Source organism: Pseudoalteromonas sp. BSi20480, from assembly GCF_000241365.1.
In the GTDB taxonomy this organism is placed as follows: domain Bacteria; phylum Pseudomonadota; class Gammaproteobacteria; order Enterobacterales; family Alteromonadaceae; genus Pseudoalteromonas; species Pseudoalteromonas marina.
In genome coordinates, this window is record NZ_BADX01000085.1 from 1 (window position 1) to 44,768 (window position 44,768).

General features: G+C 39.1%; 38 protein-coding genes and 4 pseudogenes. 17 read left to right on the forward strand and 25 right to left on the reverse strand.

Annotation, left to right across the window (positions count from 1 at the left end; translation table 11 throughout):
• Positions 1 to 103: 103 nt before the first annotated feature.
• Positions 104 to 791, reverse strand: a pseudogene (locus P20480_RS08925) (M48 family metallopeptidase).
• 275 nt (positions 792 to 1,066) lie between these two features.
• On the opposite strand from P20480_RS08925, the gene P20480_RS08920 reads away from it, so the two are divergent.
• Together P20480_RS08920 and P20480_RS08915 are read left to right on the forward strand one after the other, a co-directional pair.
• Positions 1,067 to 4,390: an MHYT domain-containing protein gene (locus P20480_RS08920; RefSeq protein WP_008129760.1), complete on the forward strand. Its 3,324-nt coding sequence runs from the start codon at positions 1,067 to 1,069 to the stop codon at positions 4,388 to 4,390.
• A gap of 8 nt (positions 4,391 to 4,398) precedes the next feature.
• Positions 4,399 to 5,391 carry a response regulator gene (locus P20480_RS08915; RefSeq protein WP_008129762.1) on the forward strand — a complete coding sequence of 331 codons (993 nt, stop codon included), beginning with the start codon at positions 4,399 to 4,401 and terminating at the stop codon, positions 5,389 to 5,391.
• Here the strand turns inward: P20480_RS08915 and P20480_RS08910 are convergent.
• Together P20480_RS08910 and P20480_RS08905 are read right to left on the reverse strand one after the other, a co-directional pair.
• Complete coding sequence (locus tag P20480_RS08910; RefSeq protein WP_008129764.1) at positions 5,388 to 5,828, reverse strand: VOC family protein; 441 nt, start codon at positions 5,826 to 5,828, stop codon at positions 5,388 to 5,390. The genes P20480_RS08915 and P20480_RS08910 overlap by 4 nt on opposite strands.
• A 1-nt stretch (position 5,829) precedes the next feature.
• Positions 5,830 to 6,518: pseudogene (locus P20480_RS08905) on the reverse strand (HD domain-containing protein).
• Between the two features lie 106 nt (positions 6,519 to 6,624).
• Here P20480_RS08905 and P20480_RS08900 point away from each other — a divergent pair.
• On the forward strand, positions 6,625 to 7,815 hold the full coding sequence (locus P20480_RS08900) for a class I SAM-dependent methyltransferase (protein WP_008129768.1): 1,191 nt from the start codon (positions 6,625 to 6,627) through the stop codon (positions 7,813 to 7,815).
• Here P20480_RS08900 and P20480_RS08895 read toward each other — a convergent pair.
• The 11 genes and pseudogenes from P20480_RS08895 to P20480_RS08850 form a co-directional block, all read right to left on the reverse strand.
• Positions 7,812 to 8,108: a PilZ domain-containing protein gene (locus P20480_RS08895; RefSeq protein ID WP_006792347.1), complete on the reverse strand. Its 297-nt coding sequence runs from the start codon at positions 8,106 to 8,108 to the stop codon at positions 7,812 to 7,814. The two genes, P20480_RS08900 and P20480_RS08895, sit on opposite strands and share 4 nt — an antisense overlap.
• Before the next feature lie 8 nt (positions 8,109 to 8,116).
• A complete protein-coding gene (locus P20480_RS08890; RefSeq protein ID WP_008129771.1) occupies positions 8,117 to 8,497 on the reverse strand; it encodes a response regulator transcription factor in 381 nt (126 codons plus the stop codon).
• 75 nt (positions 8,498 to 8,572) lie between these two features.
• Positions 8,573 to 12,463, reverse strand: a pseudogene (gene hrpA, locus P20480_RS18115) (ATP-dependent RNA helicase HrpA).
• A gap of 124 nt (positions 12,464 to 12,587) precedes the next feature.
• Positions 12,588 to 13,622 carry an isoaspartyl peptidase/L-asparaginase family protein gene (locus P20480_RS08885; protein WP_008129776.1) on the reverse strand — a complete coding sequence of 345 codons (1,035 nt, stop codon included), beginning with the start codon at positions 13,620 to 13,622 and terminating at the stop codon, positions 12,588 to 12,590.
• 125 nt (positions 13,623 to 13,747) lie between these two features.
• The gene (locus P20480_RS08880) at positions 13,748 to 14,452 is read right to left on the reverse strand and encodes a SapC family protein (protein ID WP_006792343.1); all 705 of its coding nucleotides are present in this window, start codon (positions 14,450 to 14,452) and stop codon (positions 13,748 to 13,750) included.
• A 344-nt stretch (positions 14,453 to 14,796) separates the two neighbouring features.
• Positions 14,797 to 15,507, reverse strand: a complete 711-nt coding sequence (gene pgl / locus P20480_RS08875) for a 6-phosphogluconolactonase (RefSeq protein WP_008129779.1) — start codon at positions 15,505 to 15,507, stop codon at positions 14,797 to 14,799.
• Between the two features lie 2 nt (positions 15,508 to 15,509).
• Positions 15,510 to 16,982, reverse strand: coding sequence for a glucose-6-phosphate dehydrogenase (zwf, locus tag P20480_RS08870; RefSeq protein WP_008129781.1), 1,473 nt, complete (start codon positions 16,980 to 16,982; stop codon positions 15,510 to 15,512).
• Positions 16,983 to 17,250: 268 nt separating this feature from the next.
• A complete protein-coding gene (gene pgi, locus P20480_RS08865; protein ID WP_008129783.1) occupies positions 17,251 to 18,897 on the reverse strand; it encodes a glucose-6-phosphate isomerase in 1,647 nt (548 codons plus the stop codon).
• Positions 18,898 to 19,273: 376 nt separating this feature from the next.
• Positions 19,274 to 21,520, reverse strand: a complete 2,247-nt coding sequence (locus P20480_RS08860; protein WP_008129785.1) for an aminotransferase class V-fold PLP-dependent enzyme — start codon at positions 21,518 to 21,520, stop codon at positions 19,274 to 19,276.
• A 115-nt stretch (positions 21,521 to 21,635) separates the two neighbouring features.
• The gene (locus P20480_RS08855; RefSeq protein ID WP_008129786.1) at positions 21,636 to 22,715 is read right to left on the reverse strand and encodes an AI-2E family transporter; all 1,080 of its coding nucleotides are present in this window, start codon (positions 22,713 to 22,715) and stop codon (positions 21,636 to 21,638) included.
• Positions 22,708 to 22,926 (reverse strand): sulfurtransferase TusA family protein, encoded by a 219-nt coding sequence (locus P20480_RS08850; protein ID WP_008129787.1) that lies wholly within the window; start codon positions 22,924 to 22,926, stop codon positions 22,708 to 22,710. The genes P20480_RS08855 and P20480_RS08850 overlap by 8 nt, the downstream gene beginning before the upstream one ends.
• Positions 22,927 to 23,074: 148 nt before the next feature.
• Here P20480_RS08850 and P20480_RS08845 point away from each other — a divergent pair, with 148 nt between their 5' ends.
• The 5 genes from P20480_RS08845 to P20480_RS08825 are packed head-to-tail and all read left to right on the forward strand — an operon-like array spanning position 23,075 to position 26,593.
• Positions 23,075 to 23,740 carry a hypothetical protein gene (locus P20480_RS08845; RefSeq protein WP_008129788.1) on the forward strand — a complete coding sequence of 222 codons (666 nt, stop codon included), beginning with the start codon at positions 23,075 to 23,077 and terminating at the stop codon, positions 23,738 to 23,740.
• Position 23,741: 1 nt separating this feature from the next.
• Positions 23,742 to 25,199: a beta-barrel assembly-enhancing protease gene (bepA, locus tag P20480_RS08840; RefSeq protein ID WP_008129789.1), complete on the forward strand. Its 1,458-nt coding sequence runs from the start codon at positions 23,742 to 23,744 to the stop codon at positions 25,197 to 25,199.
• A gap of 52 nt (positions 25,200 to 25,251) precedes the next feature.
• Positions 25,252 to 25,599, forward strand: a complete 348-nt coding sequence (arsC, locus tag P20480_RS08835) for an arsenate reductase (glutaredoxin) (RefSeq protein WP_033019120.1) — start codon at positions 25,252 to 25,254, stop codon at positions 25,597 to 25,599.
• On the forward strand, positions 25,599 to 26,153 hold the full coding sequence (wrbA, locus tag P20480_RS08830) for an NAD(P)H:quinone oxidoreductase (protein WP_010557550.1): 555 nt from the start codon (positions 25,599 to 25,601) through the stop codon (positions 26,151 to 26,153). Before arsC ends, wrbA begins: the two co-directional genes overlap by 1 nt.
• Complete coding sequence (locus tag P20480_RS08825; RefSeq protein WP_008129791.1) at positions 26,150 to 26,593, forward strand: DUF2069 domain-containing protein; 444 nt, start codon at positions 26,150 to 26,152, stop codon at positions 26,591 to 26,593. The genes wrbA and P20480_RS08825 overlap by 4 nt, the downstream gene beginning before the upstream one ends.
• A 64-nt stretch (positions 26,594 to 26,657) precedes the next feature.
• On the opposite strand, the gene P20480_RS08820 is transcribed toward P20480_RS08825, so the two are convergent.
• Together P20480_RS08820 and P20480_RS08815 are read right to left on the reverse strand one after the other, a co-directional pair.
• Positions 26,658 to 27,995, reverse strand: a complete 1,338-nt coding sequence (locus P20480_RS08820) for an ankyrin repeat domain-containing protein (protein WP_006792331.1) — start codon at positions 27,993 to 27,995, stop codon at positions 26,658 to 26,660.
• A 223-nt stretch (positions 27,996 to 28,218) separates the two neighbouring features.
• On the reverse strand, positions 28,219 to 28,788 hold the full coding sequence (locus P20480_RS08815) for an MlaC/ttg2D family ABC transporter substrate-binding protein (protein WP_008129795.1): 570 nt from the start codon (positions 28,786 to 28,788) through the stop codon (positions 28,219 to 28,221).
• Positions 28,789 to 29,055: 267 nt separating this feature from the next.
• Here P20480_RS08815 and P20480_RS08810 point away from each other — a divergent pair, with 267 nt between their 5' ends.
• A complete protein-coding gene (locus tag P20480_RS08810; RefSeq protein WP_008129798.1) occupies positions 29,056 to 29,586 on the forward strand; it encodes an acyloxyacyl hydrolase in 531 nt (176 codons plus the stop codon).
• Positions 29,587 to 29,662: 76 nt separating this feature from the next.
• Positions 29,663 to 29,809: a DUF2897 family protein gene (locus P20480_RS19200; RefSeq protein WP_006792328.1), complete on the forward strand. Its 147-nt coding sequence runs from the start codon at positions 29,663 to 29,665 to the stop codon at positions 29,807 to 29,809.
• Positions 29,810 to 29,840: 31 nt separating this feature from the next.
• Here the strand turns inward: P20480_RS19200 and P20480_RS08805 are convergent, their stop codons facing one another.
• Together P20480_RS08805 and bamC are read right to left on the reverse strand one after the other, a co-directional pair.
• Positions 29,841 to 31,211 carry a YjiH family protein gene (locus tag P20480_RS08805; protein ID WP_008129799.1) on the reverse strand — a complete coding sequence of 457 codons (1,371 nt, stop codon included), beginning with the start codon at positions 31,209 to 31,211 and terminating at the stop codon, positions 29,841 to 29,843.
• A gap of 65 nt (positions 31,212 to 31,276) precedes the next feature.
• A complete protein-coding gene (gene bamC, locus P20480_RS08800; RefSeq protein WP_008129800.1) occupies positions 31,277 to 32,335 on the reverse strand; it encodes an outer membrane protein assembly factor BamC in 1,059 nt (352 codons plus the stop codon).
• Between the two features lie 357 nt (positions 32,336 to 32,692).
• Here bamC and P20480_RS08795 point away from each other — a divergent pair, with 357 nt between their 5' ends.
• The 5 genes from P20480_RS08795 to P20480_RS08775 all read left to right on the forward strand — a co-directional run bounded on the left by P20480_RS08795 (position 32,693) and on the right by P20480_RS08775 (position 34,835).
• Positions 32,693 to 33,226 carry a glycine cleavage system transcriptional repressor gene (locus P20480_RS08795; RefSeq protein ID WP_008129801.1) on the forward strand — a complete coding sequence of 178 codons (534 nt, stop codon included), beginning with the start codon at positions 32,693 to 32,695 and terminating at the stop codon, positions 33,224 to 33,226.
• Between the two features lie 9 nt (positions 33,227 to 33,235).
• Positions 33,236 to 33,715, forward strand: a complete 480-nt coding sequence (gene bcp, locus P20480_RS08790; RefSeq protein ID WP_008129802.1) for a thioredoxin-dependent thiol peroxidase — start codon at positions 33,236 to 33,238, stop codon at positions 33,713 to 33,715.
• A 190-nt stretch (positions 33,716 to 33,905) separates the two neighbouring features.
• Entirely contained in the window at positions 33,906 to 34,124 is a 219-nt protein-coding gene (locus P20480_RS08785) for a DUF6500 family protein (RefSeq protein ID WP_006792323.1), read from the forward strand.
• A gap of 86 nt (positions 34,125 to 34,210) precedes the next feature.
• The gene (locus P20480_RS08780) at positions 34,211 to 34,567 is read left to right on the forward strand and encodes a 2OG-Fe(II) oxygenase family protein (RefSeq protein ID WP_008129804.1); all 357 of its coding nucleotides are present in this window, start codon (positions 34,211 to 34,213) and stop codon (positions 34,565 to 34,567) included.
• Positions 34,568 to 34,577: 10 nt separating this feature from the next.
• Complete coding sequence (locus tag P20480_RS08775) at positions 34,578 to 34,835, forward strand: hypothetical protein (RefSeq protein ID WP_008129805.1); 258 nt, start codon at positions 34,578 to 34,580, stop codon at positions 34,833 to 34,835.
• Between the two features lie 206 nt (positions 34,836 to 35,041).
• Here the strand turns inward: P20480_RS08775 and queE are convergent, their stop codons facing one another.
• Positions 35,042 to 35,707, reverse strand: a complete 666-nt coding sequence (queE, locus tag P20480_RS08770; protein WP_008129807.1) for a 7-carboxy-7-deazaguanine synthase QueE — start codon at positions 35,705 to 35,707, stop codon at positions 35,042 to 35,044.
• Between the two features lie 144 nt (positions 35,708 to 35,851).
• On the opposite strand from queE, the pseudogene queC reads away from it, so the two are divergent.
• Positions 35,852 to 36,509 (forward strand): annotated as a pseudogene (queC, locus tag P20480_RS18120) (7-cyano-7-deazaguanine synthase QueC).
• Positions 36,510 to 36,604: 95 nt separating this feature from the next.
• Here queC and P20480_RS08765 read toward each other — a convergent pair.
• On the reverse strand, positions 36,605 to 37,054 hold the full coding sequence (locus tag P20480_RS08765) for a methyltransferase family protein (protein WP_006792319.1): 450 nt from the start codon (positions 37,052 to 37,054) through the stop codon (positions 36,605 to 36,607).
• A gap of 262 nt (positions 37,055 to 37,316) precedes the next feature.
• On the opposite strand from P20480_RS08765, the gene P20480_RS08760 reads away from it, so the two are divergent.
• Positions 37,317 to 37,559, forward strand: a complete 243-nt coding sequence (locus tag P20480_RS08760; protein WP_008129811.1) for a hypothetical protein — start codon at positions 37,317 to 37,319, stop codon at positions 37,557 to 37,559.
• A gap of 34 nt (positions 37,560 to 37,593) precedes the next feature.
• On the opposite strand, the gene P20480_RS08755 is transcribed toward P20480_RS08760, so the two are convergent.
• The 5 genes from P20480_RS08755 to P20480_RS08735 all read right to left on the reverse strand — a co-directional run bounded on the left by P20480_RS08755 (position 37,594) and on the right by P20480_RS08735 (position 43,716).
• On the reverse strand, positions 37,594 to 38,619 hold the full coding sequence (locus P20480_RS08755; protein WP_033025463.1) for a hypothetical protein: 1,026 nt from the start codon (positions 38,617 to 38,619) through the stop codon (positions 37,594 to 37,596).
• A 103-nt stretch (positions 38,620 to 38,722) separates the two neighbouring features.
• Positions 38,723 to 39,403, reverse strand: coding sequence for a tRNA (adenine(22)-N(1))-methyltransferase TrmK (locus tag P20480_RS08750; protein ID WP_008129813.1), 681 nt, complete (start codon positions 39,401 to 39,403; stop codon positions 38,723 to 38,725).
• Positions 39,404 to 40,342 carry a class I SAM-dependent methyltransferase gene (locus P20480_RS08745; protein ID WP_008129814.1) on the reverse strand — a complete coding sequence of 313 codons (939 nt, stop codon included), beginning with the start codon at positions 40,340 to 40,342 and terminating at the stop codon, positions 39,404 to 39,406.
• A 3-nt stretch (positions 40,343 to 40,345) separates the two neighbouring features.
• Positions 40,346 to 42,340 (reverse strand): excinuclease ABC subunit UvrB, encoded by a 1,995-nt coding sequence (uvrB, locus tag P20480_RS08740; RefSeq protein ID WP_008129815.1) that lies wholly within the window; start codon positions 42,338 to 42,340, stop codon positions 40,346 to 40,348.
• Positions 42,337 to 43,716: an MATE family efflux transporter gene (locus P20480_RS08735; protein ID WP_008129816.1), complete on the reverse strand. Its 1,380-nt coding sequence runs from the start codon at positions 43,714 to 43,716 to the stop codon at positions 42,337 to 42,339. Before P20480_RS08735 ends, uvrB begins: the two co-directional genes overlap by 4 nt.
• Between the last annotated feature and the right edge of the window lie 1,052 nt (positions 43,717 to 44,768).

Sequence of the window (44,768 nt, forward strand, 5' to 3'; positions counted from 1 at the left end):
ACTTCTTCTATATTCCTATATTCCTATATTCCTATATTCCTATATTCCTATATTCCTATATTCCTATATTCCTATATTCCTATATTCCTATATTCAAATTAGCTTAAAACACCCACTGTAAACTTGTTCCCTGTGTTTTTAGCCAATCTGATGCAATTTTATGATCAGGAAAAAATGCCTCTACTCTAGCCCAAAAGTCCTTACTGTGGTTTAAATACTGCAAATGAGCAAGTTCATGCACTATTACATAATCAATCACGGCATGAGGAGCCCCTATTAGGTGTAAATTAAAAGTTAGTTCTCGCCTGCTGTTGCAACTCCCCCAACGGCGCTTATATATGGCAATACTTAATTTTTGAGGCAATTCTTCTTTCATTATTTTGCAATAATAGTTAATACGCATTTCAATATACGCCGCCAACTTCTCTTCTAAATACTGTTTAATCAAACTTTCGTATTTACCATTGTAATTTTTTACTCTAGTAGAGTGTGTTACTAACAAAACATTATTGTGCTCTTGAATATCAGATAATGAGCTTTCTAAAAAACTTAATTTAACCCAGTCAGAAAATATCTTAATTTTATTATGTATAAGGGGATACTGCTTAATATCGACTGCATTAAGCTGCTTTTTTAATTGTGCTTCAATCCAGGGTTGCTTTTCAAGTAACCAGCTATCGATTTGTTTTTGGGCAACATTATGGGGGGGCATATACAGTGACAGATTGATCATGAACCTTTATAGCGACTGTTTTTCTTCGTTTACTTTTTTTTAGTTGGTAATCAAACACTGCTTTCTCTCATTGACCTAATTTTAAGTATTCACTACAAATATTTATGCGCTAATCTGATGCAACCCTATTTTGGTTATCATCTGTGTCATTCATATGATAGCAAAATGCTTCTCTATCAGTTTGACAAAATAAATATAAAAAATAATAACTTGAAAACTATACGTTAAAAAATTGAAACAAACTCATTTTTTATACCGCTCTAGTTAATTAAGTATTTATTTATATGATGAATATATTAAACTGGATACCTAAAGACTAATTTTTGAGCCAATATGCTATCTGCATTTTTTATTACAGACCACGACCCTAGCCTAGTAGTTAACGGCGTTTACGACCCTCTTTTAGTATCTATATCTGTTTTAATAGCAATATTTGCTTCTTTTTTTACAACCCGATTGATTGATTTAGCCAAAGAAACAAAATTTCATAATTATGAACGCCTAGCAAAATTTACTGCCGCAGCAATATTTTCGGCCGGTATTTGGAGTATGCACTTTATCGGTATGCTGGCCTTCTCGCTCTGCACAAATATTAAATACGACCCAACAATAACTATATTGTCTTTTCTTCCTGCTTTTTTTGCTTGCCTATTTGCAATTTCTATTTTAATTAACAATAAAGCGAGCTTCAAAATACTTGGTTTATGTTCTGTATTATTAGGCGCAGGCATTGGCACAATGCATTATAGCGGCATGGCCGCTATGGAGTTGGCTCCTTTATTACGCTACGACCCACTTATGTTTGTTTTATCAATATTTGTTGCAATAGCACTTTCTTTTATTGCTCTTTATAGTCGATTTAACTTAGATAAATTTTTCCCTACATTAACGCCTCTACAAAGCCGCACCATAAGCGCAATTATTTTGGGCCTTGCTGTTGCAGGAATGCACTATATGGGCATGGCAGCAACCCGTTTTGTTGCAACTTCGCCACTGCTATTCGATGATATTAACGCATCCGCCGGTCTTACATTTGTCGCAATTGCTGTTGCTACAGCAACGGTTGCTATTACAAGCGTCGTGGCGGTTATTAACGGAATGGTTCGTTATAAAATGTTGCTAGAAGAAAAGTCTGCCGATGAGTCTCGTCTGAATGCCATACTCGAAACAGCCATCGATGCCATAGTAACGATTGATCACAGAGGGCATATTTTAAGTTTTAATGCCTCAGCCACACATATTTTTGGCTGGCAAGAACATGAAGTAAAAAACAAAAATATAAAAATGTTAATGGATGAAAAGCTCGCTAAGCATCACGATGAATACCTCTCTAATGCAAAAGATGTTAACTCAAACAAGGTGCTCGGTGTAAACCTTGAAATTTTTGCAAAACACAAAGAAGGCCATCTTTTTCCTATTAGAATAGGCATTGGTGAAGTTAACCAGCCAGGACAAACCCCACTTTATGTTGGTTATATCACTGATTTAACCGAACAACGTGAATTACAACGCAGCCTTGTTGAAAAAGAGCAAAAATACCGTTCTTTAATAAACAATATGCCGGGTGCTGTATTTAGATGCAGGCTAGATGATAATTGGAGTATGTTATTCATAAGCCCAAGTATTTTAGAGTTAACAGGTTATCAATCAGATGAATTTACTGAGCATTGCTTAGAGTTTAACGACCTTATTTTAAAAACTGACCAACAGGCAGTAATAGATGCAGTAACTTCAGCAGTTAAAGAAAAGCGCCAATATTCTATCGAATATAGAATTCGTCATAGAAATGGTAAAGTTTTATGGTTATTAGACCAAGGTAGTTTTTACTTTAATAATAAAGACGAAGCTCAGTGGATAGATGGCGTGTTTGTTGATATCACCGAGCGTAAAGAGTACGAAGAGAAGCTCGAAAAAGCGAAACTCATCGCTGAAGAAGCCGCACAAGCAAAACAGTCGTTTATGGCTAATATGAGCCACGAAATACGCACCCCTATGAACTCTATTATCGGCTTTAGCGACCTGCTCATGGATACACCACTCAATAATGAGCAGCAAAAGCACCTTGTTACCGTTAATAACGCAGCCCGTTCGCTTCTTCGCTTGCTTAACGAGGTACTCGATTCAGCTAAATTAGAACGTGGTAAGTTGACCATTGAGGCAGTTCACTTTAGCCTTAAACCCGTTATAGACAGCATCATTTCAACGTTTTGGTTAGAAGCAAAAAAGAAAGATCTTTTACTTCATCTTATTATTAAAGAATCAGTGCAAAATACCTATTACGGTGATCCAGACAGGTTAAGACAGATTTTAACTAACCTTATTGGCAATGCGATTAAGTTTACAGAGCATGGCTCTGTGACCATTACCGTAAGCACCACACAAAATGGGCATTTATTTTTTGAAGTACAAGACACCGGCATTGGGATTGAAAAGGATAGAGTGAGCGCTATTTTTCAACCTTTTGTCCAAGCTGACGGAACGACTACCCGCCGCTTTGGTGGTACAGGGCTTGGAACAACTATCAGCAAACAACTTGTTGAGCTGATGGGGGGAACTATAAATTTAGTCAGTGAAATAAATAAAGGCACCTGCTTTTATTTTTCGCTTCCTCTTAAAGTGGGTGATGAAGAAAAAATTGACTATTTTGATGGCCTTCATACACAGTTACCTGCCCTAAGAATTTTGGTCGTTGACGACATAGAACAAAATACTGAGCTTCTCTCGTTATTACTTTCCAGGGATCATCATGCGGTTACAAAAGCGAGTAATGGTCTTGAGGCAATTGACACCTTCAAACAACACGATTTTGATGTCATTTTAATGGATATTCACATGCCAGAATGTGACGGTATTGAAGCTTCGATAAAAATACGCGAGATAGAAAAACAACAACAGTTAAAAAATATTCCTATTATTGCTTTAACCGCCAGCGTTTTACAGCAAGATAAACTTTTAGCTAAAAAAGCAGGCATGAATGGGTTTGCAAACAAGCCAATTGACATTAATCAATTAAATCAAGAGATTGCACAAGTACTTGGTTTAGGTGTTTCGAAAGAAATCGAAATAGCACAAACAGATCCAAATGCAAAACACATCGATTTTAAAAAAGGATTAGCGTTATGGGGATCGAAGTGTAAACAGCTGACTGAAATCACTAAATTTATTAAAGACAATGACAAACGCTTCGACACACTTATAAACGAGCCTCAGCTAAACACTCAAAATAGCTATAGTTTAATACACACTTTAAAAGGGATTGCTGGAAACCTTGGTCTTATTGCACTAATGAGACTTTTAACAAATCTAGAGCAAGCTATTAAACAAGGTGAGGACGTTGATAATATTTTACAATCAATAAAAGCTGAACTGTCTGTTATTTCTCAATTGTTAACGACAAAAGAATGTGATCAAACTGATAAACCTGAAAGTAAAAACAATGTAGTGTCAATTGATGAATTAACACAGCTGTGTGAAGCACTTTATGACTCAGCACAAAACGCTGAATTAAACGATAATGCATTGACGAACCTGCAAACGTTTTCAGGTGAACCCTTTTCAGATGACATTGCCGCAATAGCTGATGCATTTGATGAATTTGATTTTGAAAATGCGATTCTCAAATTAGACACATTGATAAACAAACTAAACGATATATGAGTATATAAATGATTTTTGCTACACACAGACCTCGGGTTTTAATTGTTGATGATGAGCCTGCGAACCTTAAGGTTATGCGAGAAATACTGGGCAATCAGTACCGACTGTCCTTTGCAAAATCGGGAGAAGCAGCCTTAACATTGCTTGAAAAAGAATTACCCAAACTCATTTTACTCGACATAATGATGCCACATATGAATGGGTTTGAAGTATGTGAACACGTTAAACGTAATCCAAAAACCGCACACATCCCCATTATTTTTGTCACAGCCCTTGGTGACGAGAGCGATGAGTATAAAGGGTTTGAATTAGGTGCGGTCGACTACATAACCAAGCCAATAAGCCCTGCTATTGTAAGAGCGCGTGTTAAAACACACCTTTCTTTGGTACAAGCAGAGCAATTAAAGCAAGCACATATAGATTTAGTTCAGCGCTTGGGGCGTGCCGCAGAGTATAAAGATACCGATACGGGTGAGCACATAGTTCGTATGAGCCAGTACAGTAAAGTTCTTGCGCTAGGTATTGGCATGTCAGAAAATCAAGCAGAGCTTCTGCATCAGGCAGCGCCTATGCATGATGTTGGAAAAATAGGTATTCCCGATGCAATTTTATTAAAGCCCGGAAAGTTATCAGAGCAAGAATTTGAACACATGAAAGAGCATGCCTTAATTGGCGCAAAAATTTTAGCTAATTCATCTTCTCCATTGCTTCAACTCGCGCACACATTGGCAATAGAGCATCACGAAAAATGGGATGGAACAGGTTACCCTTACGGTTTAAAAGGCGATGAAATTTCAATCGAAGGTAGAATTGTTGCTGTTGCAGATGTATTTGATGCACTCACATCTAAACGCCCATATAAAGACGCGTGGAGTGTAGAAAAAGCAGTTGCTCATATGAAAGACCAAGCAGGTAGCCACTTTGACCCAGCTATTATTGATTTATTAGTTAATAAACTAGACGAAATACTCAATATCAAGCAAAGCAATCAAGAACGTTAACTCTTTTTAGCACTGTGTGATCCCTGCTCAACAGATGGGTAAAACATCTTAATATGTTCATAATCATGAGATGTTATTTCATGACTATTATCGCTTTCATCTTTAAAATATATTGAGAACGTAACACCGTGGTCGGCTAATACTGTTTTTATGTCCATTGATTTGAAGTGCGCAAGCCACGCTATAAATTGTTCTCCAGTAGCACCAAACGCAATTCCTTTGCTGCGAACTTGACCTTCAAACAATGCTAAGCGTGTTGTGGTATTTCGGTCTTGGAGTGTTAAAGGCCCTTTGCCTGTCTCGTCCCAAAACGCAAGCTCCTCAACTACTTTAAAGCCAAGTACTTTTTCATACCAAGTCACTGCATTCGAAAGGTTATTTACGTTTATGTGGCAGTGATCAATCCCCGATAGTAAAGGCATTGTTTTGTTGCTCATATTACTCACCAATCTCTGACTTTAACTGCTCTAAAAACGCATCCATATAGTGAGTGCGTCTTTGCGCTTCAGCTTTAGCTGATGGCGTGTTCATACTCTTAGCAATATTTAAAAGTTTTATAAAAAATGATCTAAAGTAAATTTTTTATCGTCAGGCTCTCTAGTTGTACAAAAAGGATCGTCAGGGCTGTAAAGTAAACGCCCTATAGAGCCCCCTACTTTCATGCAACGGCTAACACCAATGGCACCAAGAGCATCCATTCTATCTGCATCTTGTACTATTTGCGCCTCAAGCGTTTTAATTTTAATGTTAGCACTAAAGCTATGTGCCGCTATTGCATGATGAATTTCTTCAAACAAGTTTGCGTCATAACCTAAGCCTTTTAAAAACCCAATCGCTTTATCGGCTGCCATAGTCGATGCTTTGGCTCTGTCAGGGTGATTTTTAGCCACTGCGACACAGTCGTGTAACCATGCTGCAGGCAAAACAATCGCCATATTGGCATTTTCAGCTTCACAAAGTTGTATTGCCACTCTAACCACACGTTCTATATGGGTAATATCATGAGCAACATCAGCATGTTTAAGCGATGTAATAAAGTCACGACATTGCCCAGAGAGTATTTGTAATGCGGGAGATAACGTGGTTTCTGCCAAGGTAGTTTCCAAAAATTTATTAACATATTGAATTAGTCATACTTTACCGCGCTTTATAGGCTTCATGCAAAACATTCATTGTATGTTGCCCCTGCCTTGACTAAAATACATCGCTTATTTAATACAACCGAGAAGCCTTATGTCATCTGCCGTTTATCTCCAAGCTGGTCGCGATAAATCATTAAAAAGAAAACACCCATGGTTATTTTCTAAAGCCATTAAAAAGATCAAAGGTAAACCGGGACTGGGCGATACGGTAACTATTCACGACAGTGAAGGTAAATATTTAGCAACAGCAGCCTATAGCCCGCATTCTCAGATTCGAGCGCGTGTTTGGAGCTTTGACGAAAAAGAAATTATAGATCAACACTTTTTTGAGAGACGCTTACGCCGAGCACTTGAAGCTCGTAGCCAAGTAATTGAAGAAGGCGGATTAACTGGTTACCGATTATGTGCCGCTGAGTCTGATTACTTACCGGGTGTTACAATCGATAAGTTTGATAATGTACTTGTATGCCAACTACTAAGCGCAGGTGCAGAGCGCCACAAAGGTGAAATTGTAGGCGCACTGATGGCTATATTTCCAGGCAGCAGTATTTACGAGCGTTCAGACGTGGACGTACGAACAAAAGAAGGGTTAGAGCCAATTAAAGGGGTACTTTGGGGCTCTGAGCCAAAGCAGCCAGTGCTTATTGAAGAAAATGGTTTAAAGCTTGAGGTAGATATTTTAGAAGGTCATAAAACCGGATTTTACCTAGATCAACGCGATAGCCGTGCAGCACTTGAGCGTTTTTCAAAAGATAAAACTGTTCTTAACTGCTTTAGCTACACAGGGACATTCTCACTTTATGCGCTGCGTGGTGGCTGTACACATGTTACCAACGTTGACGTATCACAACCAGCACTCGATACCGCTAAACGTAATGTTGAGCATAATAAATTAGATTTAAATAAAGTCGATTTTGTTAAGCAAGATGTTTTTAAACTTTTACGCCAGTACAGAGACGAAGGTAAACAGTTCGACACCATTGTTATGGACCCACCTAAATTTGCCGACAACAAGGCACAGTTAACAGGTGCATGCAGGGGCTATAAAGATATCAATATGATAGCTATGCAAATATTAAAGCCAGGCGGCACACTATTAACATTCTCTTGCTCGGGCTTAATGGAACAAAACTTATTTCAGAAAGTAGTTGCAGACGCAGCACTAGACGCGGGTAAAGACTTGTTAATAATGGAGCGTTTAAACCAAGCAGCTGACCACCCAATTGCGGGCAGCTACCCTGAAGGCTTTTACTTAAAAGGGCTTATCTGTAAAGTTTATTAATTAAACTCTATTATCTCAAGCCCTGCCGTAATCGTGCCATCATCTTCTTTGCTGGCACGTATTACCTTAGCAGTCGCTTTTAAAGGGGCAATACTTGGATGAGTTGATGCAATATCAACAGACAAAAGTGTATTTGGTTCTAATAAATCATCTAAATGCAGCGACAATCCCGTTGCACTTAAGTCTACGCATTCAGCAGTGTAAGTTAAGCCGGCAACCGGCTCGATAGTTGTAAGCATTGCAGTAGCGTTCACCTGCATGCGTCTATAGTTTCGTTTATCTTCTGTGAACATAATTCCCTCTAAACTATTGTGTTTATTTGCTCTAACAGTGCACTTATGGCAAACGGTTTGACTACATAAGCATCACAACCGGCGTCAAAACCTGTTTTCTTCTCAAGCTCAGACTCAAGGCCTGACACCATAACCACAGGAATGTTTTTAGTTTCTGGCGTATGTTTTAGCATTCTGCATGTATCATAGCCATCAAGGCCTGGCATACATACATCGAGTAAAATAATGTCAGGAGGATTGGCAATTGCAGACGCAAGACAATTCTGACCAGAGTCAGCATAACTAACGTCAAATTTAGACTCTAGTGCAGGTTTAAGCATTTCGTAATTAAAATACTCATCATCTACAACTAATAGTCGTTTTGTTTTAGGTTCAATCACCGAGGACATGCTTATGTCGTTTCCTTCTCAAAACAAAAATAAATCCTACCTTTAAGGTACTAACCTTCTTGATAAATGCAAGCATTATTCAACTTCTTTTATAGCATTTAAAATTCGTTTAGACGAAATAGGGTAAGGCGTTCCTAGCGTTTGTGCAAATAATGAAACTCTTAGCTCTTGTTGCATCCAAAATATAGCTTCTATCTCGCTGGGTATTGGCATACCTTTGGGTATTTTATTAGTCAGCTTTTTATACTCAGCTGCCACTTTATCAAGCTCAAGTACACACACTCTGTCTCTGTTTGGGTCAACAGGGAGCTTTTCTAATCGCTTTTGAATCGCTTTCAAATAACGAATTAAATCAGTCAGCTTAGTCGCACCATGTTGACTAACAAACCCTTTAAAAATTAACGACTCAAGCTGAGACTTAATATCGCCATGCGCAGTGATCATGGTCAAATCAACCCGCCCTTTCATTTTTTTATGTAGCGCATGCGCAATGCTAAGAACTTGTTCAACGTGAATAGCTATATCGACTACAGCGTCACCTAGCTCGCCACGTATTTCTTCTTTTACACTTTCAAACTCACTGCTCGTTCTAATATCGCCATATTTGAGTAATAAGCTATCAACACCCGCGGCAATACAATCATTAATTAAATCGGCTATTTTTCCAAAAGGATTAAAGTACAATCCCAACTTAGCCTTATTAGGCAGATTTTGCTGTAAATATTTAATAGGTGAAGGCACATTTAATAATACCAATCGGCGAAGGCCTTGCTGGTGTGCAATCTGTGCCTTTATTTCGTTATCAAATAGCTCAACCGCAGCACTTGATTTTTTATCCACCAGCGCTGGATACGCTTTTATTTCGTACTGGCCTTGCTTTTTAACGTAAGACTTAGGTAGTTCACCAAAGTTCCATTGTGTTAAGTCTGCTTTTTCTATACCGTCATCCGCAACTTTAGAAAGTGTTTCGGTTACCTCTCCTTGAAGCTCTGCTTTGAGCTTCGCAAGGTCTAGACCGCGAGCCAGTAATTTATTGTGCTCATCGCGTACTTCAAAATGTAAGCGTAAATGAGAAGCAAGTGATGTTAAATCCCACGCTTCAGGATCAACGCGTACACCGGTCATTCTCAACAAACGTGTGGTAAGTGCGTCAAGCAACGTGCCTTGCATCGGCTCTACCGCCGCAATAACAGCATCGGCATAATTAGGAGCGGGCACAAAGTTACGTCGAAGTGATTTTGGTAGCGATTTAATCAAGCCACTAACAAGTTCGTGCCTAAACGCAGGGATATGCCAATCAAAGCCGGTTTCTTGCAATTGATTTAATAAGGCAACGGGTATTTGCACCGCAACACCATCAACCGCTTGACCTGGATCAAAGTGATACGTAAGCGGTAATATTAAATTATCTTGCTGCCATGTATCTGGGTAATCAAACTCTGTAATACTGTTTGCGCCATGGCGCATTAACTCATCGCGAGTCATATGTAGATAGTGTTTATTTTGTTGTTTTTGAGTTTTATACCACTTAAAAAAAGACGGCTCGATTATTAATTTCTTTTGGTTATTTTTTTATCGTAAAACTCAAATAAGGTTTGTTCATCAACTAAAATATCACGTCGGCGCGACTTATTTTCAAGAACTTGTATATCTTCGATTAGCTCACGGTTAAACTGTAAAAAACGCTCGTTTAAACCTAGCTCTTGTTCAACCAGTGCGGTGCGTACAAACAGCTCACGACTAACTTTAGAGTCTATATTGCTATACACACAGCGGCGCTTATTAACAACTAACAACCCATATAAAGTTTGTTGCTCAAAGGCAATAACAGCCCCAGGTTTTTTCTCCCAGTGGGGCTCAGAGTAGCTGCGTTTTACCAAATGTTGGGCTAAAGGTTCAACCCAACTGATATCGATTTTTGCATTAGTGCGCGCATACAATTTACTCGTTTCAACAAGCTCTGCTGACATAATCCATTTAGGCGCTTTTTTAAATAAACCTGACCCCGGAAAAATATGAAACTGACTATTACGCGCACCTTTGTAAGCTTGTTTTTCGTCCTTAAAACCAATATGGCTAAGCATACCGCTTAGTAAGGCTTTGTGTACGGCTTCACTATCAGCAACATCACTTGTTGCCTTCATGCCCATTTCGTTACACACAGTACTTATTTGATATACAATATCTTGCCATTCACGCAGGCGCATATAGGCTAGGAAGTCTTTTTGGCATAATTTTCTAAACTGACTGTTTGTCAGTTCGCTTTGTTGCTCTTCTAAGTAATTCCACAAATTTAAAAAGGCAATAAAGTCTGAATCAGGATCATCAAAGCGGCCGTGTTTTTCATTCGCTGCTGCGCGTTTTTCCTGAGGTCGTTCACGTGGGTCTTGAATAGATAAAGCAGCCACAATGATAATAACTTCACGAAGTGCACCTAACTTATGCGCTGTTAACACCATTTTAGCCAAACGCGGATCAACGGGTAATCGGCTCAGCTCCCTACCAGATTGCGTTAAAGCAGTTTTATTATCTCGTTTAGACGACTTTACTGCTTGTAACTCCTCAAGCAGAGTCAAACCATCATTGATATTTCTGCTATCTGGCGCTTGCACAAATGGAAATTGCGCCATGTCACCCAAGCCCAAAGCTAGCATTTGTAAAATAACAGAGGCTAAGTTTGTACGTAGAATTTCCGGGTCAGTAAACTCGGGGCGAGATAAAAAGTCATCCTCAGAATACAAGCGAATACAAATACCCGCTTCAACACGCCCACAACGGCCCATACGCTGATTAGCACTTGCTTGTGAAATAGGCTCGATTGGTAAACGCTGTACTTTTGTACGGTAGCTGTAGCGACTTATGCGCGCAGTACCTGGATCTATAACATAGCGAATACCTGGCACGGTCAATGACGTTTCAGCCACGTTAGTCGATAAAATAATGTGACGGCGCGAATGCGGCGCAAATATTCGATTTTGCTCTGCATTTGATAAACGCGAATACAATGGGAGTACATCAGTGTGTTTTAAATTTCGCTTACTCAACGCGTCGGCAGTGTCACGAATTTCACGCTCACCATTTAAAAATATAAGTATGTCGCCAGGGCCTTCTGCGCACAGCTCGTCAACGGCATCAAAAATACCTTGTAACTGGTCACCTTCTGCTTCCATACCCTCTTTTTTAATATCGCTAATTGGGTTGTAACGAACATCAACAGGGAAAGTACGACCTGATACCTCAATAATTGGCGCATCGTTAAAATGCTTAGAAAAACGCTCAGGGTCAATCGTTGCTGAGGTAATTATAACTTTTAAATCTGGACGCTTAGGCAGTAAGTTTTTTAAGTACCCTAAAATAAAGTCAATGTTTAGGCTACGCTCGTGGGCTTCATCAATAATTATGGTGTCGTATTGATTTAAAAAGCGATCTTGCTGAATTTCGGCCAGTAAAATACCGTCTGTCATCAGTTTGATGTATGTGCTGTTAGAAACCTGATCACTAAAGCGGATTTTAAATCCCACTTGTTGGCCAAGTTCACACTTCATCTCATCAGCAATACGGTTTGCAACGGTGCGTGCGGCTAACCTACGTGGTTGTGTATGGCCAATAAACCCATCAACTCCACGGCCAAGCTCTAGACACATTTTAGGTATTTGCGTCGTTTTCCCCGAGCCCGTTTCACCGGCAATAATAACAACTTGGTTATTTGCTATTGCGTCTTTAATGGCTTGTTTTTTTTGACTTACAGGCAGCTGCTCAGGGTATGTTACCTGTGGCAAGTTAGCTAATCGTTTTTCTTTTGATTGTTGGCTGCGGGTTATATCTGCGGCTATTTTTTCAAGCGCATTGGCTTGTTTAGTTTCGTCGGCTATTTTTTTAACACCATGAAGGCGTTTTTTGAATATGAATTGATCTTTTTTTAAGCACGTTTTTTAGCTCGCCAAACAACTGACCTAGGTTAACCACCCGCATACCTTATAAAATATGTAAAAGAGCCATAATTGTATCAAAGTTAACGGCTCGGGTTAATCCTACAAATCATTAAACACTCAGTTGTTTGACATTTAAACACATGTATCAGCCTGTATTCCTATTCGCCTTTAAAAATGCCTACATAAGTTGCTTGCGTATTCGATTTACTCGCGCGATACATCCCCGACGTGTTAAACGGTAAACTAATATTGCCCTGCGTGTCGATAATAATAACACCGCCTGTACCACCTATTGGCTTTAATACCTTGTTTATTACTTCATCACCGGCTTGGGCGATTGTACTGCCTTGGTATTTAACACGAGCGCAAATATCACTTGCCACGTTGTAGCGAATAAAATATTCACCATGGCCGGTTGCTGATACCGCACATGACTCATTCTCAGCAAACGTACCAGCACCTATAACAGGAGCATCTCCAACACGGCCGTAGCGCTTTGCCGTCATTCCACCGGTTGATGTGCCTGCAGCTAAATTACCATTTTTATCAAGGGCAACAGCGCCAACAGTGCCCATTTTAAAGTTATCTGGTAGTGCATTGTGTGCAGCCTGATATGACTTAGTTGTTGCTTTGGCTTTATCAAGCTTATCTTTTGCTTTAAGCAGAGCATCGTAACGATGTTTAGTATCAAATATGTTATTTTCGATAAGTTCAATACCTTGCTCTTTTGCAAATTCCTCAGCACCTTGTCCACTGAGCATAACGTGCACTGAGTTATCCATAACTAAACGAGCAAGTTTAATTGGGCTCTCTACATGTTTTACACCTGCAACAGCCCCAGCTTGGCGGTTACGCCCGTCCATAATTGATGCGTCGAGTTCATGCCCACCGTCGTATGTATATACTGCACCCCGCCCTGCATTAAAAAACTCAGACTGTTCTAATACTGTAATTGCAGCAGTCACCGCATCTAAGCTTTCCCCGCCTTTTTCAAGTACGCTGTAACCTGCTTCAACAGCTTCGGATAATTTAGCACGGTAGGCTTTTTCTTGCTCAGGGGAAAATTTTGCTTTATCTATTGTTCCTGCGCCACCATGAATGGCAATGGCAAGCGGAGATTCTTCACTTAGTACACTGTGACTAAACCCTATGCTCGCACTGGCTAAAATAGATAATAAGATTATTTTTTTCATGACTGGCCCTTATCAAAAAAGTATTAAAACCAATGTGAACGGTTAAAACGTAAATTTCAACTAAAGTAAGTTTAAAGGCATAAAAAAAGCGCCTTGAGGCGCTTTTTATAGTTAACGTGTTTAAATTAAGCTTGTTTGGCTTTTAAACGCGCTAAACGTGCTACTTGGTGAGTAGACGTTAAGAAAGAGTAAATTGGTGCTAAATAGCCGCGCTTACGAAGCTCTAAGAAGTCTGCATCGCTTAGCTCATTTAGTTTTTTCTCGTCGATAAGGTAAATACCGTTAATGTCTTTTTTCTCGCCTTTGATGTCTACTGTTAACGTTTGTGCTATCAGTAGCTCTTTGTCAGCAAGGAATTTAGTGAACGCATCTGTTACTTGAGAAAATTCAATGAAAGACACTAGCGACTCTTTGCGACGTTTTAGGTAATCTGTTTCTTCACCGTTTTCAAATAACGCATTACCGTCTGTTTCGCTTACAAGTGGGCTTGCTTCATCAATAACAATACCAAATTGGTCTTGCTCTGGGTGTTTAACTAAACCTAGTGGGTAACGTGTAGACGCCATTGGTGCAAAAGAAGCTGTCCATTTGTCGCCTTCAACAAATAAGTTTTCGCCTGGCTCTAAGCCAAACATTGCAACTGCTTGGAAAGTACCTGCTTCGTTATTTTTAACAAACGACATAGGAAACTCATTTGCTACACGCGCAAACTCATGTGCTACTACAGGCACTAAATGTTGAGTTTTCATAAATTCTACATTGATGCCGTTTTGAATTTTAATGTTGGCATGTTTTTCATTGTGTAAAGGCTGTACTTGTTGCTCCGCCATGTTACTGCTCCGTTTTTAATTTTATAAGTTTCATTGTTAATGCACTAAGGCTAATGCTTTTGAAGCGAAAAAGGAAGGGAAAGTTTTATGACATAAGCCATCTAAAAATAAAATTTAAATAAATCTGCACGTTGCCAAAAAACATACACGTAATAATTTTAAAATGCGCTTAAAAATAAAGCGTTACGCGGCTATTTAGCATACAAAACTAAGCAACCCATTTACAATAGTTAACAGGTATTCACCTATAAACTTACTCATATTGGAGAATATTTAAACAAACAAAAAGGCAGCTAATTTAGCTGCCTTTATAAAATTGAGTGAGTACTGCAAATTTGATTAAATTATGGAGCCCAATAAACTTCAATATTTATATCAGGATGGTTTAGCACAGCACGCAGAGGCATATCGTTAACATCGCCCCCTGCCTTAGCTTGCTTATAAACAGCGAGCTTTTCTTCACCGCTAATAAGTAGTTTTACCACTTTAGAATTTGCTATTGCATGCAAGGTAAGCGTCATACGCTCGGTAATACTCCCCGTCACGTCGCTTTGTATTGCGTTAATCGCACAAACCGTTTGAGTGGTGGTTAAACCATGCTCTAACCCATCTGCGTGTGGAAACAAAGACGCAGTGTGCCCATCTGGCCCCATACCTAAAATAGTTACATCATAAGGCGCTTTGAGTGCACTATACGCGGCTTCACATTTTTCAGCACCTTGTTGTGCAGTAGAAGCATCGTTTTTCATTGTTATAAAGTTGGCTGCATTGCCAAAATTTTGCAACAACGTACTTTTAATGAAAGCTTCATTACTTTTCTCGTGATTTGGCTCAACCCAGCGCTCATCAACCATGGCTACATCAACGTTCTGCCAATCTAAATCAAGGGTTGATAAATGCTTATATGCTGCAGCGGGTGATGACCCGCCTGATACCATTAGTACCGCGCGGCCATCATCTTTAATACCATCTATTAATGATTGCTCTAAGGTTGCCGATAACTCTTTTGTGAGAGTATCTTTATCATCAAAAAATTTTTCAACTAAAGTCGCCATAATTATGCCTTATCACCTGTGTTAAACCACAAGTGGTTGTTTTCTGCTAATAACTCATCGGCATCATCAGGCCCCCATGTTCCGGCGCGGTAAAGTGCAGGCTTACCTTTATCTTGCCAACGCTCAACAATCGGGTCAATCCATTTCCATGCTTGACGAACCTCATCACGGTGAATAAACAACGATGGGTTATTTGCAGCCGCATCAAGCATTAAACGTTTGTATGCATCAGAATGGAAACCATTGCTGTAAGCTTGTGATAACTCAATGTTCATCGTTACCGGCTCTAATTGCATTTCAAGGTTATCCAAACGCTTTGACATAAGCGTTAGCTGAATCGTTTCTTCAGGCTGAAGGCGAATAACTAAGCGGTTTGGTTCAATGTTGCCAACATTTTCTTCATAAATATTGTGCGATACTTTTTTGTACTCAACCACTATTTCAGCACAACGTTTTGCCATGCGTTTACCTGTACGAAGGTAAAATGGTACGCCAGCCCAACGCCAATTATCAATGTGTGCACGAATAGCCACAAAGGTTTCTGTTTTACTAGCGCCTTCGTTTAGCTCTTCTAGGTAGCCAGGAACTATTTTTCCGTTTAAATCGCCCGGTACATATTGACCGCGTACAATGTTGCTATCAACATCTGAATCAAAAAGTGGACGAAGCGCTTCGAGTACTTTTAGTTTTTCGTTACGAATACTATTAGCATTAAGCTTATTAGGTGCTTCCATTGCAACAAGGCACAAAAGCTGTAATAAGTGATTTTGAACCATATCACGAAGTGCACCGGCTTTGTCGTAAAACCCAGCTCTGCTCTCAAGGCCTACGGTTTCAGAAAGACTAATTTGAATATTATCAATCGATTTAGCATCCCACATGTTTTCAAACAATGAATTTGAAAAACGCAGTGCCATTAGGTTTTGTACTGTTTCTTTACCTAAGTAATGGTCTATACGGAAAATTTGGTCTTCTTCAAAAAATTCAGCAATTTTAGCGTTTATTGCTTCTGCAGATTCACCACAGTAACCGATTGGTTTTTCTACTACTACACGCGATGTTGGCGTAATCAAATCTTTTGTAGAAAGAATTTCACAACACTTGCCATAAACGGCTGGTGGTAAAGATAAGTAAAACACGCGAGATTTAGTGCTATCGTGCTCATCTAAGATCTCTTTAAGCACATCCCAGTTATCGTCAGCTTCAGTAACATTACTCACCACTGGCACTAAGTAAGTAGAAAATGCTTTCCAATCTTTGGCGTTAAATTCACCTTTACTTAAAAACTCTTGCAGTGCTTTGTGCGCTGTTTCAATGTATTCGGCACGTTTGCTTTCTTCACGAACTGTTGGCAGGATGCGAGAGCCTTCAGGTAGGTTCCCTTCTTGATATGCTCTGTACATTGCAGGTAGTAATTTGCGTAACGCAAGATCACCACCGCCCCCAAAAATTATGATATCAAAAGGATTAAGCATAGTTACTCTCTACGTTGTGATACCCCGTCCTAAAATAAGTTCGCGGGTATGCCTGTTTATAACTTGGATGATGGTAGCTTTTATAATGTGTTAAAAGCCTGCTGAATTGTTCTTAATTGATGATGTATTATTATTTTTTTATCATCTACGCTTTATTAAATGAGCCTTAGGATTCTGTATCTCCTCTCACAAAAATACAGACCCTAAGCACTCCAGCGCTACCCGTTCAAAGGTACTCGGTTTACCTACTTTTAAGTAGGTTAAATTGTCACTGCGTACGGTGTTGCTTATAGTACGCCATCAGTCCACTTGTAGAGCTATCGTGACCGTGATTTACACTATCATCTGTCAGCTCACTTTCAATTTTAGATGCCAAGCCTTTACCCAGCTCAACACCCCATTGATCAAATGAACAAATGTCTAAAATTATGCCTTGGCAAAAGATTTTGTGTTCGTATAACGCAATTAAACGCCCTACCGTTTTAGCATCAACAGTGTCTAGCAACATTGATGTTGTTGGACGGTTTCCTTGATGAATTTTGTGATTTAGTAGTTCATCAATCTGCGCCTGCGATTTACCTTTAGCTGTTAAGTCGGCTGTAACTTGTTCTGCATCAACGCCACTCATCATTGCTTCTGTTTGAGCAAAAAAGTTTGATAATAAAATGTCATGATGCTTATCAACATTAATTTGTGGTTTAACAGAGGCAATAAAATCTGCTGGCACAATCACGTTGCCTTGGTGCAGGCATTGATAAAACGCGTGCTGACCGTTAATACCAGTCATACCCCAAATGATTGGTACCGTGGTGTACGGTACTACTTTGCCTGCAAAGTTAACATGCTTACCGTTACTTTCCATTTCACCTTGTTGTAAATACGCAGGTAACATGTGAAGAGATTGGTCGTAAGGTAAAATTGCTTGCGACGTATACCCTAAAAAGCTGGTATTCCAAACACTTAACAAAGCCATTATTAAAGGAATATTCTGCTCAAGCGGCGCATTTTTAAAGTGTTCATCAACTTCAAAAGCACCTGTTAGTATTTCTTCAAATGCGTCATAACCTAAATACAGCGCAATTGGTAAGCCTATCGCACTCCATAATGAAAAGCGACCTCCTACCCAATCCCACATAGTGAATACGTTTTCATCAGCAATACCAAAGGCAGCTGTTTTTTCTAAATTTGTACTTACTGCAACAAAATGTTTAGCAATTGTGCTTTCATCTTTTGTTGTTTCTAAAAACCAATCTACCGCTGTTTTAGCGTTCGTCATGGTTTCTGATGTGGTAAATGTTTTTGACGAGATAACAAATAATGTTGTTTCAGGATCAATATCCTGAAGTACAGAAGCAATTTGTACACCATCAGCATTTGACACGTAATGCACATTTAACGTGTTGTCTGCGAGTGCTTTTAACGCCTCAGTTGCCATTTGAGGACCTAGATTCGACCCGCCTACCCCAATGCTAACAACGTCTTTCACCGCTTTACCCGTATAACCAAGCCATTGGCCGCTTCGCACTTTTTCAACAAATACTTTAATTTTGGCAAGCTCATTATCAACCGCTTGCGTTACGTTTTCTCCATCAACAATTAATGGAGTATGTGCACGATTACGTAATGCAGTATGCAGTACAGAGCGTTCTTCGGTGATGTTGATTTTCTCACCGCTAAACATTTTGTCTCGCCAAGAGGCAATATCGCACTCTTTAGCAAGCGACACTAAATTAGCAAAAACATCGTTATCAATTAATTGTTTAGAGTAGTCGAATAATACACCTGGGATCTGAGTTGAAAACTTAGAAAAGCGGGTACCGTCTTGTGCAAATAACGTTTTAAGATGTGTTTGTTTCATCTTAGCAGCACTTTGTTCAAGGGCTTGCCAACTTGCTAATTGCGTTCGGTTCGACATTTAAATATCCTCTAAAAATTTTAACCGGTTGATTTATAGTTTCTTTTTATAATGTAAAAGTCTTTAACACGCGCTAAACACACTAAAATAAAACGCCGATAGTATAGTTAAAAACGTAGAAAAAAGCGCTGCTTTTACTATTTTATACGCAGATGATAACGCAATTTTTGTCTTTTGACACCGGTATCATAAATATTTTGCAAATTATTTTACCCGCAATTTCAAAGGCACCCATAAAGCTTAATCGATTAAGCTGCTATGTTCGTGAATTTTACTAAACGTTCAGTACTTTTTTAATAGTTATGACATTTATGTGAATAAATAAAAAATCGGCTACCAGAGCCGATTTAATTTGAATCCTATTAGTGTCGTATAATTAGAGGCTCAATGCCAAACCACCCTCTAAGTTATATACTGTTTGATACCCTAGTTGCGTTAGGTTAGCAGCCGCAAGCTTTGATCGGTTACCGCTACGACACAACAATATATATTTACCGCTTTTACTAAGCTGACCTTCCATCAATGCGTGAGCCATTCTACTAAGCGGTATATTAAGTGTTTTTATTTTTTTGGTGCGAAACAATTGCGATACATTATTAGCACCATGCTCGTATGGCTCTCTAGTATCAATCAAATATGCATCGTTTTTAGTAAGCATTGCCTTTGCACTATCAAAATTTAATTGCTGAATAGATAATTCGGGCAACGCGGTGACATAACCACACAATTGTGACCTCGATTTTTCTTTAGCCTGATCATCAAGCTGTTTTTTAGTAACAAATTCATCAATACTCATTTGGCCGTTTATTAATCCGTTTAATAAAGGTGTTTGTTGTTGCTCTGCCTCCCAGTTCATTGCAAAACATTGTAAATAATCATGTCCTGAGCAAATCACACTTGTTTTATCTAGCTGCTCAGCAAGCGCTAGAATAGAATGAGCCATGGTCTTTGCACTGCCACCAGCTAAAGACGTGTTCCCCAAGCCTGCGGGTAATATTAGGTCACCACAAAAGCAATAATTGATGTGATTATCTTCATTTTTTAGAACATAACTTACGCTATCTTCACTGTGCCCTGGTGTGGCTATTTTTTCTAATCGTTGGTTATTAAGGTCAATATACGCTGCATGTATTGGCCACCCCAGTTTATCTATTTCAATGTCATCGCATCGACTCCCTAATACACTGCGTAATAAAGTAACGCCGCAATGGCGCTCTTGGTGAGCGTGTGTATTAAGCACTGCCTTAATAGTGAGGTTTTGTGTATTAGCTATTTTTTCTAAACGCGGTATGAGCTCTACAATAGGATCTATAATAATTGCCTGTTTATTCTCACTTACATATAACCAGCAACAGGCTCCTTGGTGCCTAAACTGCGTTAAACCAAGCGCGCACACATCTTGGTGAGGTGTTGCGCTATCAGATACGATTAAACAGTTAGCCTGCAAAATGGCTTTTAATGCACGTATAGATTCACACGCATTTGCAATTTCTTCGGCTGTAGCTGCGGGACCAAACGATAGCCTAATTGCATTTTCACTCTGCCATTGGTTAACACCCATAGCATCAAGCACAAAGCTTGTCGAAGAACCCGTGCTACATGCAGACCCTCCACTGACACGAATACCAGCAGCATCAAATAAATCAATCACTTCTTTGCTTGTTAGTTCATTTACCGCAAAGTTGAGTGTTGTTGGTACCGAATGCTCAAAACTATTATTAAACGTAACCTCACCAAAAGTATCTTCAATCGCGCATTTTATTTGCGCGCGGTAGCTATTGAGCACATCGATTGGTTTAAACGTTGTATCTGACCTGTCTAGCAGTAAGCTAAATAGTTTATTTAACCCGGCAATACCGGGTAAGTTCTCGGTACCCGAACGCATACCGCTCTCTTGCCCGCCCCCTGCTATAAACGGTGTATAGGCACTGCCAGCTCGTATATATAAAAAACCGATGCCTTTGGGTGCATAAAGTTTATGGCCCGAAAAGGGAGCATAATCTATTGTAGTCGCGCTTAGATTGAGTTGCTTTTTGCCCAATGCCTGAACACAATCGACCATCCACGACACGTCAGGGTTTAAAAAACGAATCGTTTGTTCAATAGCATCTAAATCTTGATACACACCGGTTTCATTGTTTACCGCCATTGTGCATATCATAAGCGCATTAGGAATGTGTTCTGCAATAAAAGTAAGGTCTAGAATACCATTGCTATCTACCGGAATTGCCAATATTTTAGCATTAATGCCCAATACATCATTCCAATGCTTTAAGGTATTAGGTACCGCTTTGTGCTCAGTAGCGCCATACAATAGCACTGGATTATCTATTTTATGAGTTTTAGCATTAATGAGTGTGGATACGACAGCGGTTTGAATGCCTTCAGTCGCGCCAGAGGTAAACAAAATATTTCCCTCTTTTGCGCCTATCACTGTTCGTGCGTTTTCACGGGTTTGCTCTAACAAATGCTTAGCTTGAATACCTGTAATGTGTGGGCTTGATGGATTACCAAAGCAAATTTGCATTGTATGAGAAACCACCTGAGCAATGCATGGCAACACCGGCGTTGTTGCATTTGCATCGAGGTAAATTTGCTCAGAGCTAAATAAAGAGTCAGACATCTAAAAACGCACCTTATTACTAAAAGATATATCTTATTACCAATATTACATAACTTTAGACGTATTGAGTAATAATCAATTAGTACTGACGGTGCGTTTTCTATGCCTTTTTGAACTAACCCTCTGTCAGTTTATTATTTAGTTCTTCTTGCGTTGAAGACCAAGCGGTAATCAATGCCTTAACAAGCGAAGCCAAAGGAATGGCAAAAAATACCCCCCAAAAGCCCCAAAGACCACCAAAAAACAAAACTGCGACAATTATAAATACAGGATTTAAGTCGACCGCTTCTGAAAATAACAATGGCACAAGTACATTGCCATCAAGGGCCTGAATAATCCCGTAAATGATCAAAATAGTCCAAAATTGAGTTTCTAATCCAAATTGAAATAACGCCACAGCAGCGACCGGAATAGTCACCAGCGCAGCACCCACAAACGGAATTAACACAGAAAAACCAACTAACACACCTAATAAGGCTGCGTAGCGTAAATCTAAAAATGTAAACGCGATAAACGAAACGCCACCTACAATTAAAATTTCAAACACTTTCCCCCGAATGTAATTCATAATTTGTTGGTTCATTTCATTCCATACTTGCAAAATTAAACGGCGCTGTTGCGGAATTAATTTAGCCACACTACCCGTTAACTCGAGCTTATCTTTAAGCATAAAAAACACCAGCAACGGCACAAGTACAAGATAAATTAACCACGCTACAACATCTTTTAGCGACGTTAATGAAAACGATAAAACCACTTGGCCAAACTCAATAACTTTAGCCTCGACAGTAGCAACAATGCCTTGTACTTGGTCGGCATTTATTAAACTTGGGTATTGCTCGGGTAAGGCAACTAAATACGACTTACCTTGCTCTAACATATGAGGGGTTTCTTGCACTAAGTTACTGGTTTGTTTCCAAAGAACAGGACCAATCACTAAAATTAAAGTAAGCATAATGCCTGTAAATATAAGCATTACGATCACGGTTGCTGTAAAACGGCGTAAACCAAAACGCTCTAAGTGAACAACTGGCCAATCAAGTAAATAGGCAATAACTAATGCCACTAAAACCGGCACAATTAACGAGCCAAAAAAGTACAGTAAGGCAACAGAAACGACTAGTAAAAATAATAAGGTGACCGAATGAGGATCAGAAAATTTTCTTTCGTACCATGTTTTTATATATTCAAACACGTAATGGCTCCACTAATAATAAACCTTGTTGTTTATCTAAGTTGTAACTGTAAGCATATTTTTTTAAATAGCGCTCAATATCATCCATGCTCTCATCACTATTTACACTAAAAGTGATGGCTTGCCGAGTAGATAATGCTTCACGTAGCCCTAATTTAAACTGAATAAACTGTTGAGGACATCTATAACTTCGTAAATCTTGGTGTAACATACTCGCTTTACCGATTTATTAAAATGAATAATAAGTCGCATTGCTGTGCATCAGTAGCCAGTAAAATATCAACAAATGTAACTTTTTCTTAAAACAATGCCTGCAATGGTTTATTCTGTAATACATAGTTAGTAGTAAGGACAGGTTAATGTCTCGCACGCATAATAAAGCGCATTTACCAAGTAATCCAACACTCAAAGAGATTAATTGGTATAAAAAGCAAATAAATTGGGGGGAGCTTCCTCCTTTTTATCATTTAGTTGCCTCTTCAGTTAGCGAGTCTGAAGGTGTTTTAGAGCATGGATTTGATAACGCCGTAAAACAACTTATAGACAGACGTAACTGGAATCTAGACATACTCGACGGCTTTGAGGACGATTTAGGTGAGATCCATACTAAACATAAACCTCGCATTGCATTACACCAGGTATTTACAGACAGGGGCTTCGAATTGTGGGCACTGCCTTATGCAAAAGATATTATTGTTGACCAATACATAAAAGATAACCGTTTTATGGAGTTTAGAGTGTGGGATCCGCATTCAATGAAAGTACTTTTTAGGTTAAATCAATTACATAAATTTATTGGCTCTTACTTTGAGCGCGGTGATAAAGCCGATAAAGCCCTCATTTTGCACTCACACAAAGTGGTTCATAAAATTATTACTTTTTTGCAGCGAGAGTTGAACGTAATAAAGATAGATGGAGTCTCAATAAAAGAACTCTACCAATTGTGCGAAAAAGACATCCGTGCAAGCAGTGACGAAATAGACATAGCCAAAATTGCCATTGGCGAGCCAATAAACAAGGAATAAGATGCAGCTAAAATCAGCCTTTATCTCTTTATGCAGTGCCGTACTTACATTTAGCCTTCTAGTAAGTGAGCCATTAAAGGCGCAAACTAACTTTAATCTTCCTGATTTGGGAACTTCTGCATTACAAGTACTCCCCCTCGAAAAAGAACAAGCGATTGGGGAAGTAATGATGATGCAAATACGTGGTGGTTCACCGATTATTAACGACCCCGTATTAGATGAATACCTAACTACCATTGGTAGAAAGCTTGTTGCAAACGCAAACGATGTACGTTTTCCGTTTTCATTTTTTTGGATCAATAACTCTGACATTAACGCCTTTGCTTTTTACGGCGGGCATGTCGGTGTTCACACAGGCCTTATTGCGCAAGCCGATAGCGAAAGTCAGTTTGCATCTGTGCTCGGTCACGAAATCGCTCACGTGACTCAGCGCCATTTAGCACGCAGAATTCAGCAACAGCAAGATAACAGCGCGATGACCATAGCGGGTATGATAGCCGGCATTTTAGCAACTATTGTTGCCCCTGACGCTGGTATTGCCATTATTTCAGCTAGCCAAACACAATCTGCCTTTAGCCAATTAACGCACAGTCGCTCTGCTGAACAAGAAGCTGATCGAATAGGCATGCAAACACTTAACAATGCAGGATTTGATGCGCGTGCATCTAGCGACTTTTTAACTAAACTGGCTGCACAAATTCGTTATAAGTATAAACCACCTGCATTTTTGCTTACTCACCCACTGCCAGAAAGTCGAGTGTCTGATGTACGTCTTCGTGCTGAGCAGTACCCAAAGCGCCGCTTACCTGCAAGCCTCGAATTTAACCTTGCAAAAAGCCGAGTGCTTGCGCGTTACGACAACAAACCAGAAAATGCTGAAGCCTTATTTAGAAAACTCCTTCGTGAAAACAGCTACAGCAATACAGCACTTAATTACGGTTTAGCGTTAAGTTTACTTGATCAAGAAAAACTTGACGAAGCAGACTCTATTTTAAGCAAGCTATTAAAAAGTGACCTTAAGAATTTATTTTATATTGATACGCAAACTGATTTACTCATAGCGCAAAAAAAAGCCAACGAAGCCGTTTCATTTTTAGCTGAACTACATAATTACCGCCCTAACAATCAAGTAATTACGCTCAACTATGCAAATGCAGCATTAGAAGCTAAGCAATACGAACTTGCTGAAAACGTGCTTAAAGGTTTTTTATTAGAAAAACCAGAGCATAGTTTAGGTAAAGAGCTACTGGCTGACGCGTACAAAAAACAAGACAAATTGGCGGCCTATCACGAGGCAAACGCTGACGTGCTATCTCAATACGGTGCTTACATGAAAGCCGCTGATGAAATCCAAAAAGCGCTTAACTTCGTAGAATCAACAGAGTTAATAAAACAGCAGCGATTAAAAGCATTACTTACTCAGTACCGCCGTTTACAAAAAGAGCTTGCAAGGCTTTAAGTCTGCAAGCTGTTGCCCTAAAATAGAGGCAATTCACACTATGGAAACTTTTATGTCTGTTACTATTTATCATAATCCGCGTTGTTCTAAATCGCGTGAAACACTTGCCCTTTTACAAAGTAAATCAATTGAGCCCACCGTTGTTGAGTATTTAAAAACGCCTTTAACATCTGATCAAATTACTACACTTATAGAACAACTTGGTTTTAGCTCTGCTCGTGATTTAATGCGTACAAAAGAAACCGAGTACAAAACGCTAAATTTAAAAGACGAAACAAACGAAACCACGCTTATAAACGCCATGGTTCAGCATCCAAAATTAATTGAACGCCCTATTGTTGAACACAATGGTAAGGCCGCAATTGGTCGCCCACCAGAAAACGTTTTAAGCGTTTTATAATGAGTACAACCATCGTGGTACTTTACCACTCGAGCCATGGCTCCGTTGAAGCAATGGCTCATGAAATAGCTGAGTCAATAGAGCAACAAGGCGCAACAGCCCTACTGAGAACGTTTGTAGCTAAAAACCCCCACGACATTGTTATTAGTAAAGATGACCTTATACAGTGTGATGGCTTGGCTTTTGGTACACCTACCCGATTTGGTATGATGGCCTCTCAAGCCAAAGCATTTTGGGAAACCACCAGCGAGCTATGGCTCAAAGGCCAACTAATTGATAAGCCCGCATGTGTGTTTTCATCGTCAAGCAGTATGCACGGCGGTAATGAGGCCACACTGCTTAATTTATCATTGCCCTTACTACACCACGGAATGATGCTACTTGGTGTACCTTACGATGTGCCCGAATTATTAGGCACTCAAACTGGCGGTACCCCCTATGGCGCTTCGCACGTTGCCGGTAGCAACAATAGTGCCCAGTTAAGTAAAGACGAAATTAAAATATGCCAAAGCGTTGGTATACGCCTGGCAAAAATTGCGAGTAAACTTCAATGAACACAGCGCAACCCCCTGCTAAAAAGCCAATAACCGTAAAATTTCAACGCATTGCTTTAATTGGCTATATTGGCTTGCTCATTTTAATGCCATTATGGATGTACTTTGTGCCCCCTCAAGAAGGCCCGCTCGATGTTATGTCGTTATTTGTACCTATAATTCCTCTATTACTTCCACTCAGAGGTATTATAAAAGACAATACCTATACCTACGCTTGGGCAAACTTTGTTGTTATGCTTTATTTTATTCATGGCTTAACTATGCTTTGGGTTGCACCTGATGAGCTGATTTGGGTGTTACTTGAGTTGTTGTTTGCATCTTTCATGTTTATTGGGTGTACTTATTATGCAAGACACCGCGGGCAAGAGTTAGGCTTAAAAATTCGCAAACTAAAAGAAGATTTAGCCGACGAAAAAGCCGCTAACGAACTTAACAAGTAAAATAAAAAGCGCGTTTACTATTGGGTAAACGCGCTTTTATACATTTTAAATACGTATTAACTATTTAAACCAATTCACTTAGTGCAGCCAACGTCACGATACCCGCTAAACCTAGCTGAGCTAATAAGCTCAACAACGAAAAGCCCCTCAATACAAATAAACCCCAAGGGTGTTTTATATGTGGATACAAAGCGCAGCGCTTTAAGCTCATAGCAAAGAAAAAACAAATCACCGTAACCATAGTTAAACCAAGCGTCAGTTCACTTTTTATGGTCAGCGCTTCATCAAAAAAGAAAAATAACTGTAATGGCAATAATAAAGTCACAATAGCATGTAAAACATGCACTTTTTTAATGCGATCAAATTGCCCTTCTGGGGATAGCTCTTTAATTCCAAAATCACGCTCTAGGCATTTAACTAGGTTTTGCGCTTTAATGCTCACAGCCAATCGATAGCAACTTAGGCCCTCGTTATTACGCGCTCTGAAATCAAAGCCTGCTTTTATTAGCATTACCATTAACGATTCATTTTTAGAGAGCACAGCATAATGCAATGCAGTATTACCAAGGCTATCAAGAGCTTTTTTATCTTGCTTAGGTAGTAAGGTTTGCACAACGTTTACAAAACCACGCTCTGCCGCCCACATGAATGCTGTTTTACCGTTATCATCAGCTAGTGTGCCTGTTGCACCTTGCTCAATAAAGCGCATAGCCATTGTTTGCTTGGCCGTTTTTTTACGTAAATGTGTTAGGAGCGCTTGCTCAAGTAAAACCACAGAATCAACATCAGGCGATACTTGTTTCAATAAAGTAAAATAGTCTTTACCCATTGCTACTTTGTCACTTGCAAGCCCACTTAACACTTCTAAGTCAGCAATTGACTCAGGTATAAAGTGGCTTAAGCGATCTCTAAAATCAACTTCTTTCCATAGCGATAACGCATCAACTGCACTAAGCTTACTGCCATTATTTAAAGCATGCTCAATGAGCGTAAAATAACGTTTGCTAAAAAATAAATTAAATAATGAAAGCGGTGTTTCAACTGCATTTTGTGCGGCAACACTCGCGTATTTTTCTAAACGCTGACACAACAACAGCACTAAGCTCTCTGGAGTATATTCGTTATCGTAAAAGTGGGTTTTCATTGCGCCTACGTATGCCTGTGCATCTTCGTCGTATTCACAAATATGTTGAAAATAGCATTCTTCAAAAGGTTCAAGCGGTGTTAACCACGCCAAATAATAAATCGGGGGCAAAACAGTGGTACACACACCATCGTCTTCATTGGTAGAACGACAAGCTGGCCAAGCTTCTAAAGCATCTAAAATAAAGGCACCGTTTTGCTCTACAAGGCCTTTAATGAGTAACGGATATTCCTTTGGCCAAATCAGTACATTTTCCATTAAAACAACACAACTCCAGTGTAGCTTGGGTAAGTGGTCAGGTTATAACAGCTTTCAGCTGACACCACGCTTAATCAAAGAGGCGATATTCTAGCACACCCAGATCGCCACGCTAGAACAAAGTAGATGAATAATGAAAAATATAAAAGCAGCCAAGTAAGTAATTACATGGCTGCTTTTTTGGTTGGAGTTGGGCTTAATCTCTTCCACACAAAAAGATTAATTATTTATTCTTTAACTCGCTAATTACTTGGTCAATGCCTACATCTGAAATGCGCTGAATTATCTCTTTTTGCTTAGCACTTAAAAGCGAAATACCCTCGGCTACAATATCATACACCTTCCATTGGTTATCTTTACCTAGGCGTAACTTAAAGCTTAAATCAATTGTGGGGGCGTTAGGCTCTATAATTTGCGTATTAACCGTGGCATATTCTGAATCGCTTTGTGCATTATTGTGCTCAAAAACCACTTTTTGGCCTGTGTATTTCATTAATGCACCGGCATATGTACCAGTTAAGTAATGCTCAACCGCGTCAATAAAATCAACAGCTTGTTGGCGCTCAATACCTTTAATGTGTTTACCTAATAGTTTAAAAGACACAAACTTAATATCAATGTGTGGCATTAAACGTTTTTCAACAATTCCCGACATTTCAATTTTACTGGCATTACCTTTACTGTTCACTTTACCTATATCAGCAAAAAGGGTGTCTGCAACAGACTCTAAAAGTATATCTGGTGATTGCTGAGCTTGTGCATAAAGCGATGTACTTAAAAATAGCGGTAGCAATTAAAAATAAGTTTAATAAGTTTCATAATATTTTTGTTTGTGTGATTAAGTTAAGGCTAATTTACGTTATTAATACGCAATAAAAAAGGCACAAATAAGCAACTTATTAATGCCCAAAAAGCACCAATAGATTAAGTAATTAAATTCAATAAGTTAATAAAACCTATTAACACACCGTATACATCCCCATTTTCGCTCGCCTTGAATTTATAACCTCCCCACCCTCATCATTTGTTTTTTCGATAAATCAACTATCAGCGAGCAGCTATGAAATCCTTTTTTAAAATACTTATTTTATTAATCGCCTCACTTTTTATTAATAACACAGCATTAGCGCAATCAAACCATGGCTACGCAGTCGACGTACTTAAAGGCACGGGTAATATAAATGGAATAAAATTAGCTTATCAATACCATATGCCAAAAATGCAAAACTTAGTTGGAGATACCCGCTTTTATATCGAAACCAGTGTAAACCTGTGGGAATTTGCGCATAACCACCACTCACAATCCAACTTGGTATTAGCGGTATCGCCTGTATTACAGTTTCCAGCGTTTAGTTTTAATAACACCCCGTTTTATGTTGAAGCAGGCATTGGTATTTCACTTATTGACGAAACACAGTTTGGTGGTAAAAATTTAAGTAGCCATTATCAATTTGAAGATCGTATTGGACTCGTTGCCGACTTAGGCGATACAAACATTGCTTTGCGAATTATTCATTATTCTAATGCGGGGTTTCAAAAGCCCAATCCAGGCCTTGATTTTATGACCTTATCGGTTGCCAAGCGATTTTAATACTCTCTGATTTGTTTGCTGGTAATTACTATTTAAAAACGTAAAATAATCAGCAAACAAAAACTGAGAAATTAAAATGCAAACATGGCAAGTAATCCTCATTGTGGTGATGGTATTTGGTGTTGTAATAGGAAATATTGCCTTGATAAAACACAGTGCTAATATGGAATTTAAAAAGTCAGACTCGCACTTAAAAAACAAACAAGACACAAAAAAGCCCTGATAAATCAGGGCTTTTAATTTAAAAAATAAGCTTAACCAACAAGCCAGTGTGCCATTAACGAAATAATCGGCAATGTTATTAGCGTTCTGAGAATAAATATTACGAACAGCTCAACAATGTTTACTGGAATTTTGCTTCCTAACAACAACGCGCCCACTTCAGACATGTATATAAGCTGAGTCACACTCATCGCGGCAATAATAAAGCGTGTTACATCACTCTCAATAGTCCCAGCTGCAAGGATTGAAGGGATAAACATATCGGCAAAACCAACCATGATTGTTTGTGCTGCAGCCTCAGCTTCAGGCACTTGCAACAATTCTAAAAATGGAATAAACGGCATACCTAAATATTGAAAAAGCGGCGTATATTCTGCAATGATTAATGCAAATGTACCCACGGCCATAACAACAGGTAATACAGCAAATACCATATCAAGTGCGTTGTGTACGCCTTCTTTTAATGTCCCCACTACACCCGGCGATTTATCTGCCTTGGTCAGCGCTATATCTAAAGAATGACCCACTAATGATTTACCTTCAGGCACCAGCTCTGCGTTTGCATCAGGCTCTGAGCCATCAATAAGTAAATCTTTTTTAAACCTAAGCGGTGGCAAGCGCGGCACAATAATAGCGGCAGTAATACCTGCCAAGCACACCGTTAAATAAAACGGAGCAAATAAATACTCAAGCTTTACTTGGCCAATAACCACTAAACAAAACGTAATGGAAACAGCAGAAAATGTAGTACCAATAACAGCGGCTTCGCGTTGTGTGTAGTATTTATCTTCGTACTGGCGCGCAGTCATTAATATTCCCACACTGCCATCACCTAACCACGATGCCACACAGTTAACGGCACTTCGCCCTGGAACGCCAAATAACGGGCGCATTACTTTCGTTAATAACGTACCTACCAACTCAAGCAACCCAAAGTTAAGTAACAAAGGAAGTAAAAGTCCTGCCAGTATAAATACCGAAAACAACACAGGAAGTAAGTCGTTTAACACGAGTGCCCCTGTATTTTCAGACGTTATCGCATGCGGCCCCACGCCTAAAAAGGTCATTAGTACAAATACAGTACCAAATAAACGCGTAAGCAACCAAATCCAACTAACATTAAATAAGTGGTTTAACAGTGGTACTTTACAAATCACTTGAGGCTTAAAAACACTTACAATGAGTGAAAACACACCCGTTATACAAATTATGGCAGTAATAATAGCCTGTGCTGTATCTGCAAAAAATACTTGCATGGCTTTGGCCATCATTGCAATAGGAATGGTCATTGCTTCACCGCTCGACACCGGCGTCATGAACAAAAACACACCAATTAGCGAAGGCACAAGGAACGCAAACCAAGTACGCCAATCGTACTGAGGTGAAGTTGATAATTGAGACATATTTTTAACCTATAAAAACCACAAAAAGAGCTAAGCGCTCTTTTTGTGGTAAAACGTATTATTATTTATATTTTAATGCCGCGCTTAATAAGTGCTGCTTCTAGTGCTTGCTGTAAACCATTCATGGTACCTGGCTCTAGCGTTTCGCCTTTATCATCCATCCAGGTTAAGCTTGTGCCACCTTGCTTGGTTTTACTCACTAAAATTTGGTATTGGCCTTCATCTATTGGTAATTGCGCAACATCGTCGCCCCAAATCGAATCCCACATACTGCTTTCTGGTGCTTTATAGTCAGCTGTAATTAAACCTGTATCTTGGTTTATTTCAACAATAGTAAACGACAAACGCTCTAAAAAGCCTGAAAAACGATCAAATACCGCATCGTAAGACTGCTCAGTAACCAGTGCTGCATTACCTTTATTGTCAAAGCCCATTTCTAAAGAAATAATACCTTGGCGCTTGCGCATATCTACTTCAAGCTGGCGATAGCGGTAATCAAATTCAGTAATAACTTGGTTAAGTGCACGCACTTCTAATTGCTGTTTAAGCAAGTCTGTAAGTGTTGTATCACCTTTAAAATCGATTAACTCAGCACGTAAAGAGGCTGTACGTTCATGCGATTTTTTTTCAATAGAAAATCTAAAACGTTGCAGGTCATCGTTTTTTTCATCGCCCCACAACCAGCTTTCTTCTGTTTTAATAATTGCGTACCAATCGGTTTCAATAATGCCAAGTAGCTTATCTTCTTTGGTAGTAGCGGTGTTATTTTCAGCTAAAACAGCTTTAATTGAATCCCAAATAAAGTCATCTAAATCAACAATGCCATCGTTTTTATCAAAATATACGCGTGCTAAATTATCAGCCTCTTCGACCCAGCTGCCTTTTGCTACAGTGAGTACTTGAGCTGGTGGACGATAATTGGTTGCGTCTGGATCATTGTCATATTGACCTACTTCCATTTTATAAACTGGATCTTGAGCCGGCTGAGATAAAGACGCTGGCGCTTTTACTGGCTCATGCGCGCGGTAATTACGTTCATTATGCGCATCGTTAACAAATACACTACACCCTGATAAACTTACCAATACACTTACTGCAAGTGCTTTTGGGATCCAATACTGCACAGATAATTCTCCTTAGCATACCCTTTAATTGTTTTAACAAATATATGAGTGGGTTATGCCGATTTGGTTCAGTGTAAAATCAATATTAACTTTACATTTTTATTTGGCTGCTTAATTGCAATAAAGTTCAGCACCTCAACTTAGAAAAACTAAGGGCAAATAAGCAAATTTTAACTATGGTACTTTCCTGTGCTAGTAAAAACAAGAAACACCGTACTTTAAACGCGCTTAATTAGCCCGCATTGTAGTTTACACACTGTTTTGTGTTAAACTTCGCCGCCGAGCAAGTCCTCGAGTGTATTTAGTAGTGTTATCCATTGCGTTGTTATAACCCTTGTAACTTAGGTATTTTAACCCATGACTGCATTTTCAAATCATCAAATTGTGTTAACTGCTATCGGCGAAGACAGGCCTGGTATTGTCAGTGAACTGACGCAATTAGTTAGCGACTGTCACTGCAATATTATTGACAGCCGCATTGCCATTTTAGGCTGCGAGTTTACCTTTATAATGTTATTGCAGGGCGATATGTCGGCCATTAGCCGAATTGAACATGTGTTACCAACCAAAGCAATGGAACTTGGCTTGTTAACCATGATGAAACGCACAACCAGCCATACCCCTAGCGAGTTTTGCGCCGGTTACACATTAGAATACACGGGTATAGATACCCCTGGTACGCTAAGCAAAGTGACACGCTTTTTTGCCGATAACCACATCAGCATTTGCTCTTTAAAGTCAGATACGTTTAATGAAGAAACTGACACTAAAATGCGCTGTGAAGTAGAATTTAATATCCCCATAGATGTAGACATAGATAAATTTAAAATTAGTTTTGAGAGCCTTTCTCATACCCTAAACGTAGATTATATTTTTAAACGCATTCGTTAAGGAAATAGCATGAACACAATTAGTCCATTACAAGCTGGTGATACAGCACCCGCTTTTAGCTTACAAAACCAAAACGACGAAACAATCACATTAAGTGAATTGTTAAAAGAGCAACAAGTACTTGTGTACTTTTACCCTAAAGCGTCTACACCAGGTTGTACCGTGCAAGCAGAAAACCTGCGCGACCAACAAGCTGAGCTTGCTAAATTTAACACCCGTGTTGTAGGCATCAGCCCAGATCCAATTAAGCGCCTTAAAAACTTTGAAACTAAAAAAGAGCTTAACTTTGATTTACTCGCCGATGAAGATCACGCCATTGCAGAAGCATTTGGTGTATGGGGCTACAAAAAGTTTATGGGTAAAGAGTACGACGGTATTCACCGCTTAACGTTTTTAGTAGGCCAAGACGGTAAAATTAAACACTTATTTGATAAATTTAAGACCAAAGATCATCACCAAGTGGTGCTTGATTATTTGGCAGCAGAATAAGCTCGCTAACTACGACCAAAAAAATACATAAAGCGTTGCCCTAGAGCAGCGCTTTTTTATGTTATTTACTAAATAACGTGGTTAAATAAAGCATCTTCGAAAAATAAATAAACAACTGCACGTTTTGAATTTAAAGTTACAGTTTGTTCCTTTTTGTTTTCACCAATACGCTTTATTAGGTTACTCATATATGAGACAAGAATTAAGAACTAAAATAATTGAAGTATGTGATAAAAAAATTGCCAGTAAAGGTGATAATGTAGGTCTGTCTTTCTATGCTTTTTTTGCTAATAAAAACAACAATCCTGAACTTTTAATGGAAGCTGCTACTTGGTGGATTCAAACTCATCAGTTAGATCACTTCGTTAAAGCTCATAAAATAAAACAGATGGTGCTGAGTAATTTATAAGCCCTAAAGTGTTCATATTCAATGTGCATAATGCTTTAAGCAACAGTTAAAAGCGCGATTTAAAGTCTCTAAATCAAGGATTGTGTATGTCTTTTGTAAAAAAGCTATTTCGGTGGTCACGAGGCAGGCAAAAATCGGGCTATGATAAAATGCTGCTTTGTGGTGCATTTTGGCCCATAAAGTTTGATGTGTATTTATTAAAGTTCCCAAAAGGAAGTGAAATACCACCGCACACTGATCATGTTAAGGATGGACAGCATTACAGACTAAATATTGTGTTAAAAAAAGCGGATATAGGCGGAGAGTTTATTTGCTCTAGCCTCATATTTGAAACAGAACGGATCAAGTTATTTCGCCCTGATATCAGCAAGCACCAAGTATCAAAGGTAGAAAAAGGTAACCGATATATACTCAGTATTGGCTGGATAAAAAACAAAATATAAGGATTTAAATTTGAAAAAGGCAGTTAGATTTAAAGCGTATTTAGTGGCTTTAATCACATGTATTATTGGGTTTCAGTTTTCGCCGGCAAGTAATCAGTTTTATGCAAACCCGTTTTATATTGGCGGTTTTATTTTTGCAATCGTACTAATTGTTAATGTTATTAATTACTTCTGCCCAAAGTGTAAGAAAAACCAAGTAATGCAATCGGCTAAAGGCTATCGCCTTCCAACAAATAAGTGCTATCACTGCGGGGAAGAAATTAACTAGCCTTGTCGGATGGCGCTTCGCTTATCCGACCTACGTGTTTAAATAAGCTTGTTAGAGTTTGATATAAAGAGCGCTTGGAAAGAGTGAGCATTGAAGTTGCTGTGTTGGGTTTCGTTTCACTCAACCCAACCTTTTATCTACAGAATATAACTTAACGCAGAGCAGCTTATCGCTTACAGCTAACCACTTAAAGCCGCCTTTGCGCTTTAACTAATTCCTAAATACTTGTGTACTTGTATTGATAGGCGCCAGTTTTTGGCAATACAGGTGTCGATTGCTAATTTGGTTGCTGATACTTTTTGGCTAATTGGCTGTAAGTAAACAAGCTTTGGGTTAACACCTGTTTTGGCAAATAGCGCTTCAAGCTCTTCTACGTGCTTTTGCATTGCTACGGGATGTTTAATTTCGTTTGCACGCTTCATGGCGCTGGTAAGTACTTCATAACCGCCGCGCATGTTTATTTTAGGCGAAACGGTAACCCATGTTTGCTCCGGGGCAAGTATTTCAAACGTGCCGCTGGTTTCTATTTGTGTAGTAAAGCCTTGTGCATGTAATAAGTTACATACTGGGTTTAAATCGAACATGCATGGCTCGCCGCCAGTAATTACTACGTGCTTTGCGGTATAGCCACGTGATTTAAACAGCTCAAGTACTTGCTCGGCGCTGGCATCGGCCCAATGATCTGAGTCGGCTTTTTTCTCTACGGTTTCGTCAAGAGACACTTTGTATACGTTGTCTACATCCCATGTTTGTTTTGTGTCGCACCACGAACACCCTACAGGGCAACCTTGCAGGCGTAAAAATATTGAGGGTGTGCCAGTAAAGCTTGCTTCACCTTGAATGGTTTCAAACACTTCATTAATTTTGTACAAAAGAGATCTCACTTACTACCTAGCAGCAACATTGCTACTATTAAAGACGAAAAAGCGCTGAGCAAAAATTGTTATTTAAGCCGCGGCCATGTAGTATATCGCGCCCTGATATAAACCTCTATTAAAACTAAGAGCAAAACAGATATGACGCAAAAAGTAGTTGTTATTTATTCCGGCGGTATGGACTCATTTACCGTATTAAATAAAGCCCTGCAACAAGGCCATGATGTATATGCCCTTTCGTTTGACTATGGTCAGCGTCATGTAAAAGAGCTTAAAGTTGCAGCGAATGTGTGTGAAAAGCTTAATGTTCCACACAAAATAGTTGATATTTCAGCTGTTAATCAGCTTATTGGTGGCTCATCATTAACCGATAACATTGATGTACCAGAAGGCCACTACGAAGAAGAGAGCATGAAAAGCACAATAGTGCCAAATCGAAATATGATTTTGCTCTCGCTTGCAGTTGGTTACGCAGTATCACTTAAAGCAAGCCAAGTTTATTACGGTGCACATTCTGGGGATCATGCTATTTACCCCGATTGCCGTCCTGAATTTGTGCAAAAAAATGGATGATGTATGTCGTATTGCAAACTACGATGCAGTAGAAATTTTTAGCCCATATCTTAATAACACCAAAATTGATATTTTAACTGACGGTATTAAAATGGGTTTAGATTACAGCCAAACATGGACATGTTACAACGGCCGTGAAAAGGCCTGTGGTAAGTGTGGTGCGTGCCAAGAACGTTTAGAAGCATTTGCACTAAACAATATTACAGATCCGTTAGAATACGAATAAGCAACACATAACTACCCATTTAGGTACTAGAAAAAGGCTATGTTACATAGCCTTTTTTATTGCACAACAAATTAAATAAATAGCACTTTTACACTCTATAGCCAGCGCCTTACGCGAGCTTTATAGATAGTAAATTCATCACCAAATAATTTAGTAAGCGCACGTTCTTCTGGCATTATTTGGAACAACGTTAAATAGCCAATAAACCCAATAACACCTAACATTGCCCAAACAGAGCTTAACCACACCCCCCACCCAGCTAAAATAAATGCAAATCCTAAATACATGGGATTACGTGAAATTCGGTAAATACCGCTGGTAACTAATTTTGATGCCTGTTCTGGTTTATTGGGGTTTACTGTGGTTTTGGCTAGCTTAAAGCTCACAACACCCGCAACACAGCTTGCACAACCAATAATAACTAAACTTGCCGCCAAGTAGGCAACAAATACAGTAAAGTCAATAACACTGTAATGCGCTATAAGCGCCATAATGCCTGCAAAAAATAGAACAACTATAACGGGAGGTATTTTATTATTTAGCATAATAACTCTCTGATAAAATTAGTTTATAAAATAGTGTGTTAGTAACTATATGGCGATTGATTTGACATTAAACAACCCTGTTACTGTATAAAGTATGAACACCAAACAAAAAGCACTGATTTACATGTATATAGCTACAGTGTTAATTGATTGATTTCAAATCATCGCCCTTTACAAATAAAGTTACAATTGTCAGCTTTATCTAAATTGAAGAAAGCGTATACTTTAAAAATAAAAATATAAATATAAAAGGAATATAGTTATGTCTGGTACTACGATGATTGTACTTATCGTGCTTATATCTGTGGGTTCGGGTGTGGTTTACGATATGTATAAAAAGCATTTAGAGTTTAAACATAAAATGCAAAACAACAATAGCGATGCTCATAAACAACTTGCTGAAACAAAAGCAGAAGTGGTTGCACTAAAAGAACGTGTACAAACACTCGAAGCCATTGTGACCGACTCAAGCTTTAACGTTAAGCAAGAAATAAACAAACTGTAAGCGTTGTTAAACGCTTACTTGTTCACTAAGGCCCTTAAAGGTAGTTTGGGTATAAATGGGCATTTTCTGGTTGATCTATTCCATGGGCTGCTAAAAACCCACCTATAGCTTGTCCACACCCCTGAGGTGCCCGCCCGCTGTCTATTTCAAAGTTTAATTGATTAGCTTCTTGCTTACCCATTGAGCACAAATCAACTGTATTTGGTGAGCGCATTGCAATGCTTAACTTACCAATACTTTCTACCGCCACACTTTTACTAAAGCGGGCAAAACCTTGATACTTAAACTGCTCATTTACGTAGTCGTTGCTAGTATTAACTAAGGCTGTAATAAAACCATGTAAAAAGTGGTTAGTAGACGAACCCGTAGTTAAAAACGCAATTGTTTTGTTATTAAATTCATTAAGCTGAGCGTTGTCGCAATGAAGCTTTACTGTATACAAGTGTTGCTGCTCGTTTATAACTTGATGGCTGGTAAGCTCAACAGTCGAGTCAGCAAAAACAATACGGCTGATTAAATCTTTAACGTCATTATTATGCCGAGCTTGTATGACTAGTTCAGGGTTTTGCGCCATGACAGGTAAGTCGTGGTGATTATTAAATGGTGTGCTAATTGCACCATTTTGTTTTAACTGAAACAACTCTCTAACTTCGTGCTCACGCGCTACTTTTAAAGCTAAAAAAGCAGTTTGAATAAGTTCTGAAGTGGGCAAGTTTTCTTCTACTATCCAGCGCCTACCAAATAGTAATTTTTTTGCTTTATCGGCATTTTGATGGCCACTTTTTTTGTAGTTGTCAGGGCTTAGTACTGCAACTTGTAGGTAAATTTCATCGCCTTTTTGTGCAGCAAGAACTCTAAAGTGCGCCGAAAACTCTATGCTTTCGAGCACTTCATTTACACTTTGAAGTGTATGCTTGTAACGTAAAAAATGCTGTGGAACGACCCAATTATTATTAGCTAATTGCACAAGCGGCGCATAGGGAATTGGCTGCTCGTAGCTATGTTGCCATTTTTTGTCGTTACTGAGTAACGTATTTAGGTGACTATTTTTATCTGACATAAATAAACCAAATAAACTCGCACTGGGCAAGATATTAACTGTGCTTACATTACGTGTTTTGTTATGTAATTAGATCACAGCCGCCCGACAAAATTGGGCTTTTTTAACTATCGTATAGACTTTGATAGTCGCTTATAACTTTTTGATAATAAAGCTCATCTTTATTGAGCATTTTATTATAATGATTTAACAGTCGTTGAATGTAAGCCGTATGCTGTTTATTATTTAAGTCCCACATGGCATCACCTGTTTTACTTACCGTTTGGTTGCTTTTAAAGCTAACCTCTATGAGTTCGTATATACGGTTTTTATCGCTTATGATGTGCTCACTATGCAAACCCAAATTAAGCGTGTGTAAACCACTGCGCAGTAAATAGGTGTGGTGAATTGGGCATAAAATAAATCGAACATGCTTTACACACTCTGGCGAGTTGTTAGCTATTATTTGCTGCACTAAACGCAGCGCTAGCTCACCACCTATACCCGCTATAACCACTACCTGATTTGCTACATCATCAAGCTTTATACTTCCAACGTCCTGACACAAGACCTGCCATTCAGGCTTTTTATCACCAGGCGTCCTTAGTTTTTTGTTACGTGTAAGCGTTGCCTCAAGGTCGGCCATGACATTGGATAAAATATCAACAAATATGACCTTATCCGCAGCTGAGCGCTTTAACAAAGCCATTCCCAAATAGCCATGATCGCAGCAGCAATCCCAAATAGTGTTTTGCTGGCGAGTGATCAGCGCATCAATCGCAGCCAGTCGTTTACTGAGCTTCATTTAATCAGGCGAATGTGACATTTTATAGACAAGCGCTTTTAAACTTTTATCACTGTCTATTTCAATAAAGCGTGCGGTAGGTGCAAGGCGCTCTACAAATTCAATCGCACCTTGTGTGTGCTCAGCAATAAGTGCTTTAAAGGCATCCTCAGTTAGCTCGGGGCTATTGGCGCATAAGAGCAATTTAGTTGTTTGATTAAGTAACTCAGGGAGCCTACGAAGCACTTTTTGGTAATCTTTAGTTAAAATAAAGCTGCCTTTTTGAAAACTTGGTGGGTCAACAATAATCAGATCAAACGGAGCCGCTTTTTTTAATTTACCAAACGACTTTAAAATATCGTGAGGTAAGTAACTCACGCCTTTGTCAAAGCCATTTAACTGATGGTTTTGCTTACCTAGTTTGAGCACTCCTTTGCTCATATCCATATTCATTACGTGATCAGCGCCGCCCTGCATTGCTGCTAACGAAAAGCCGCACGTGTACGAAAATAAATTAAGTACTTTGCCATGCTTACTATTGGCCATTACAAACTCACGGCCGCTTCGCATATCTGGAAAAATCCCGGTATTTTGGCGGCTTTGCAAATCAACTAAAAAGCGAATTCCGTTTTCGGTTACTGTATGCGGGTTAGGAAGCGCTCCAAACATAACGGTATTTTGGCTTTGTACACCTGCGCGCTGCTGATAAACAAGCGAGGTAATTAACTCTGGGTAATGCGCTTGCGCCCACTGCCAAAGTGTTTCGGTTAGCTGATTAAGCGTGTTGTCGTCTATTTCATCGTAAGAGACTAAAAATAAGCTTGGCGGGTAAAAATCTAAATTTAAGTGGCTTAATGCCTCAATACTATGGCCTCGCCCGTGAAAAACACGACACAGTTCGTTATTTAAAATAGGGGCACTCTCAAGTGCCGTGATAAGAGGCGTAAAATTTATAGTCATTTTTTAATTAATCAACTGTTGTTGTAGTTCGTGTATTTCGTCGCGCACAGAGCCCGCCTTTTCAAATTCTAAATTACTCGCATACGCGTGCATTTTAGTTTCAAGCTGCTTGATTTGCGCTGCAATTTCTTTCGCGCTAAGCACCTTTTTAGACTCTTTACGAATAAGTTGTAGGTTATCTTTAGGGCCAGCTTCTTCACCTACATCCATCACATCAAGAATCTTTTTGGCTAAAGCACGTGGCTCTATGCCGTTATCTATATTGTATTGATGTTGAATTTCGCGCCTGCGGCTTGTTTCATCTATCGCTTTTGCCATAGATTTAGTCACTTTATCGCCATATAAAATAGCACGGCCATCTAGGTGACGCGCGGCACGACCAATAGTTTGAATAAGCGAGCGCGTTGAACGTAAAAAGCCTTCTTTGTCGGCATCCAGTATCGCAACCAGCGCCACTTCAGGCATATCCAAACCTTCTCTTAGTAAGTTAATGCCTACTAGCACGTCAAACACCCCTGCGCGTAAATCACGAATTATCTCTACGCGCTCTACAGTATCTATGTCTGAATGCAAATAACGTACTTTTACGCCGTGTTCACTTAGGTAATCGGTTAAATCTTCAGACATACGTTTAGTAAGCGTAGTCACTAATACGCGCTCACCTTTTTCAACACATTGGTATATTTCTGATAATAAATCATCAACTTGGTCGCCAACAGGCCTTACTTCTATAAGCGGGTCTAAAAGCCCTGTTGGACGAATAATTTGCTCTGCAACTTCCCCGCCACTGCGCTCCATTTCAAAGTCGCCAGGCGTTGCCGATACATAAATGGTTTGCGGAGCAATGGCTTCAAACTCTTCAAACCTAAGTGGGCGATTATCCATGGCTGAGGGCATTCTAAAACCATATTCTACAAGGTTTTCTTTACGGCTTCTGTCGCCTTTATACATAGCGCCGATTTGCGACACCGTTACATGGGATTCATCAATAATCATTAATGCGTCATCAGGCAGGTAATCAAGCAATGTTGGTGGCGGATCGCCAGGGGTTCGCCCCGATAAATATCGACTGTAGTTTTCTATTCCCGAGCAATAACCCAACTCGGTCATCATTTCTATATCGTACTGAGTACGCTGCGCAATACGCTGCTCTTCTACCAATTTATTAGCACTGAGTAATTGAGCTCTTCTATCTTTTAGTTCTATTTTAATATTTTCGATTGCACCTAGAATTTTTTCTCGCGGAGTTACATAGTGCGTTTTAGGATAAATAGTGGCGCGCACAATATGTTTTTCAACAGCACCTGTCAGCGGATCAAAAATACTCAAGCGCTCTATTTCGTCGTCAAACATTTCTACCCGCACTGCGTATGTTTCTGACTCTGCCGGGAATATGTCGACCACTTCGCCGCGAACTCGGTAAGTACCTCGGCTAAACTCTATGTCGTTACGGGTATATTGTATTTCGGCTAAGCGGCGAAGCATGTCACGCTGGTCAACTTTTTCGCCTACTTTTAAAAGCAACATCATTTTCATGTATGACTGGGGGTCACCCAAACCATAAATAGCCGAAACCGATGCAACAATAATGGTATCGCGGCGTTCAAGAAGTGCTTTAGTAGCACTTAAACGCATTTGTTCTATGTGCTCATTTATTGAAGCATCTTTTTCGATAAACGTATCACTCGATACAACATAGGCCTCTGGTTGGTAATAGTCGTAATAAGAAACAAAATATTCAACAGCATTTTTAGGAAAAAACTCTTTCATTTCACCATAAAGCTGTGCAGCCAACGTTTTATTGTGGGCCATAATAATTGTTGGGCGATTTAAGTCGCTAATAATATTAGCCATGGTAAAGGTTTTACCCGTACCTGTAGCCCCTAACAATGTTTGATGAGCAAGCCCGGCCTCTAAACCTTCGCACAACTGCTTTATTGCGGTGGGTTGATCCCCTGCTGGCTTAAACTGTGATTTTAACTGAAAATGATCACTCAACTATTGCACTCCTGTAACGACTGACTGCTCAAAGACTTAAGCTCTTTTATAAACCATTTATACGCTACCAATGCGGTAAATAAATTACCGACAGCAGCACCTATAAATAATCCCGTTAACCCTGCAAAATGACTACCTAAATAAGCAAACGGAACATAGAAAACAAACAACCGAATAATACTTAAAAACAGCGCGTTCATTGGTTTATGCAAAGCATTAAACGATGAGTTCGATAATATGATCACACCTTGCAGGCCATAACTAAGTGGAATGATATAAATAAAAAGTTTAATTACATCTATTACCGCTTGCTCTTTACCAAATAACTGACTTATAACGCCAGAAAAAATAATCAGTAAAATATAAATTATGAACTGCCAAACCATGACGAACTTCAAGGTACCTATGTATGCATCTTTCACTCTACATAACTTTCCAGCCCCAAAATTTTGACTAACAAATGGAGGGAGTGTCATTGATAAGGCAAGCACTAAAATACTTGCAATAGACTCTATTCTGCTACCAACACCAAACGCAGCAACAGCCTCAGGGCCATGATTAGCAACAAGTGCAGTCATGACAGCCATTGCAACAGGCGTGAGCATATTAGCACCTGCAGCCGGCACACCTATTTTTAAGATTTTTCGGATTGCCCCCACAACCGTTTGTGAGCCCGCTTTTAAGCTAAGTAGTCGCTTTTTTACGATTAATATATATAAAATAATCACAACTGCTACAGCCCAAGCTATTACACTTGCAATCGCAGCCCCTTGAATACCCATAGCAGGTATAGGGCCAAAACCAAATATCAGCATTGGGTCAAGTATTGCATTTATTAGCCCAGCTCCTCCCATTACAATACTTGGCGTTTTAGTATCGCCACTGGCACGTAATACGGAGTTACCAATCATTGGTGTGATCAAAAATACACTGCCAATAAACCAAATATTCATGTAGTCATGAATTAACGGAAGCACCTGCTGTCCTGCTCCCAATAATGTAAATACAGGGTCAATAAGTAGATAACCAATAAGCGATAACGCAAGCACCAATACAACAGCCACTAATATAGAGATGCTGGCGTCAAATCGGGCTTCATCTATTTTGTTACTGCCTAATGCTTTTGCAATGACAGCTGAAGTACCTATTCCTAACCCTATAGCCAAACTAATTACGGTAAATGTAACAGGGAATGTAAAGCTCACTGCCGCAAGGGGCTCAGTACCTAACAAGCTAATAAAAAAGGTATCAACAATATTAAACATCATTAACATGATCATGCCAAAAATCATTGGAACAGTCATGGTTTTCAACGTGGGCAAGATGGGATCGTTTAGTAAATCTGGGCGAGTCTTGGTATTTTGTGTTACGCGCATGAAATAAATAGCCTCTTTTACTGAGTTGATTATTTTAAAGCATCAGGGCAATTCAAGCCACGGATTTATCAATAGATTTAATGCAATAAAACTGCTTAAAGTGCGCCTTGGAAGTAAACATTGCTTTTTAAACGGTTTTGTTAAAACAGCGGCTTAACGCGTCAAAAAACAATTAAGACACATAATTGTTACTTTTATTACAAAACACACGCGTTACCTGATGTCTTTTTTGCACAAATCTCCTTTTTGATTTATCGTAACGAAAAATTCCACTCATCGTATCACACACAATAAAACAAAAACTTTAAACCATTGTTTTTAAAGGCAATAAAAATAATGATTTAAAAGCTTGAAATCGTTGTAGCACTCTAAATTACTGGTGCTGCTGATGTTCTTAAAGTTTCATAAACAGAGTTATCCACAGAAACCGTGGATAACTCATTGGACCCCGCATTTATAAAGGGTTTAAGAGAGATACATTTTTACTACTAACTTAAAAAGTGATGAGATTTGCTTTTTTAGTGTTTTATAACCTTTGCAAACCTATTTCATCAGGTTAGTAAATTTTATTTGCAATGTGATTATTAAGCTAACCTGTTTTCAGCATTTATAATTGCAAGTTATTGATTGTATTATTTATGAGCACCTTTGCTTTTACTTGCGTATATGGTTAGGTGCTAAAATTACAAATGTTTAAAAAGCATACGCTTTAGATTTTATTACTTAGGATTAAAAATATCCTAACGTCAGGTTTTTGAGTATAAATAGCTAAAACGAAGAGTCAGTACTTTTAAATTTTGTGTTTTACACAGACCAAATCATTTCAAAGTCGTATTTTATTTACTCAATTGGCTATAGCAAACGATCACTTAGCGCTAGTTTACCACTGATGGTTTTATTGAAAGGCCAATAAATGGTTTCAAATAAAGCTATAAAACACGCAGATTGCACATAAAAACAACGAATAAACCTCTTTTTTAATTTATGACTTTTATATGTTGACACTTTGCAGCGCGGTCATTAATATTTCGCCCCGTTGAAAGGCAAGACGC

Bases quoted from the DNA above. Each gene is read 5' to 3' on its own strand.
- P20480_RS08920 (WP_008129760.1), top strand. From the start codon at position 1,067: ATGCTATCTGCATTTTTTATTACAGACCACGACCCTAGCCTAGTAGTT.
- P20480_RS08915 (WP_008129762.1), top strand. From the start codon at position 4,399: ATGATTTTTGCTACACACAGACCTCGGGTTTTAATTGTTGATGATGAG.
- P20480_RS08910 (WP_008129764.1), bottom strand. From the start codon at position 5,828: ATGAGCAACAAAACAATGCCTTTACTATCGGGGATTGATCACTGCCAC.
- P20480_RS08900 (WP_008129768.1), top strand. From the start codon at position 6,625: ATGTCATCTGCCGTTTATCTCCAAGCTGGTCGCGATAAATCATTAAAA.
- P20480_RS08895 (WP_006792347.1), bottom strand. From the start codon at position 8,108: ATGTTCACAGAAGATAAACGAAACTATAGACGCATGCAGGTGAACGCT.
- P20480_RS08890 (WP_008129771.1), bottom strand. From the start codon at position 8,497: ATGTCCTCGGTGATTGAACCTAAAACAAAACGACTATTAGTTGTAGAT.
- P20480_RS08885 (WP_008129776.1), bottom strand. From the start codon at position 13,622: ATGAAAAAAATAATCTTATTATCTATTTTAGCCAGTGCGAGCATAGGG.
- P20480_RS08880 (WP_006792343.1), bottom strand. From the start codon at position 14,452: ATGGCGGAGCAACAAGTACAGCCTTTACACAATGAAAAACATGCCAAC.
- pgl (WP_008129779.1), bottom strand. From the start codon at position 15,507: ATGGCGACTTTAGTTGAAAAATTTTTTGATGATAAAGATACTCTCACA.
- zwf (WP_008129781.1), bottom strand. From the start codon at position 16,982: ATGCTTAATCCTTTTGATATCATAATTTTTGGGGGCGGTGGTGATCTT.
- pgi (WP_008129783.1), bottom strand. From the start codon at position 18,897: ATGTCGAACCGAACGCAATTAGCAAGTTGGCAAGCCCTTGAACAAAGT.
- P20480_RS08860 (WP_008129785.1), bottom strand. From the start codon at position 21,520: ATGTCTGACTCTTTATTTAGCTCTGAGCAAATTTACCTCGATGCAAAT.
- P20480_RS08850 (WP_008129787.1), bottom strand. From the start codon at position 22,926: ATGTTACACCAAGATTTACGAAGTTATAGATGTCCTCAACAGTTTATT.
- P20480_RS08845 (WP_008129788.1), top strand. From the start codon at position 23,075: ATGTCTCGCACGCATAATAAAGCGCATTTACCAAGTAATCCAACACTC.
- bepA (WP_008129789.1), top strand. From the start codon at position 23,742: ATGCAGCTAAAATCAGCCTTTATCTCTTTATGCAGTGCCGTACTTACA.
- arsC (WP_033019120.1), top strand. From the start codon at position 25,252: ATGTCTGTTACTATTTATCATAATCCGCGTTGTTCTAAATCGCGTGAA.
- wrbA (WP_010557550.1), top strand. From the start codon at position 25,599: ATGAGTACAACCATCGTGGTACTTTACCACTCGAGCCATGGCTCCGTT.
- P20480_RS08825 (WP_008129791.1), top strand. From the start codon at position 26,150: ATGAACACAGCGCAACCCCCTGCTAAAAAGCCAATAACCGTAAAATTT.
- P20480_RS08820 (WP_006792331.1), bottom strand. From the start codon at position 27,995: ATGGAAAATGTACTGATTTGGCCAAAGGAATATCCGTTACTCATTAAA.
- P20480_RS08810 (WP_008129798.1), top strand. From the start codon at position 29,056: ATGAAATCCTTTTTTAAAATACTTATTTTATTAATCGCCTCACTTTTT.
- P20480_RS19200 (WP_006792328.1), top strand. From the start codon at position 29,663: ATGCAAACATGGCAAGTAATCCTCATTGTGGTGATGGTATTTGGTGTT.
- P20480_RS08805 (WP_008129799.1), bottom strand. From the start codon at position 31,211: ATGTCTCAATTATCAACTTCACCTCAGTACGATTGGCGTACTTGGTTT.
- P20480_RS08795 (WP_008129801.1), top strand. From the start codon at position 32,693: ATGACTGCATTTTCAAATCATCAAATTGTGTTAACTGCTATCGGCGAA.
- bcp (WP_008129802.1), top strand. From the start codon at position 33,236: ATGAACACAATTAGTCCATTACAAGCTGGTGATACAGCACCCGCTTTT.
- P20480_RS08785 (WP_006792323.1), top strand. From the start codon at position 33,906: ATGAGACAAGAATTAAGAACTAAAATAATTGAAGTATGTGATAAAAAA.
- P20480_RS08780 (WP_008129804.1), top strand. From the start codon at position 34,211: ATGTCTTTTGTAAAAAAGCTATTTCGGTGGTCACGAGGCAGGCAAAAA.
- P20480_RS08765 (WP_006792319.1), bottom strand. From the start codon at position 37,054: ATGCTAAATAATAAAATACCTCCCGTTATAGTTGTTCTATTTTTTGCA.
- P20480_RS08760 (WP_008129811.1), top strand. From the start codon at position 37,317: ATGTCTGGTACTACGATGATTGTACTTATCGTGCTTATATCTGTGGGT.
- P20480_RS08755 (WP_033025463.1), bottom strand. From the start codon at position 38,619: ATGTCAGATAAAAATAGTCACCTAAATACGTTACTCAGTAACGACAAA.
- P20480_RS08750 (WP_008129813.1), bottom strand. From the start codon at position 39,403: ATGAAGCTCAGTAAACGACTGGCTGCGATTGATGCGCTGATCACTCGC.
- P20480_RS08745 (WP_008129814.1), bottom strand. From the start codon at position 40,342: ATGACTATAAATTTTACGCCTCTTATCACGGCACTTGAGAGTGCCCCT.
- P20480_RS08735 (WP_008129816.1), bottom strand. From the start codon at position 43,716: ATGCGCGTAACACAAAATACCAAGACTCGCCCAGATTTACTAAACGAT.